Genomic DNA, 57,671 nt, shown 5'->3' on the forward strand with positions numbered 1-57,671 from the left:
ACCGCGCACCAGGAACTGTTTGCCGTGCAAGTCCGGCGTCAGCCGCAAATGGCCGCGCAGCCACTGGTACATGCGGTTTTCCTGGATGGGCGCGTGCTCGTCGTCGGAAAACAGCATCTTGACCCCGGTGGCGATCAGGAACAGGCCGAACAAGACCAGCACCCACTGGAACTGCGCCACCAGCGCCGCGCCCAGGCCTATCATCAAGGCCCTCATCACGATCACGCCGAGAATCCCCCAGAACAGCACCCGGTGCTGATACAGCCGCGGCACCGCCAGGCTGGAGAAGATCAGCGACATCACGAAGACGTTGTCCATGGACAGCGACTTCTCCACCACATAACCGGTCAGATACTGCATGCCGGCGTCCGCGCCCTGATACCACCAGATCCAGCCGCCGAAGGCCAGACCGACGCCGATGTAGAAAGCCGACAGCATCAGGCTTTCCTTGACCCCGATCTCTTTTTCCTCCTTGTGCAGCACGCCCAGATCAAAAGCCAGCAGCGCCAGCACGATGGCCATGAACATCAGCCACACCCACAAGGGATAGCCGGCAAAACCAGCGCTCAACCATTCCATAAGCATTCCTTTCGGCAATAGAAAGGCCCCGGGCCGAGCGAACCGCCCCGGGGCCTGAATTCACAAACGCCGCCCCCGCTGCCGCGGAGGCGGGTCAAGATTTAACGGCCGTGTTCCAGCGCGCCGATGCGCTCCTCAATGCTGGGGTGGCTGGAGAACAGCGCCATCAGGCCGCCGCGTCCGCCGGAGATGCCGGACGCCGCCATGTTCTGCGGCAGATCGCCGGCGGCGACGCCGCCCAGACGGCGCAGCGCGTTGACCATCGGACGCGCGCCGCCCAGCAGCGTGGCCGCGCCCGCATCGGCGCGGAATTCGCGCTGACGCGAGAAGTACATCACGATGGCGGAAGCCAGGATGCCGAACACGATCTCACAGACGATCACGGTGACCATATAGCCGATGCCAGGGCCGCTGGACTGTTCGTCGTTGCGGCGCAGAAAGCTGTCCACCAGATAGCCGACCACGCGCGCCAGGAAGAACACGAAAGTGTTGACCACGCCCTGGATCAGCGTCAGCGTCACCATGTCGCCGTTCTGAATGTGTGCGACTTCGTGCGCCAGCACCGCCTCCACTTCTTCTTCCGTCATCGAGGCCAGCAAGCCGGTGGACACCGCCACCAGAGAATTGGATTTGCTCGGGCCAGTGGCGAAGGCGTTGGGTTCCCCCTCGTACACCGCCACCTCGGGCATCGGCAGATTGGCGCGGCTGGCCAGCTTCTGCACGGTATACACCAGCCAGCGCTCGGTATCGTTGCTGGGTGTTTCAATCACGCGCGCGCCGGTGCTCCATTTGGCCATGGTCTTGGAGAGCATCAGCGAAATGAAGGCGCCGCCAAAGCCCATTACCGCGGCGAAGCCCAGCAGCGTGCCCAGGTTCAGGCCGTTGCCCGTCATGTAGCGGTTCAGCCCCAACAAGCTGGCCACAATGCTCAGCACCACCATCACGGCGATGTTGGTGGCGATTAATAGAATGACTCGTTTCATGGTGTTGGCCCTTGCGTTGAATTCGACGGCATTCCGTGGAACGCCCGACACAGTGCATTCTAGACGCTGCGTCCCTCGGAAAAAATCAAATATAATCAGAAAATACATCAAGTTTTTTCGAACCATCATGTCCGAACGGATCAACTTCAAGCATCTGCATTACTTCTGGGCGGTTGCCCACGCCGGCGGCGTCACCCGAGCGGCGGAACAATTGGGCGTCAGCACCCAAACCGTCAGCGGCCAGATTTCGCGTCTTGAGCAGAGCCTGGAGCGAACCTTGTTCCGACAACAGGGGCGCCAGCTGGTTCTGACCGAAGCCGGCCATGTAACGCTGCGCTACGCCGACCAGATCTTCATGCTGGGCGAGGAATTGCAGGAAACGCTGGAAGACGCGCAGCTGGACAAGACCATCCGCCTGGCGGCGGGCATCTCGGACGTGTTGCCCAAGGCCATTGCGCTCAAGCTGTTGGAACCGGCGCTGCGGCTGGACGCCAAGGTCAGGCTGCAATGCGGCGAAGGCGATTTCGACGAATTGCTGGCCGACTTGACCCGCCACCGGCTGGACGTGGTATTGGCGGACCGGCCAATGGCGGCTGGCGGATCGCAGCCCTTTCAATCCTGGCTGCTGATGCGCTGCCCGGTAAAGATCGCCGGCGCGGCGGAATTATGGCGACGCCACGCCGCGGGATTCCCCGCCAGCCTGAACCAAGCACCAATGTTGCTGCCCAGCCGCCACCATGTGCTGCGCAGCCAGCTGGACCAATGGTTTGAAGAACGCAGGATCAAGCCGGACATCGTTGCGGAGTTCGACGACGGCGCCTTGCTGGACGCCTTCGGCCGCCAGGGCTTCGGTCTGTTTCCCACCACGGCGCCAAGCGACGGCAACGCGAACGCGCCGCAGGCGCTGGGCGAGGTCGACGGCGTCTGGGAACATTATTACGCCATCGCCAACCGTCGCCGGCTGCAACATCCGGGCGTGCAGGCCATGTTGCAAGCCGCCATCGAAGCCGCGTCCTGAAAGCAAAAAACCCCGGACGGGTCCGGGGTTTGACGGTGCGGCGCGGACTTACTCGCCCAGGTAGGCGTTGCGCACGCGTTCGTCGTTGAGCAGGTCCTTGGCCGGGCCGCTCATGGTGATGCGGCCGCTTTCCATCACGTAGCCGCGCTGCGACACTTCCAGCGCCAGCTTGGCGTTCTGCTCCACCAACAGCATGGTCACGCCCTCCTTGGCCACCATCTGGATAATCTCGAAGATCTTCTCCACGATGATGGGGGCCAGGCCCATGGACGGTTCGTCCAGCAGCAGCAGCTTGGGCTTGGACAGCATGGCGCGGCCCATGGCCACCATCTGCTGTTCGCCGCCGGACAAGGTGCCCGCCAATTGCTTCTGCCGCTCCTTCAAGCGGGGAAACAACTCGTACACCCGCTCGGCCTCGCTCTGGATCGCGGCCTTGTCGTCGCGATAGTAAGCGCCCATCAGCAGGTTTTCTTCCACGGTCAGCTTGGCGAATACCCCGCGGCCCTCCGGCACCATGGCCAGGCCGTGGCGCACGAAGTTGTGCGGTGCGATGGTGGAGATGTCCTTGCCGTCGTAGTGAATGCTGCCGCCGGATTTCTTCACCATGCCCACCAGGGTTTTCAGCGTGGTGGTCTTGCCAGCGCCGTTGGCGCCGATCAGGGTCACCAACTCACCCTGTTTGATGTGAAAATCGATTCCCTTGACTGCCTGAATGCCGCCATAGGCCACTTGCAGGTCTTTGACTTCCAAAATGCTCATGCGTGTGCCGCTCCCAGGTAAGCCTCGATCACTTTCGGGTTCTTGCGCACCTCTTCGGGAACGCCTTCGGCAATCTTCTTGCCGTAGTCCAGCACCGCGATGCGGTCGCACAGGCCCATCATCAATTTGACGTCGTGCTCAATCAGCAGCACGGTCACGCCTCCGGCTCGGATTTTGGACATCAAGTCCTTCAACTCCTCGGTTTCACGCGGGTTCATGCCGGCGGCCGGCTCGTCCAAGGCCAAGAGCTTGGGTTCGGTGGCCAGCGCGCGCGCGATTTCCAGCCGGCGCTGGTGGCCGTAGGACAGATTGCGGGCGCGCTCGTGCGCAACGTCGGCGATGCCCACGTACTCCAGCAGCTCCCATGCCTTGTCGGTAATCGCCTTTTCTTCGGCCATGGTGCGCCTGTCGCGCAACACCGCGCCCAAGGCTCCGGCCTTGGAGCGAATGTGGCGCCCCACCATGACGTTTTCCAGCGCCGTCATTTCGGCGAACAAGCGGATGTTCTGAAAGGTGCGCGCGATGCCGGCGGCCACGACCACATGCGGCTTCTGTTGGAACAGATTGTGGCCGTCGAACTCAAACGCCCCCTCGTCCGGCACGTACAAGCCGGTCAGCACGTTGAACAGCGTGGTCTTGCCCGCGCCGTTGGGGCCGATCAGGCCGTAAATCTCGCCCTTGTTGATGGTCAGCGCCACATTGTTGAGCGCGTGCAGGCCGCCAAAGCGTTTATGGATGCCTTCTATCTTCAGCAAAACTTCAGCCATGCTCAACCTTTCTGCCCTGCGGCTTCTCTATCGTCACGGAACTCGGCTTTACGGCGCTTGGACGGCCACATGCCCTCCGGCCGCACCAGCATCATCACCACCATCGCCAAGCCGAACAACAGCATGCGGGCGTTTTCCGGGTCGATCAGCATTTTGCCGAAGGTTTTCATCTGCAGCGGGCCAATCACGTCGCGCAGGATTTCCGGCGCAATGGTCAATACCACGGCGCCGAGAATCACGCCCGGAATGTGACCCATGCCGCCCAGAACGATCATCGCCAAAATCATGATGGACTCAAGCAGGCTGAACGATTCCGGCGACACAAAGCCCTGGAAGGACGCGAACAAGCCGCCGGCCACGCCGCCGGACAAAGCGCCCAAGGCGAAAGCCAGCAGTTTGATATTGCGAATGTTGATGCCCATCGCCGCGGCGGCGATATCGTCCTCGCGCAGCGCCACCCAGGCACGGCCGATGCGCGAATGCTGCAAGCGCCAGGCCATGATCACCACACCCACGGTCAACGCCAGGAACAGGTAGTAGTACAGATAGACGCTGTGGAAGCTGAGTCCGAACAACTCCATGGTATCGCCCAGCGACACGCCGCCCACCTTGATCGGATCGATCAGATTGATGCCTTGCGGGCCGTTGGTGATGTTGACCGGCGTGTTCAGGTTATTCATGAAGATGCGCACGATCTCCCCGAAACCCAGCGTCACGATGGCCAGATAGTCGCCCTTGAGCCGCAATACCGGCGTGCCCAGCAAGATGCCGCAGAAAGCCGCCAGCACCGCGCCCAGCGGGATGGTGATGTAGAACGGCAGATGCAGGCCGAAATGCGGCGAGCCCAGCAAGGCGAAGGTATAGGCGCCGACAGCGTAGAAGGCGATGAAACCCAGATCCAGCAAACCGGCGAAGCCCACCACGATGTTCAGGCCCAGCGCCAGCATCACGTAGAGCAAGGCAAAGTCGACGATGCGGACCCAGGAGTTGCCCAGCAGGCCGCCCACGAGGAAAGGCAGAACCGCCATCGCCACCGCGGACAACACGAACAGGCCAACTTTCTTGCCGGTGTCCATCTTATTGATATTGAGTGCCATGGTCATGATATGTCGTCTCCAGGATCAGGCACGGTCGGCCATCTTTTCGCCCAGCAGGCCGGACGGACGGAAAATCAGCACCATGATCAATACCATGAAGGCGATGATGTCCTGATAATTGGAACCGAGGAAGCCTCCAGTCAGCGTGCCGATATAACCGGCGCCCAGGCTTTCGATGATGCCCAGCAGCAAGCCGCCGGCCACCGCGCCGCCCAGATTGCCGATGCCGCCCAGCACTGCCGCGGTGAAGGCCTTCAGACCAATCATGAAGCCCATATAGTAATGAGCCTGCTCATAGTTGGTGGCCACCATCACGCCTGCCACCGCGCCCAGGCTGGAGCCTATGACAAAGGTGGCGGATATGATGGTGTTGACGTTGACGCCCATCAGGCCGGCTACCGCCGGGTTCTGGCTGGTGGCGCGCATCGCGCGACCCAGCTTGGTGCGTTCCACCATCAACAGCAGACCAGCCATGATCACCAGGCACAGTACGATGATGGTGATCTGCAGCTTGGTGATGCTGGCGCCGAAGAAGGACACCACGTCATGGTCGAGGATTTGCGGAAACGGAATGTAGTTGCGGCCCCAGATCAGGATAGCCACCTGCTGCAGCACGATGGACAGGCCGATCGCGGTAATCAGCGGCGCCAGTCTTTGCTTGCCGCGCAGCGGGCGGTAAGCGATGCGCTCTACGGTGAAGCCCAGCAGCATGCAGGCCGCAATCGCCACCAGCAGGCCGATCAGCACCAGAGCGGGACCGGGCAAGCCGGAACCGGACAAGGCATTGATGACGGATATGGTGACCATGGCGCCAAACATCACCACTTCGCCGTGAGCGAAGTTGATAAGCCCCATGATCCCGTACACCATGGTATAGCCCAATGCGATCAACGCATAAATGCTACCCAGAACGAGACCGTTCAGGATTTGTTGCAGAAAAATGTCCACGTTGGGAGATCTCCTTTGTATTGACGACCGGCAGCTTGCGGGGCTTTCCCTCTTATTGGCTGCTGCCTGTTCTTGAGTGCCCGGACGAGCCTTGATTATTTGGATTCTGTCAGACAGGCGAACGGATTATGTAGGTGGATTCCAGCGACTGTCAATCTTAAAGATTGGTTAAAACGGCACCAAATCAAGCCTATTTAAAAACAATTTAACACATTGTTTTTCATGTATTTTTTTAAAAAAAAAGACAAAACCGGCCAAAGAAATTTTGAATTTCTCCGGATAAAGACAAACCCTAGCTCAGCCGCTCGTTTTTCAGATTTTGATCATGTCTCGGCGCAAAATATGTTCGATTTCGAAAAGACATCTACCAAAGAATTCGCATTACAACATTCGCTCGCTTTCGTGATTCGAATGGATACAATCTCCCAAAAAGACGGCCGACTCTGACAAAAATTGCACGGCGCGACACATCGCACATCAAGCAAGAATGAGACCATCGCACTCAGCGCCCATCCGACATTCTTCGCTGCGCGATTTTATGGCTGAAACATAGCCCATCCTATTCGTCTTGGCTGCAACTGTCTTAAGAACGGCCGCCACACACCCCCGGTGCGGGGCGCGCGCCTTCGATGCGCCAGCCGCATTTCATACGGCCACGCCTCCACATAAGGGGTTATCTGGAGACGGCGTCCCCCAGTCTTAGCGCCAATTAGATCGAAATAAGCAACAATTTAGTGCGATTTAGATGGTTTATTCCCATTAAGCGTGCGTTTTATAGTGAGCGTCGCAATCCACCACTCACTGCCCGCGATAGACGTCGGGCCATATGGAGAATGAATCGATGCCCCGTCAAATCCTCATCGCTGGCGCCTTGACCCTGGCGGCAACGGCCGCCTTCGCCGCCGAACCGCTGAAGCTGTCCATCTACAACGCCGACGGCAATAGCTTCAATGTCAGCTCGGTGCTGGTCAGCGGCGAAAAAGACGCTATCCTGATCGACACCGGCTTCACCCGCGCCGACGCCCACCGCATCGCCGCCAAGGTGCTGGACAGCGGCAAGCAACTAAAAACCATCTATATCAGCCAAGCAGACCCTGACTACTACTTCGGCGCCGCCGAACTGAAGAAAATCTTCCCCCAGGCCCAAGTCCTCAGCAACGGTCCGACCCTGGCCAAGATCAAGGCCAATATTCAGGGCAAGATCGCCTATTGGGGCCCGAAAATGGGCGCGAACGCGCCAAGCGCCGCGCTGCTGCCCGATGAGCTGAAAGGCGAACGTCTGGAACTGGAAGGCAAGACGCTGGAAATCAAAGGCACGCGCGGCGTACTCGCCCACCGCGGCTATGTGTGGATTCCATCCATCCGCGCGATTGTCGGCAATGTCGGCGTCACCGCTCCCAGCATGCACGTCTGGACCGCGGACACCCAGAGCCGAGCCGAACGCCAGGCCTGGATCAAGCAGTTGGATGAAATGGAAGGCCTTCAACCGGCGATCGTGGTGCCCGGCCACATGCAAGCTGGCGATAAAACCGATCTGAGCGCCGTGCGCTTCACCCGCCAATACTTGCAGCGCTTCGAATTGAATCTGGCCAAGTCGGCCGATAGCGCCCAGTTGATCCAGGCGATGAAGCAAGCCTTCCCGCAAGCGGGCGAAGACATGTCGTTGGAGATCGGCGCCAAAGTCAACAAAGGCGAAATGAAATGGTAAGCGCCACCAAGATTCGACTCCACTACTTTTACGACCCGCTGTGCGGCTGGTGCTACGGCGCCTCGCCGCTGCTGCTGGCGGCCGCGGCGCGGCCGGAAGTCGAACTGGCGCTGCACGGCGGCGGCATGCTGAGCGCGCCGCACAACCGGCGCGTGAACCTGGAATGGCGCGGCTATGTGATGCCTCACGATCACCGCATCGCCGCTCTCAGCGGCCAGCCCTTCGGCGACGCCTACTTCGACGGCTTGTTGCGCAGCGAAGCGCGCCTGGACTCGACGCCGCCCATCGCCTCCGTTCTGGCCGCGCCGGAACTGGGCATTGCGCCGCAAGCCATGCTGGCCCATGTGCAAGCCGCTCATTATCTGCACGGTCTGGAGATTGCCGATGTCGCCGTGCTTGCCCGACTGGCAGCGGAATTGGGCGCGCCCGCCGGCCGCTTCGCCGATGCCTACGCCGGCGGCCTGGCACACAGCGTCGAACATATAGACCATAGCCGCCGCCTGATGAATCGTCTGGGCCTGCGCGGCTTCCCATCCGCGGCACTGGAAGTGGACGGCCGCTTCGAAGCCCTAGATCTAGGTTCTTACTTGGGCAAGCCGGACATGTTCAGCCAGCACTTGGCGCAACTCGGCGCCGCTTCCCGCTCCGGCTTGGCCGACCTGCCGCCGATGTGCGGGCTGGACGGCTGCTAAGAATCTGCTCACGATCCGCCGCGCGTTGTAGAGCGTTACACGGTGAGTATGGCTTCGAAATGCTCATGTACCGTGTGTACGCTCCGCTTTCTCTGCCGTTTTCGCTTTAGCTCGCAAGATCGTAAACAGGCTCTAAGTTCACGTCCATACCCTCCTCGCCAACGGCGGTCCTGTCTCATCATGGCCGCCGTTTGGCTTGCCGGCCCGCGCGGCAGTTGATGACAAACAAATTCACGGGCGCTACAGTATTCGGACACATCAAAACAAATTCACTGTCTACAGCCATTGGCTGAAATAAGGGAACCCGTCCGGATGAAAACCTTAGGCCCCACCCTGTCCCTCACCCTGCTCGCGCTCAGTACCGCGGCAAGCGCCGCTCAAGACCCGTATCTATGGCTGGAGGAGATTCAAGGCAAAGAAGCACTGGCCTGGGTTAGCCAGCAAAACACGAACACGCGCCAGGACCTCGGCCGGCAAGCCGACTATCCGACTGTGCGCCGCGAACTGCTGACCATCCTGGACTCCAACGACCGCATCCCCTCCGTCGAGAAGATTGGCGGGCTGTACTACAACTTCTGGCGCGACAAGGATCACCCGCGCGGAGTGTGGCGGCGCACCACTTTGGACGAATACCGCAAGGCCGCGCCGCAATGGGAAACGGTGCTGGATCTGGATGGGCTGGCCAAGGAGGAAGGGGAAAACTGGGTTTGGCAAGGTGCTGACTGCCTGCGTCCCAATCAAGAGCGCTGCCTGCTGCGCCTAAGCCGCGGCGGCGGTGACGCCGCGGTGGTGCGAGAATTCGATCCGGTCGCCAAAGCCTTCGTCAAGGACGGCTTCCAGTTGCCGGAAGCCAAGAGCGAAGTCAGCTGGCAGGACCATGACTCCCTTTATGTAATGAGCGACTTCGGCCCTGGATCGCTGACTGATTCCGGCTACCCCCGCGTGGTCAAAACCTGGCGCCGCGGCCAGCCGCTGGCCCAGGCGCAAACCGTGTTCGAAGGCCGGCAAGCCGACGTCGCCGTGCACGCGGCCCGGATTGACGCCCAAGGCCGCCGCTACGACGTGATCACGCGCGCGCCCACCTTCTTCACCACGGAAACCCGCCTGCTGGTTGCAGGAGAATGGCGACGGCTGGACAAGCCAGACCACGTCGGCGTCGATTTTTTCGACAACTGGCTGTTGCTAACCCCCAAGCAGGACTGGAAAATCGGCGCAAAAACCTGGCGCGGCGGCTCCCTGCTGGCCATCGATGTTGAAGCCTATCTGGCCGGAGCGCGCGACTTCACCCCTTTGTTCGAGCCAAGCGCCACCGTCTCGCTGGCGGAACAGACGTCCACCCGCGACAGCCTGCTGCTGACCACGCTGGACAATGTCGGCAGCCGCTTGCGGGAGTGGAAGGTCGTGGCCGGTCAATGGCAATCGCGCACAGTGGATACCCCAAGCTTCGGCAGCATCAGCGTGCGCGCGGTCGACCCTGATCGGGACAACCGCTACTTCTACAGCTTCACCGACTTTCTAACGCCGCCGACGCTGGCGCTGGCCGAGGCCGGCAGCGATCAACGCCAGACGCTGAAACAACAGCCCGGCTTTTTCGACGCCAGCCCCTACCGCATCCAACAGTGGTTCGCCGTCTCTCGCGACGGCACTCGGGTGCCCTACTTCCTGGTCAGCCGCAAAGACATCAAGCTTGACGGCTCCAACCCCACGCTGCTGTACGGCTACGGCGGCTTCGAAGTGTCGCTGACCCCGCGCTACAACGGCGCGCTGGGCAAAGCCTGGCTGGACCGCGGCGGCGTCTACGCGCTGGCCAATATCCGAGGAGGCGGCGAATACGGCCCGGCTTGGCACGAGGCGGCGCGCAAACACTTGCGCCAGAACGCCTACGACGACTTCGCCGCCATCGCCGAGGACCTGGCCAAGCGCGGCGTGGCCAACGCCCGCCATCTGGGGATCAAAGGAGGCAGCAACGGCGGCCTGCTGATGGGAGTGATGCTCACCCAGCGGCCGGAACTATTCAACGCCGTGGTCTGCCAGGTGCCGCTGCTGGACATGCGCCGCTTCAACCGCTTGCTGGCCGGGGCCAGCTGGATGGATGAGTACGGCAACCCAGACCAGCCGGAAGACTGGGCCTATATCCGCCGTTATTCGCCCTATCAGAACCTGAAGCCGGACGCGCGCTACCCGGCCACCCTGTTCATGACCTCGACGCTGGATGACCGGGTCCACCCCGGCCATGCCCGCAAGATGTTCGCGGCCATGCAGGCGATGGGCGCCCCGGTGCAGTATTTCGAACGTACCGAGGGCGGGCACGGCGCCGCCGCCAACCACCAGCAAGAGGCCGATATCGCGGCGATGGAATACGCCTTCCTTCTGCGTCAACTGCGCTGACGGCCCCCGCCAGACAGGAGACGCGCGAGCGGAGCGTCAAAAATAAACCGCCTGCGGCCGAAACGGCGACAGGCGGTTTTTGCATGGGATACGCGATGTTCAATCATCGCCGGACTCGACCCAACTGGGGCTGCGCTTGGCGATGAAGGCATTCACGCCCTCGATCTGCTCCGCGCCGCCTATCAGTTGACGCACCGCGGCGCGCTCGCGCTCCAGATGCTGGGCCAGCGTCAGGTTGCCGCTCTCCTCGATCAGACGACGCGCCGCGGCCACCGCGCCCGGCGCTTGGTTCGCCACCTTGTTGGCCAGGCTGATCGCCACGATCTTGGCGAAGCCCTGATCCACCACCTCCTCGATCAGCCCGATGGTCAAGGCCTTCTCGGCCGTCACCACTTCGCCGCCCAAAATAATGCGCTTGGCCCAGGAGACGCCCACCTTGTCCGCCAGCGTCTTGGTGCCGCCCGCCGCCGGAATGATGCCCACCTTGGCCTCCGGCAACCCGAGCTTGGCTCCACGCTCGGCCACCATGTAATCACAGCCCAGCGCCAGTTCCAGGCCGCCGCCCAAAGCGTAGCCGTTGATCGCGGCCACGGTGACGCCGCGGTATTGCTGCAAACTGCGCAAAGCTCCGGCGAAGGCGTCGAAGACCTTGTCGGCCTCGACCGCGTCGCCGGAGGCGAATTGCTTCAAATCGGCGCCGGCGGAAAAAAACGCGTCGCCAGCCCCGGTCAGCACCACCGAACGCACAGCCGGATCCGCATCCAGCGACCGCATCGTCGTAGCCAGCTCATTCAGGCTCTCCGTGGTCAGCAGATTCGCCGGCGCGTTTTTGAGAGTCACGATCGCTGACTGGCCCAGCCGCTCAAGTGTCAGATACTTGGCCATATTTTCCTCACTCTATCCCCATGGATTACATCGCTTATGCATATGTTTTGACCAGGTCGAGCGCCTGGATCCTCAGCGTGGGACCCATTGCGCATAGGTCCGAAGCCAAAGCAGCATTCTCATTGCAAACTGACCTTTTGACCAGTAGTCGGCCAACAAGACCATCATTTTTTTTATAACTTTCTTTAAGGAGATGCCAAGTAAAATTTTGATAAAGGCAATAAATGCCAAAAGCAAATATGACCACCGCGCGCGCAAGCCCAGGCCGCCACTCTGTTACCATAGAGCTTTCTGAGACAGGTTGCGGCATGATTGAAACGAGCGGGTGGATATTGTTTCTGGCGGGCTTGCTGGGCGGCGGCCACTGCATGGGCATGTGCGGCGGCATAGTCGCTGCGCTGACGCTGAATCTGCCCCCCGAAACCGGCCGCTGGCGCATTATGCTGGCCTACAATCTGGGGCGCATCGGCAGCTACGCGCTAATCGGCGCGCTGCTGGGCGGCTTGGCCGCCACCGGCCTCGCCCTGCTGGACATCCGCGGCCTTCAACTGACCTTGGCGCTGTTAGCCAACCTGATGCTGGTGGCCATGGGCCTCTACCTGGCCGGCCTGTCCGGGGCGGTCAATCTGATCGAGCGCTTGGGCGTGCCGATCTGGCGCCGCTTGCAGCCGCTGCTGGGACGCCTGCTGCCGGTCCGCTCACCGCAATCCGCATTGCTGGCCGGCATGGTCTGGGGCTGGCTGCCCTGTGGATTGGTCTACAGCGCTTCGCTGTCGGCGCTGGCCACCGGCAGCGCATCCGGCGGCGCGCTGGCCATGTTGGCCTTCGGCCTCGGCACCTTGCCCAATCTCTTACTGATGGGCGCCTTTGCCGACAGCCTGCGCCGCTGGATGCAACAACGACCAGTCCGCCTCACGGCGGGACTGGTCGTTGCGGGCATCGGCGCCTGGCAGTTGCTGCGGGCGCTTATTTAAACGACTTCAGAATGGTGTCAACATTGTAGCGGAACATCGCCAAGTAGCTGGGCGCAGGACCGGACGGGCCTGACAGCGCGTCGGCGTACAGCTTGCCGCCTATCGTCACCTTGGCCTCTCGCGACAACTGCTCCAACAGACGCTTGTCCGTCATGTTCTCCATGAACACCGCCGACACTTTCTCCTGCCGCACCTGGCGCACCAGACGCGCCACCGCCTTGGCCGATGCCTCGGACTCGGTGCTCACCCCCTGAATGGCCAACACTTGCAGCTGGTAACGCTCGCCCAGGTAAGCGAAGGCATCGTGCGAGGTCAGCATCTTTCGCTTGGCTGCCGGCACGGCGGCAAAGGCCTTTGCCGCCCAGGCGTCCATTTCCTTCACTTTGGCAGCGTACTCGGCGGCGCGGCGGGCGTATTCCTGCTTGCCGGCCGGATCCGCCTGGCTCAGGCCGGCCTCGATGTTGCGGATGTAAGTCAGCACCCGCTTGGGATCATGCCAAGCGTGCGGATCGATGGCTCCATGGTCATGCCCGGCATGGCCGTGATCATGTCCATGATGATCCTCGTCCTCCGCTTCGCGGGTCTTGATGCCCTTGCCCGCCTCCACTTGCACGCCTTTGAAATGAGCGGCCTTGCTCAGCCGCACCATCCAGCCCTCCATCCCCAGGCCGTTGGTGACCAGCAGCTTGGCGCCCGCTACTTTCTTGACGTCGGCCGGCGACGGCTGGAACACATGGGCGTCCTGGTCCGGTCCCACCAGCGAGGACACTTCGACGCGATCGCCGCCGATTTCCCGCGTCATATCGGCCACGATGCTGAAGCTGGCCACAACCGGCAGCTTGGCCCAGGCGGACAAGGGCAGGCCCAGCAACAACAGGGCCATGATTGATTTCTTCATCGGCGACTTCCTTATCAAGGGTTCAGGATTCCAGATGCCGGGCGCGGATGTAGCGCGGCAAAGCCCCGCCCACCGGCGCCAACAGCAGCGACAGCAGATAGACCAGGCCCGCCAGCAGAATGATGGCCGGCCCGGAAGGCAGTTCGAAATGATAGGACAGCAATAGACCGCCCAAGCCGGCCAGAAAGGCAATGGCCACCGACAAGCCGAGCAAGGCCTCGATGCGCTCGGTCCACAAGCGGGCGGTGATCGCCGGCAACATCATCAGGCCCACCGCCATCAAGGTGCCTAGCGCCTGGAAACCGGCTACCAGGTTCAGCACCACCAGCATCAGGAACAACATGTGCCACAAGCCCCCGCGCGCGCCCACGGCGCGCAGGTAGACCGGGTCCAGGCTTTCCAGCAGCAGGGGGCGGTAGATCAAGGCCAGCGCCAACAAAGTGAAGGATGCGACGCCGGCCACCAGGAACAGGGCCGCATCGTCCACCGCCAGCACAGAACCAAACAAGATATGCATCAAGTCCACATTGCTGCCGCCGCGCGACACCAGCAATACGCCGATGGACAACGACAGCAGGTAGAAGGCGGCAAAGCTGGCGTCTTCCTTGATGCTGGTGAAACGCGTGGCCAAGCCGGCCAGCAGCGCCACCAGCACGCCGGCGAAGAATCCGCCCAGGCTCATAGCCGGCAGGCTGAGGCCCGCCATCATGAAGCCCACCGCGGCGCCGGGCAGCACGGCATGGCTCATCGCATCGCCCATCAGGCTCATGCGCCGCATCACCAGAAACAGGCCGATCGGGCCACTGCCCAGGGCCAGGGCCAGACAACCGATAAGCGCTCGGCGCATAAAGGCGAATTCGGCAAACGGCGACACCAGTAAATCGTATAAGTGCGACATCAGGCTTGCGCTCCATCCACTTCGCAGACCGCAGCCTGGGATTGCCAATGCGCGGCGGTGTCCACCGCGCGTTTCAAATTGGCGTCGCACAGCACTTCGGCGGTATCGCCCCAGGCCACCACTTCGCGCGCCAACAACAAGGTGTGCGGGAAATAAGCGCGCACCTGCTCGTAATCATGCAGCACCGCCACCACGGTGCGGCCTTCTTCCCGCCAATGGCGCACCAGCTCCAGCAAGTCGTAGGTGGTCTTGGCGTCCACCGCGTTGAACGGCTCGTCCAGCAGGATCAGGCGCGCATCCTGAACCAGAATGCGGGCGAACAACACGCGCTGGAACTGGCCGCTGGACAGCGCCGAGATGGGCCGCAGCGCGAAATCGGCCAGGCCCACCTGCTCCAAGGCCAGCAAGGCCTGATCGCGGCCGCGACGACTAACGCCGCCTAACACGCCGGTATCGTGCCACAGGCCGGTACATACCAAGTCCAGCACGCTGACCGGCAAAGAACGGTCGATCTCAGACTGCTGAGGCAGATAGGCGATGTCGCGGCGCTGAAAACTGTCCAACTGCACCGAACCGGAATCCGGCGTCAAAGCGCCTATCATGGCCTTGAGCAAGGTGCTCTTGCCGGCGCCGTTGGGACCGAAAATCGCGGTGGCGTCTCCTGCGACGAAACTGCCGCTGACATGGTGCACGGCCGGGTGACGCTGATAAGAAACGGTCAGGTTCCGCAGACTGACGCTCATGCCGCCTCCCTCAACGCCCAGATCACCAGAACCCATAAGACCGCCAGCGCGACGCCGGCCAGACCGAGCCGTTGCCAGGCCGACATCGCCAGCAGGCTGAACGGCGGCTTGAAATTGGCCGGCGTCAGATGCCGGTGCGCACGCGGATGTTGATGTTGATGTTTAGACGTCATTCGAAGCACTCCCGCAACTTGCCCTCAATCGCGGCGGCGTCGAAATCCTCGGCAATCAGTTCAAAACGGCTGTCGCGCCGCCAAGACACCTGGGCCGCGCCCCACTGCCCCGCTGCCCAGTTCAGCCACACCCAGCTGTCCAGCACCTTGAACACCCCCTTGGCGCGCACCAGGCCAGGCACCAAGGTCGGCAGCGCATCGAAAAAGCGGGTCAGTTTCTCTCCGTCAAAAGCCTGCTCCGGCTCGAAAGTCCAGCCCATCGAGCGCCATTGGGCAGCGGCGTCGTCCGGCACAGCCGGCCGGTAACGCGGCTTGGGCGCGGCGGCGGCATTCAGCCAAGCCGGATCCAATTCGCCATTGCGCACTTCGCCCACCAGCGACTTGGGCGGAAACAAAGCCCCCGCCTGTTGGCGGAAAGCCTCCATCGTCGGCACGTCGGCCGTGTCGATCTTATTGGCCACCAACACGTCGGCAATGGAAACCTGGTCTCGGTACAGCGGCTGACGGAGATAATCAGACTGAATGAACTGGCGGGGGTCCACCAGAGTAAGCACCGCGCCCACCTCCAGCGCCTCGCCCAAGGGCTTGGCGCGCAATTCGTCGATGACGCCGGCCGCGTGCGCAAGACCGCTAGCCTCGATCAGCAGGCGGTCCGGGCGTTCGCGGCGCAACAGGGTCGCCACCGTGGCGGTCATCTGCGGACCAGCCACGCAGCACAAGCAGCCGCCGGCGATTTCCGCCACCGCCAGTTCGTCCTGACTCAGAGCCGCGCCGTCTATGCCGACTTCGCCGAACTCGTTGACGATGATCGCCCACTTCTCATTAGCGGGACGATGCTCGATCAAATGGCGCAACGCCGTGGTCTTGCCTACCCCGAGAAAGCCGGTGAACAAGTTGACTATGGTTTTTTTCATGGATCAGGGAATTCGTGGATTCAGGCGCTGCAGGACTGGCAACGCCCCGTCAACACCAGGTTTTGCGGGCACAGAGAGAAGGCCACCGCCTGCGCGGCCTGGCGCAACGCGCTCAAGGCCGGCGCGGCGTCGATCTCCTGTACCTGGCCGCAGTCGCCGCAGACCAGGATCAGCCCTTCATGCTGGCATTCGAAGTGATCGCATACGATGAAGCCGTTCAAGGCGTCCACCTTGTGCAGCAGGCCGTGTTCCACCAGGAAATCCAGCGCGCGATACACGGTGGGCGGCGCGGCGGCGCCGCGCTCCTGCTGCAGATCCGCCAGGACCTGATAGGCCTTGACCACCCCGCTGTAACGCAGCACCAACTCCAGCACCTGACGGCGCAACGCGGTCAGCTTGCTGCCGCGCCGTTCACAATGCCGCTCCGCCGCGGCCAGATAGGCTTGATGGTCCATGCCGGACACCCGCTTGTTTAATCAGGACGCAATGTTACTGTATAACATCTCAAATTCACAAGGATTAATCATTCATCGGTTTATCATGCCCGCCACTCATGGTAGCTTTGTGCTCCAGAATGTCCATGATAGGCTTATGGCTTACCACCCATCGCTCATATAAGGAAATGACATGAAAAAGCTGTTGATGCTCGCCCTTGCCGCTACTCTCGCCGGCCAGGCCTTTGCCGCCGATCCGATTGCTCAGCGCAAAGACGTCTTCAAGCAATACAAACCGGTGGTTGGCGGCATGGGCAAGATGGTGAAGGGCGAAACGCCCTATAACAAGGATGAGTTCGCCAAGCTGGCCGGCGAGCTGGAAGCTCTGTCCCAAAAACCGTGGCAGCATTTCCCGGCGGGCAGCGGGACCGGCAAGACCGACGCCAAACCGGAAATCTGGAGCAAGCCCGCCGAATGGCAAAAAGCCATCGACAACCACAAAGCCGCCACCGCCAAACTGAAGCAAGTAGCCGCCGGCGGCGATCTGGGCGCAATCAAGGTACAGTTCGGCGCCACCCAGAAGACCTGTAAAGCCTGTCACGACGCATTCCGCAAGGACTAAGTCCTTCGCGTCGGCACCCGCAGCCCGCTCGCCAGCGGGCTGTTTGCTTGCCTATCCGCAGTCAGACACCACCTCGAAGACCCCGGAATGAAAAAACTGCTGACCGTATTGCTGTTGGGCGCCATCGCGGCGCCGCTGGCACTGGCCGACACGCCGGCCGAAACACGCACCAAATCCTTCAAGAAAGTATTGCTGGCCTTCGAACCCATGGGCACGGTGGTGCGTGGGCGTGATCCGTACCAGAAAGACGCCTTCATCCGTCAGGCGGACGCCTTGAGTCTGATCGCGGCCGAGCCCTTCAATCACTTCCCCGCCAACAGCATCAGCGGCAAAAGCCGAGCCAAGCCGGAAATCTGGAGCCAGCCCGCCAAGTTCCAGGCCGACAAGGACGCCTTCCTCAAAGCCGTGGCCGACCTGAGACAGGCCGCCCGAGGCGGCGACCTCGCCGCCATCAAGAAAAACTACGGCGCAGTGGCGCAAAGCTGCAAGTCCTGTCACGACGCCTTCCGCGGCCCGGAAAAATAAATCGCGACCACAAAAAAAGGGCGGTGTTGACCGCCCTTTTTCTTGCTTGCCTACGCGACGCGGACAGCGCTCCGCGACTTGCGCTCACAAACGCGTCAACAGCACATAAATGCCGCCGCTGGACACCAGCAAGGCCACCAGCGCGATGATGGCCGGCGCGAACTCCAGACGCGGCACATCGCCGGCGATGGCTTTGTTGCCGGTGATCATCGCCTTCACCAGATTGTTCTTCTTGAACAAACGGTAAGCGATGATGGCCAGTAAGTGCAGGCCGACCAGCCCCAGGATCACATTGAAGAAACCCTTGTGGAACGAGGTAGCGGCTTCGGCCGCGTCGCCGCTCAGCAGCTTGGCCAACGGGCCGTCGTACAAATAGCTGTCGACATCGGCGGCGAACAGTCCGGTGCCCACCTGGGCCAGCAAGGCCAACAACATCGCCAACACCATCAGGCCGCCCAAAGGGTTGTGGCCCGGCTGCTCGTTCTCGGTCAGCTCGCCGCGCAAATAGCGGACAATGCTGCGCGGCCCCTTGATGAAATTGCCGAAACGCGCGGTCTGGCTCCCTATCACGCCCCATATCAAACGAAACAGCAGCAGGCTGGCGAGGGCGGAACCGCACCAGATATGGTATTGCAGCCAATCTCCGCCCTGCTCGCCGCTATACCACATGCCGCAGAACAGAATCACCAGCGCCCAGTGAAACAAGCGAGTGGGAACATCCCACACTTTTACCAATTGCGTCATCGCGCTTTCACTCCGTGTATCCAAAATCCGCCCGCCCAAGCATTACCTGAGTTAGTGCATTGCAACATGATATTACCGTGCAGGACTGACAAACCCTAACCCAAATGGGGTTTTACCCAATTCTACCGACAAAAAGGGGGCAAAAACCACTGGTTTTCGGTTAATATCCTTGATTGGGCTCGCTTGGCGAGTCCGGCTACGCCGCCCGCCAACGGGCGGCCTAACTTTTTGCGGCGGCGCCCTCATCCCGCCATTGCCGCGCATCACCTTGTTGGAGACCCGATAAATGAACCATGCCCCCCTGATTCAGGATCTGCAGGCCCGCGGCCTGATTGCGCAAACCACGGACGCCGTTGCGCTGGAGGAACTTCTGAGCAAGGAGCAGGTAACCCTTTATTGCGGCTTCGACCCTACCGCCGACAGCTTGCACTTGGGCCATCTGGTGCCGGTGCTCATGCTGCGTCGCTTCCAGCAGGCTGGCCATCGCCCGGTAGCGCTGGTGGGCGGCGCAACCGGCATGATAGGCGACCCCAGCTTCAAGGCCGCCGAGCGCAAACTGAACACGCCGGACGTGATCCAGGGCTGGGTGGAGAAGATCCGCGGCCAAGTCGAGCCCTTCCTCAGTTTCGAAGGCGACAACGCCGCCTTGATGGCCAATAACTACGACTGGTTCGGCCAAATGAACACGCTGGATTTCCTGCGCGACATCGGCAAACATTTCTCGGTCAACGCAATGATCAAGAAAGAATCGGTGCAGCAACGCATCAACCGCGAAGACCAGGGCATCTCCTTCACCGAGTTCTCGTACAGCCTGCTGCAAGGCTATGACTTCGCCGAGTTGAACCGCCGCTTCGGCTGCAAGCTGCAGATCGGCGGCTCCGACCAGTGGGGCAATATCACCGCCGGTATCGACCTCACCCGCCGCCTGCAACAGCAGCAGGTATTCGGCCTGACTGTGCCGCTGGTGACGAAATCCGACGGCACCAAGTTCGGCAAGACCGAATCCGGCGCCATCTGGCTGGACGCCAAAAAGACATCGCCGTACGCCTTCTATCAGTTCTGGCTGGGCACCGCCGACGCCGACGTGTACAAATTCCTGCGCTACTTCACCTTCCTGTCGCTGGAAGAAATCGCCGCGATCGAAGCCGCCGACCAGGCGCGCGACGGCAAGCCGGAAGCGCAGCGCATCCTGGGCGAACAGATGACGGCCATGGTGCACGGCGCCGCAGCGCTGGAAGCGGCGCAGCGCATCACTCAAAGCCTGTTCAACAATGACCTGAGCAGCCTCACCGCCGACGATTTCGCTCAACTGGCTCAGGACGGCCTGCCCAGCATCCAGCTTGAACGCGACGCCGACAGCCTGATCGACGCGCTGGCCGCCGGCGGCCTGGCCAAATCCAAGAGCGAGGCGCGCACCTTCATCCAGAGCGGCGCGGTCAGCGTCAACGGCGACAAAGCCGACAGCCTGGAGCAGCGCTTCAGCGACGCGGAACGCCTGTTTGGCCGCTACACCCTGCTTAAGCGCGGCAAGAAGAATTACGCGCTGGTGGAATGGCGCTGAGCGCAGCACTCGCATCAAGCGAAAGCGGCCATGACGGCCGCTTTTTTATCGTCGGAACCCTATTTTTCCACCTCGAAAGCCTCCCCGGTAGCAAAAAAAGCGCCGCCGGCAATATAGTGCAAGCTGCGCTTGGCATCGTCATCGAAGCGCCAATGGCCATCGGCGAACACCTCCGCGTCCGCCTCCGCCGCCACCACTTCTCCGATGAACAGATCATAGCGGGACTCATTTTCCGGTTCGCTGATTACTCTGCACTCCAGATAGGCGATGCAGCCATCCACGCGCGGCGCGCCCACTCGCAGCGAAGGAAGCCGGCTCAGGCCGCTATGCGCAAACTTGTCCACCCGCCTGCCGTCGGCGCCGCCGGCGCGCAGCACCTCCGCGGCCTGAGCGCGGCAAGGCACGTTGAGCACAAACTCGCCCGAAGCCTCGATCAGCTCCCGAGAGTAGGTTGCCTTGTCGATGACGACCGCCACCTTGGGCGGATCAAAATCCAGCGGCATGGCCCAGGCCGCCGCCATCACATTGCTGCGCTCCCCGGCCGCGCAGGACACCAAGACCGTGGGACCATGGTTCAATAAACGATAGGATTTCGCCAGATCGACTGCGAGCAAACGAGACATGGGCATACTCGAGAAAACATGAAGCGGCTATTCTAGCCGAAGGTGCCGTTAGCCATCCGACGCGGATAAAAAAAGCCCGGCGCTCGCCGGGCGTACAGATTGCTAATTTCAACAAAGGAGAAGTCATCGAGATGACTATCCAGATATAGGACGCTTTATATTGCGTTGCAAGAATCCCGCAAATCCTTCTAAAACAGGAACATCGGCCCGCTGCCTAACGGATTGCTCTTTCCTTCCAGGCCGATATACACGTTGCGGCCGTAAAAGAAGGGTAAGCCCCAGTCAAAGTAGCCGCTAAGGAAGCCGCTGGACGGCGCTCCCACCGCCGGCAGAGCGGAATAACCTTGCGACAACAGCGTTACGGCGTTGCCAAGATTGAAGCCCACCGCGCTGCTGTTGCCGCCGCTGCTCAAGCTGGCGTTGAGGCTCAAGATGCCGCCGGGGCAGAACCAGGTGCTGCTGCCCACCACGCAGGTGGCGATCGTGGCATCGGGGAAAAACAGCCCATTGGAACCACTATCCAGAAAGCTGCTGTAGCTGAGCGATTTATAGCTGGTCGTGATCGCATCCACGCCATTGCCGTCTAGTGTGGTGGGGAAGGCCTTGGCCGACCCCAAAGCGTTGTTGCTCTGCGTACCCACGCCGAAATACAGCGTCCCGGCCACGCTAGGAGCCCCGCTGATCGCCACCGCCGGCAATTGCAGCATCACCCCGTTATTGTCGCCGGCGAAACCCGCCACAGGATGGGACACCTGCAAAGCCGCGGCCGCCTGAGCCTGTTGACAAGTCAAGGCAGTGGGGCAGGCGTAGTAATAGCCGTTATTGCTAATGCTGGCGCAGTTGCTACCGCAATCCTGCTGCCGCAGGCCAACGCCCAGAATACCGTTGGCTTTCAACGTCGACAGGCTCCCCAAATTGTTCCCCACCCCGCTGCAGGCGGCCGGAATAAAACTGTAGGCGGGATCGCTGATAATCTGGATGGGCAGGGACGACGCTGTCTTGCCCGCCATTTTGACATCGGCGTAGCGGACGCTGCCCCAGGTGAAGCCGCTGGCGAACTGCATGCATTCCACCAGTTGCCGGCTATTCGATGTCACGCCGGGCAGGCTGCCCAACGTCAGTCCGCTCACGGCACTGGCCAACAGGCGCAAACCGCTGGAGCCGGTATCCACCAGCACCCGGCTGATCGTCTGACATTGGCTACCGCCCGGCGCGCAAATCGTCACCGAGACATAGGGCATATTGATCTGATAGACATTGGGCACCGGGCCGCTGTCTATCGTCATCGTCACCGAATTAGCCGTCGACCCGCCGTTGTCCGGCGGCGCAATGCCGCCAGCTCCACCTCCCCCTCCTCCGCACGCCGTCAATAGCAGCACGCACGTCAGCCTCAGCCAAAAGAGAGCCTGTTTCATCTCGTCCCACCCGAATTATTTGAGTTGATCGATGTCGAGTCCCGCCGGCACCAGCGCGGGCACATAGGCCAGACCGAAAAAAGCGCGACCGCGACCGGCTGAGACCACAATCAGCCCCGGCTTGCGCCCCTCCAAGCGATTAAGCCCCGCCTGATTGGACTGTTGAGAGGAAACATAGCTGGAAAAGTAGTCGCCAAGCAGCTGCCTCATATCCGGCAGCGATGCGCCCTGCCACGCCACCGCGAACACCACGCCGTCCGCCTGTCGGGCGAACTCGCGGATGAGACGGCCTGCCTCGTCACGGCTCTGCGCCACGGAATAGAGCACCGACGGCGCAGCCTTCAAGGCCAGCGCTTGCGGAGCAACAATCGCGCGCCCCGCCGGCAAAGGCTGCCCCAAGGCGGCCAAGGCAGGGCCGGAGAACAGGCTGAGGCCAAGCAACAAGGCGTGCCCCGCCATGAAAGACGTCTGCATGAATACCCCCCATCAAATGGAAACTACAACCGCTCCCGGATGCTTTGTCCGGGACTTCAGAATATGCGCGGTGCCAACGCCGCCATCAAAATATAGCACCTGAGCATGAAAGAGCAGCCCGATTGAGTTGCGGGGAGGCGTGATCGAGAATAAAAAAAGGGGGGCGAAAGCCCCCCAGCGTCCTCAAAATTCAACCAGCTGCCCGCCAGTCAAATCCTGGATTTCTCCATCAATACGCCAACGAATCGTCGTGCCGGGTCGTCACCAGCTTGCCCGCGCCCAGGGACAGCATTAGCAGGGCGACGCGTTCATGGACAATCACCGTATGGGTATTGCCGGAAAACTGCATGTAACGGCGCAAGTCCTCACGAACTTTGCGCGAGCCGGTCACGTCGATGATGATGTCGATGCTGCTGCCCTGCTCGGCCAACTCGATGAAATTATCCGTGACGGAAATGCCACGTTGCTGAGCCAGCAGAATGCCCGGCGAATCCAGGTTCAAGTCCGCCACGCCCACCATTCCGACAAACGGCGCGTCCAACAGCTGCCGCAACAGCGGCGTTCCGGTTTCACCCGCGCCTATCATGCCTACTTTGATCTGTTCCATGCGGCCACCCAAATATGACTATCAAATAAACACCGCACTGTAACAGCTTTGACCCTGGTCGCTATTTGAGCCAAATCAAGCGGAGCCGCAAGGGCCGCCACAATGTAACAGGCCCGGACATCGCCGGGCCTGCTAACGTGAAGCTTCGGATGAAATCAATGCAGATTCTGCTGCGACAGGAAACGTAAATAACCAACGCCTTCCAACCAAAAGCCGCCATCGGCCAGCGGCGTCGCCTCCTCTAGATCCGCCACGGTCAACACCAGCTCCTGACCATCCAGGTTGGCTTCCAACACCACATCATCGTCATCGGAAAACTCTTCGGAAGCCGTGTGGAAATCCGGTTTCACGAACTGATTGTTAACCTGAATATAGTCGGACTCATTCAGCAGACGCAGGATGTTCATGGCGACCTCCTAATGATGCGGTGAGAGACAAGGTCCAACAAGACAGCAAAAGCGGCGCCGGTTCCAAGCCTCGCGAGCGCTCCCCGCAACGGCTCAACGCCTACAACCAGCCTCGCTCGGCAAAGGACTCCGCCCGCGCGCCGGTCACGACGAAGTGATCCAGCAACCTTATATCGACCAACTGCAGCGCAGCTTTTAATGTATTGGTTAGAGAATGATCGGCGGCGGATGGTTCGCAAACGCCGGATGGATGGTTATGGGCAATGATCACCCCCGCCGCGTTGTTGGCCAGGGCCCGCCGCACCAGTTCGCGCGGATAGACCCGAGTTTCGGTCAGGGTGCCTCGAAACAACTCTTCTACCGCTATCACACGATTCTGCACAGTCAAGAATACGGCGACGAACACCTCCACGTCCTTGCCCGCAATCGCCAGTCTCAGGAAGTCGCGCACCTGCCGCGGATTGCGCAAGGCGTCCGTCAGGCTCATATCCTCCGCCAACGCCCGCTGAGCCAACTCCTTGCAAGCCATCAACTGCGCGTACTTGGCGGCGCCCAAACCACGCCGAGCCCGAAACTCGTCAAAACTGGCGTTGAGCAAACCGGACAGCGAGCCAAAGTCCAACATCAACTGTCTGGCCATCTCCACCGCGCTCAGCCCTCGCATGCCGGTGCGTAGAAAGATGGCGAGCAATTCGGAGTCCGACAGCGCGGCCGCTCCTTGAGCCAACAACTTTTCTCGGGGACGCTCGGCCTCCGGCCAATGGGCGATAGACATCTGCACGCTCCTCCTCTGGCTATAGCACTGTTTTCAGGGTCAGACCAAACGCGATGAAGCATGGCCTACCATATCATCGAAGCCTCATGCCGGCCAGCGCGCCCAGTCCGTGGAAATCCGCTAAAATTGGACATTTACCGCCTGTTGCGACAAGCCCATGACAAGCAAGAAAATTCTGCTAGGCATTACCGGCGGCGTCGCCGCCTACAAGGCGGCGGAGCTGACCCGCCTTCTCGTCAAAGCCGGCCACAGCGTGGAAGTGGTGATGACGGAGTCGGCCACGCGCTTCGTGACCCCGGCCACATTCCAGGCCCTGTCCGGCCACGCGGTGTACACCGACCTCTGGGACGAACGCCCCAGCAACGCGATGGCTCATATCGATCTATCCCGCCGCGCTGATGTTTTCCTGATTGCGCCGGCCACCGCGAACACCTTGTTCAAGCTGGCCCACGGCGCCTGCGACGACCTGCTCTCCACGCTGGCCGCCGCCCGCGCTTGTCCGCTGATCGTGGCGCCGGCGATGAACCGGCAAATGTGGGACAATCCGCCTAATCAGCGCAATATGGCGCAGTTGCGCGCCGATGGCGTCGCCGTCTTCGGACCGGCCAACGGCGCCCAGGCTTGTGGTGAAACCGGCGAAGGGCGCATGCTGGAGCCGGAAGAGGTCGCGGAATTACTGGAAGGATTTTTCTGCGCCAAGGTGCTGGCCGGGAAGAAGGTTTTGCTCACCGCCGGCCCCAGCTACGAGGCCATAGACACGGTGCGCGGCATCACCAACATCAGCTCTGGCAAGATGGGCTACGCGCTGGCGCGCGCCTGCCGCGACGCCGGAGCCGAAGTCACCCTGATCTCCGGTCCCACCGGCATGGAGGCCCCGCTGGGCATGCGTCGCGTCGATGCGGCCAGCGCCCGGCAAATGCACGATGCGGTGATGGCCGAAGTGGGACAAAGCGATATTTTCATTTCCGTGGCGGCGGTGGCCGATTACCGGGTCAAGAACCCGTCGGCCCACAAGATCAAGAAAGGCGCCACGCCGCCCACCCTGGAGCTGGAGGAAAACCCGGACATTCTCGCCACCGTCGCTTCCTTGCCCGCCGCCCCGTTCTGCGTTGGCTTCGCGGCGGAAAGCCAGAACCTGCTGGAGTTCGCCGAAGCCAAGCGCCAGCGCAAGAAACTGCCGCTGCTGGTAGCTAACTTGGCGCAACAAGCCATGGGCGCCGACGACAATCAGGTGGCGCTGCTGGACCGGAACGGCCCTCACCCCCTGCCCAGCATGCCCAAGCCGGACGTGGCCAAAGCCATTGTCGAGCATCTGGCCAAGCTGTTGCCGCAAAACCAATAAGCAATCGACACCGCGGCCGCCTCGCGCAGCCGACACGAAAGGACTCTCATGAAGAAACCCGTCATTGACGTCAAGATTTTGGACCCGCGTCTGAAACAAAACCTGCCCAACTACGCTACCCCGGGCTCGGCCGGGCTTGACCTGCGCGCAGCCATCGAGCAGGACATCACCATCGCTCCGGGCGAAACCCAGTTGATCCCCACCGGCATGGCCATCCATATCGCCAACCCCAACCTGGCCGCCATGCTGCTGCCGCGCTCCGGTCTTGGCCACAAACACGGCATCGTGTTGGGCAACCTAGTGGGGCTGATCGATTCCGACTACCAAGGACAATTGTTCGTGTCGGTGTGGAACCGCGGCCATGAACCGTTCCGGCTGACGCCTCTGGAACGCATTGCGCAGATGATCATCGTGCCCATCGTTCAGGTGGGTTTCAATATCGTCGACGACTTCGAAAGCTCGGAGCGCGGCGACGGCGGCTTCGGCAGCACCGGACGCAACTGAGGCCGGCCGCCTCGCGATTGCCTATACTCACTCTTAACGGGAGCGATCCCGCGCGGCCGCGGCGGCCGCACACGCGGCTCCCGTGGGCCCCTGGAGCTTGCGGGGTACGCCACGCCGTCCCCAACCCTCGCAAAGAAGGATGCGCCGGCATGAAGCAAAGCCCTCACGAGGACGACAGCAAGCGGATTCTCGACAATCTTGTCGAACTCACCTCCCAACGCGAACAGGACCTGCTGGAAAGCAGCCTGGCCTCCACGCTGGTCGAGGTGATGCGCGTGGACAAGGTGGAGCTATTCGCCTGTCGTTGGGTCAACGGCGTACCCTACACCCGCCGAAGACTAAGCGCCGCCTCCGTCGACGGCAAGACTCAGATTACGGAAACCTCCAGCGACAGCTGGCTGCCCCCGCCCATCTTCCTCTACGACCTGCTCAACGCGCTGGACAGGGACGACGGCATTTTCCGTATTCCCCACGGTCTATGCCTGCCCTTGCGCTGCATGGGCAGCATCGTATCCCTGCTGGTCATTCATGTGACCTCCGAACAGAAAGTCAACAAGGCCATGCTGAAGGCCATGGCCAGGATTCACGAGAACTTCCTGCGCCTGCTGTTCGAGGCGGACCGGGATATGCTCACCGCGCTGAACAATCGCCGCAAATTCGATTTGCGCCTGTTCAACCTGATGGCGGCTCAGTTGCAATCTCCAAGCGAAAGTCACACCTGCACCTTGGCACTATTGGACGTGGATCATTTCAAAAGGGTCAACGACCAGTTCGGCCACATGGTGGGTGATGAGGTGCTGCTCTTGCTCGCGCAGCTGATGCAGCAGTCGTTTCGCGAAGACGACAGCCTGTTCCGCTACGGCGGCGAGGAGTTCGCCATCATCTTCCAAGGACTGCCTCCGGCCGAAGCGGCGGTGGCGCTGGAACGCTTCCGCCAGCGCGTCGAGCAATACGCCTTCCCCCAAGTCGGACGCCTGACCGTCAGCCTCGGCTTCACCCGCATCCTGCCGCAGCTGTTGCCGGGACAGCTGGTGGAGCAGGCGGATAGGGCCTTGTATTACGCCAAAACCCATGGCCGCAATCTGGTGTGCAGTTACGAAGAGCTGGTGGCAGGCGGCCAGCTCGACAGCGCGCAGCGTTTCGGCGAAATCGACTTGTTCTAAACCAAGCCGCTCCGCTTCCAATCCCTATCTTCCTGGCGTAAAAAAACCGGCGCCAAGGAGCCGGTTTTCAATTGACGCGATCCGCAGGCCGCTTACGACAGCAGATGGTTGCTCAGCTCGCGCATGCCAGCCGACAACATGGCCAAATCCAACACGCTGAACGACTGCAGTTCCGCGAACATCTGCGCGCAAACCTCCACCTGCTGGTGGCGCTTCTCCATCCACTGTTGCGCAAAGGTCTCCACGCCAGCGGCGTCCTGCAGCGCCTGCCCCACCAGATTGCGATGCACGCGGTACAGATCGTCGCGCAGCGCGGAACGCGCCAGCGACTGCCAGCGATTGTCGCGCGGCAGGCTGGTGATCGCATCGCGCAGCCAATCCAACTGCATCGCGTGACCCAACTGGTAGTAGTTCTTGGCCAAAAGCTCCAGCGGCAGTTTGCTGCCTTCGCTGATTTCGATGATATCCATCAGCGGCACGGCAAACTCCAGTCGCGCCAATACTTGCGCCAGCGGCTGCGGCATGCCCGGCTGGCTTAGACGTTCTTCCAGCGCCGCCACCGCCGGGTAACCGCCGGAAGCGATCAACTGGGGCAGCTGCGCCAACAGGGCCTGCACCTTGGCGGCGTACTGTTCGATCACCGCGTTCACCGAGGCGAACGGACGCTTATTACGCAGCACCCAGCGCGTCACGCGCTCCACCAGCGTGCGCACCAGCACCATCATCTCCACCTGACGATCCGCCGGCACCTTGTTGTCCAAAGCTTCGATCTCGCTCCACAGGCGCTCGGCGTCGAACACGCGGCTGGCAATCCACCAGGCACGGGCGATGTCGCCGGCGGAGAACGGAGACTCTTCCTGCATGCGGAACACAAAAGTGGTGCCCATGCGGTTGATGATCTGGTTGGCCAACTGGTTGGCGATGATCTCGCGCTTCAGCTGATGCTGCTGCATCTGCGCGCCAAAACGCTGCTGCAGCGGTTTCGGGAAGTAATGGGTCAGAATCGACAGGAAGTCCGCGTCGTCCGGCACATCGGTGGCCAAAATCGCCTGATCCAGTGAAATCTTGCTATAGGACAACAGCACCGCGATTTCCGGCACCGTCAGACCCTGACGGGCCAAACGTCGCTCATTAATCTGGGTTTCAGACGGCAGGTACTCGATCTCGCGGTTCAGCTCGCCGGTTTTTTCCATGTGCGCGATCATGCGCGCATGGGTAGTCAGCATCGCGGCAGCCTCCTGGCGCTTGATCGCCAGAATCTGGGTCTGCTGGATATTGTTGCGCAACACCAGCTGCGCCACCTCGTCGGTCATTTCCGCCAGCAGCTGATTGCGCTGCTTCAAGGTCATATCCCCGGCCTGCATTACGCCGCCCAGCAGAATCTTGATGTTGACCTCGTGGTCGGAGCAATCCACGCCGGCGGAGTTATCGATGGCATCGGTGGCAATGCGCCCGCCGTTCAGCGCGAACTCGACGCGTCCCAGCTGAGTGCACGTCAGGTTGCCGCCTTCGGCCACCACCCGGGCTTGCAAATCGCGGCCGTCCACGCGCACCGGATCATTGGCGCGATCGCGCGCGTCGGCGTGGCTTTGACTAGACGCCTTGACGTAGGTGCCGATGCCGCCGTTGTACAGCAGATCAATCTTGGCCTTGAGGATCTCGTGGATCAGCTCGTTCGGCGCCATGCTGTCCTTGTCCGTTTCCAGCCAGGCCTTCACTTCAGGCGACAAGGGGATGGACTTGGCAGAGCGCTCGAAGATGCCGCCGCCCTTGGAGATCAGCTCACGGTTGTAATCGGTCCAGCTGGAACGCGGCAATTTGAACAAGCGCGCGCGCTCGGCGTAGCTCTTGGCCGCATCGGGCGTCGGGTCCAGGAAGATGTGCAGGTGGTTGAACGCCGCTTTCAGGCAGATGTGCTCGGACAACAGCATGCCGTTGCCAAACACGTCGCCGGCCATGTCGCCGATGCCGATCACGCTGAAGTCCTGCTCCTGGGTGTTGATGCCCAGGTGGCGGAAATGGCGCTTGACCGATTCCCAGGCGCCGCGGGCGGTAATGCCCATGCCCTTGTGGTCGTAGCCAGCGGAACCGCCGGAAGCGAAGGCGTCGCCCAGCCAGAAGCCATAATCGGCGGAAATACCGTTGGCGATGTCGGAGAACGTAGCCGTGCCCTTGTCGGCCGCCACGACCAGATACGGATCGTCCGGATCCAGACGGCGCACATCCGCCGGAGGCACGATCTGGCCATTCACCAGATTGTCGGTGACGTCCAGCAGCGCGGAAATAAAGATCTTGTAGCAGGCGACGCCTTCGGCCAGGAAGGCTTCGCGGTCGCTAGGCGCCGGCAACTGCTTGCCGACGAAGCCGCCCTTGGAGCCCATTGGCACGATCACCGAGTTCTTCACCATCTGCGCCTTCACCAGGCCCAGCACCTCGGTGCGGAAGTCTTCCATGCGATCAGACCAGCGCAAACCGCCGCGCGCCACTTTGGAGCCGCGCAAATGCACGCCCTCCACGCGTGGGCTGTACACCCAGATTTCGAACATCGGGCGCGGTTGCGGCAGGAAGGGAATCAGATTGGACTCAAGCTTGAACGAGATGTAGGACTTGAACTCGCCGTCAGCGCCCTTCTGCCAGAAGTTGGTCCGACGGGTGGCCAGGATCACGGACAGGAAACCGTTCAGGATGCGGTCTTCATCCAGGTTGGCCACGCCGTCCAGTTGCTCGCGCAGCTTGGCCAGCAAGGCGTCGGCGCGCGCGTCGTCGGCATGCGTCGGATCCAGACGCACGGCGAACAGTTCGACCAGCAGACGGGTGATAGCCGGATAATTAGCCACGCACTGCTCAATGTAAGCCTGGCTGAAGGTCAAACCGCCCTGACGCAGGTACTTGGCCAAGGCCCGCACCAGCGAAATTTCACGCCAGTCCAACCCGGCCACCAGCGCCAAACGGTTGAAGCCGTCGTTCTCGCAACGCTTGGCGAATACCTGGGTCAACAGCTCCTGGAAGTCCAGCTGCACTTCTTCGCTTGCAATCTGCTCTTCCGCAGACCCCACATCCAGGCCGAAATCGCTTATCCACACCTGACGGCCGTCGGCGCGCTGCACGCAGTACGGATGCTCGTCGCGGACCTTAACGCCCATATTCTCCAAAATCGGCAGACTGGCCGACAGGCCCAGCGCCTCGCCTTCACGGAACAGCTTCAGATTGAATGCCGAAGCGCCGCGATGGAACGGCCGGTACAGCTTCATCGCCAACGGGGAATCGGCGTTGACCGATTCGATATGCTGGATGTCCAGCACCGCGTTGCGCACCGCGAACTCTTCGCGATAAGCCACCGGGAACGCGCCCTTGTAGCGGTTGAACAAGGCGTTGCCCAGTTCCTCGCCGTGGGTCTCCACCAGCAGTTGATGCAGTTCCTCCACCCAGCCGCGCACCAAACGGGCGATTTCAGCCTCGATGTCGGCCTCGTGGAATTCCGGCAACTTGGCGGCGTTGGTACGGATGATGTAATGCACGCGAGCCAGCGAGCCGTCGCTGATCTGTACGCTGAACTCGGCGCTGGTGCCGTTGAAAGCGTTCATCAACACTTTTTCGATCTTCAGGCGCACTTCGGTGTTGAAGCTGTCGCGCGGCACGTACACCAGGCAACTGACATAGCGATGGTAGCGATCCTTGCGCACGAACAGACGCACGCGCGGACGCTCCTGCAGGCTGACGATGCCCTCGGAGATCGGCCCCAGCACTTCGGCTGGAATTTCGAACAGCTCGTCGCGCGGATAAGCCTCCAGCACAAAGTTCAAGGTCTTGGACTTATAGCTGTCGTCCACGTAGTCGCAATTGCGGATCACTGTCGCCACTTTCTGGCGCAGGATGGGCACATCCTTGGGCGAGTCCTGATAGGCGCTGGCAGTGTACAGACCCAGGAAACGGCGTTCGCCGATCACTTCACCCTTGTCGTTGAAACGCTTGATGCCGACAAAGTCGATATAAGCCGGGCGGTGGATGATGGAGCGGGTCTGAGACTTGTTCAGAATGATCAACTGCGGCAGGTGAGCCAGCTCGCGCAGCTCCTGAGGCAGCTGTTCAAAGCTGGCGGAATATTCTTTGTCGCCCTGGTCTTTCAAAATGCCCAGGCCGGACGTTTTCACGATCTTCAGGCTGTCTTTACCGTTGCGGCGCACCAGATCGTAATCGCAATAACCCATGAACAGGAAGTTGCGCTTGGACATCCAGGCCAGGAAGTCCACCGCTTCCTTGGCTTCCGCCGCGCGCTTGCCTTTGACCAGGGATAGGTCTTTGCTGATATCGGCCAACACTTCGCGCATTGTCGGTTCGTCGCTTACCACCAGGCGGATATCCGAAAGCACACGATTCAGCTCGGACTCCAGCTGCTTGAGGATGGCCGTGTCGGTCACGCGATCAATCTGCACGTGGATGAAGGATTCCAGCGGCAGGCTGCGGTCCTCGGTGCGTTTGACCTCTTGGATCACACCGTTCTTGTCTCTCCCCACCGACAGGACCGGGTGCACCAGCAAGTGCAGGTTCAGGCTATGGCGCGACAGCAGCATGGTGATGGAGTCGATCAGGAACGGCATATCGTCGTTGACCACTTCAATCACGGTATGGGTGCTTTGCCAACCGTCGCGCTCGAAATCGGGGTTGTAAATGCGAGCCTTGTTCTGACCGCTCAAACGCTTGGCGCCAAACGCGTAATGCGCCGACGCGGCGCCGAACAAGTCCAGCGATGAGAACTGTCTAAGGTCGGCGTGCTCGGCTTCTTCGAAGTAGATCGGGAAGAAAGGCTCGAGCTGGTGTTTCTCCTTTTCAGAAAGCTTGGTCTCTGCTACGGCCTGAATATCGGCGATCAGGCTCGCGAGTTCGGTCTTATTGGTAAGCGACATGTTGCTTCTCTTGTTGTGTGCACGGAGTGTGTCGAGGCATTGTAGATACCCCCATCATGCCGGGATTTCCTTAATGCGACGTGGACGTACATTTTCATGGAAAAGCTTGCTCGCCCCCGCCTGATGCCGCAAGAATAAATCGTGGCGGACGCCACTTTTAGCCTTATAGCAATGCGACGGCGGCTTACAAATTTCTCTCCCAGGCTCACATTGTACACAAGTCCAAAAAAGAAATATAACCCATTGATTTTTTTGGAATTTCCCATCAAGCAAGAATATCGGTTAAAATACGAACACTTGCTCACACCGATTGCCAGACAATGGCCCCATCTTGCGCACGGCGGATAACCGTTGCAAGCTGCGGCCAACTACTGGCAAAAGTAGAAATAACTACAATGGTTCCGGCTTGGGCGAGACACCGTGAGCAGCCTCGTTCCAAGCGCCGGGTTTACAAGCTTGGGTTTGCGTCCAACCAAACGACGCGAACACCCGATAGAGAAGTAGAAATCCACGCCATGAAAAAAGTCCTGATCGCCTCCGCAGCGGCAGCTCTGCTGTCCGGTTTTTCCGTCCAAGCAGAGACACTGCGTTTTGGGGTTGACCTCAACTACCCGCCGTTCTCCAAACAAGGCGCCGATGGCAAGCCGCAAGGTTTCGACATCGACATGGCCAATGCCCTTTGCGCCGCCATGAAAGTCAGCTGTCAAATCGTTCCGCAAGACTGGGACGGTCTGATTCCCGCCCTCAACGCCAACAAATTCGACGCCATCCTGTCCTCGATGCAGATCACAGAGGAACGCAAGAAAGCCGTCGACTTCAGCCGCAAGTACTACAACATCGCCAGCCGCATCGTGGCCAAGTCCGGCACCGCCGTCGATCAGAACAGCTTCAAGGGCAAGAAAATCGGCGTGCTGCGCGCGTCCACCCAAGAGAAGTTCGCCAAGGACTACTGGGGTAAATCCGGCGCCACCATCGTACCGTACGCCAAGTCGCCCGAATCTTTCCTGGACCTGAAGTCCGGCCGCGTTGACGCTGTATTCGTCGACGGCGCCGTCGGCGACCAGGAGTTTCTGAAAACCGCCAACGGCAAGGGCTACGCCTTTGTCGGCCCGAACTACGCCGACGTCAAATACTTCGGCCTGGGCGCGGGCATCGCCGTCAAGAAAGGCAACAAAGCGCTGGCCGATCGCCTGAACAAAGCGATAGACCAGGTGCGCAAGGACGGCAGCTACAAGAAAGTCCAGGACAAGTACTTCAGCTTCGACGTCTACGGCGGCTAATCCCCTCAGCTATCGCACCCGTCCCGGCCGAGCGCCCTAAGGCGCTGGGCGGCTTGCTGCCGCCCGCTCCACGCTCAAGCCGGGACTTTTTTGTTCGGCCCCACTTTGGTAGGCCGAGCAAGGACCGGCCTTGCGCGCAAGGCTGATGAATGAGGCAGTAACACCATGTTTTTGCAAGGTTACCTTCCCAGCATATTGCAAGGAGCGGTGCTCACATTGCAGCTGGCCGGCTCAGCACTGCTCGTATCCATCGTGCTGGGCCTGATTGGCGCGTTGTTCAAGTCCGCCCATTCCAAACTACTGGTCTGGCTGGCGGAGCTCTATTCCACTGTGGTCCGGGGCGTACCCGACCTTGTCTGGATGTTTCTGCTGTTCTTCGGCGTCCAGATGATGATCAATGATTTTTGCGGCCGCATGGGCTGGGAAAGCCCCAACATTGATCCCTTCGTCGCCGGCGTGCTGACTCTGGGCTTCATCTTCGGCGCCTATATGACAGAAACCTTCCGCGGCGCAATGATGGCGGTGCCCAAAGGTCAAATGGAGGCCGGCATGGCCTACGGCATGACGCCGCTGCGCGTCTTCTTCCGCATTACCGTGCCGCAAATGGTCCGCTTCGCCCTGCCCAGTTTCTCCAATAACTGGCTGGTGCTGGTCAAATCCACCGCTCTGGTTTCGGTCATCGGTCTCAACGACGTGATGTACCGCGCCGATGCGGCCAAATCCACCACTCAGGAACCCTTCACCGTCTATCTGATCGTGGGCCTTCTGTTCCTGGCGATCACCGGCGTTTCCAACCTATTGCTGGGCAAACTGGAAAAACGCTATTCGCTGGGCGTCAAGGAGAGCGGACTGTGATCGATTTCCAACTGATTCTGGATAAACTGCCCGCCTTTTTCGGCGGCGGCGACGGCCACGCCGTCATGAGCACCCGCGACGGCCTGCTGATGACGCTGGAACTGCTGTTCATCTCCCTAGCCTTGGGCATGGCGATGGCCGTGCCGATGGCGCTGATGCAAGTCTCCAAAAACCGGCTGGCATCCGGCGCTGTCCGCGTCTATGGCTACGTTTTCCGCGGCACGCCGCTCTTGGTGCAGCTATTCATCATCTACTACGGCCTGGCCCAATTCGGCTGGGTCCGCGACAGTTGGGCCTGGAACTACCTGCAGGAGGCCTATTTCTGCGCCATCCTCGCCTTCACTCTGAACACCGCGGCCTACACCACGGAAATCATCGCCGGCCAGATCAGAAACACCCACTGGGGCGAGATCGAAGCCGCCCAAGCCATGGGCATGAGCAAATGGCTGATGATGCGCCGCATCGTGCTGCCCTCGGCGCTGCGCCGCGCGCTACCCGCCTACAGCAACGAAGTCATCATGATGCTGCAAAGCACCGCAATCGCCGGCTTGGTCACGCTGGCGGACATCACCGGCGTAGCCCGCCGCATCTACGCGGACAGCTACATGGCCTTCGAGCCCTTCCTCACCGCAGGCGCCATTTACCTTGCGCTCACCTTCCTGCTGGTCTGGTTGATGAAGCAGGCGGAAAAACGCTGGCTGGCCTATCTGGCGCCACGCAAGCACTAATGCGGATAGCGATACAGGAACATCATCATGCACACACCCACCGATAAGAATCTGAAGCTGCAAGTCAGCGACCTGCATAAGAGCTACGGCTCTCACGAGGTGCTGAAAGGCGTATCGCTGACCGCTCACGCCGGCGACGTCATCAGCATCATCGGCTCCTCCGGCTCAGGCAAGAGCACCTTTCTGCGTTGCATCAATATGCTGGAGCAACCGAACAGCGGCCGCATCCTCGCCGCCGGCGAAGAGCTGAAGCTGGTCTCAGACCGGAAAACCGGCGCGCTCAAGGCCGCCGACGCCCAGCAATTGGCCCGCATCCGCACCAAGTTAGCCATGGTGTTCCAGCACTTCAACTTATGGGCGCATATGACCGTGCTGGAAAACATCGTCGAAGCGCCTATCCACGTATTGGGGCTCAGCCGTGACGAAGCCTGCGCCCGCGCGCGCAAATATCTGGAGAAGGTGGGCCTGCGCGGCGTCGAAGACAAATACCCGGCCCACATGTCCGGCGGACAGCAGCAGCGCGTCGCCATCGCCCGCGCGCTGGCGATGGAACCGGAAGTCATGCTGTTCGACGAACCCACCTCTGCGCTGGACCCGGAACTGGTTGGCGAAGTGCTGCGGGTCATGAAGGACCTGGCCGGCGAAGGCCGCACCATGGTGGTTGTCACCCACGAAATGGGCTTCGCCCGCGAAGTATCCAACCACGTCATTTTCCTGCACCAAGGCAAGATAGAAGAGCAAGGCCACCCCAAGGAAGTGTTGGTCCGCCCGCAGAGCGAACGATTGGTACAATTCCTCTCCGGCAGCCTGAAATAAATCGTACAATAGAAAAATGTCGCACACCATGCCGGCCTCATGCCCGGCATGGTGTGTTTTTGTAATCTCCATCCTTCGCCGCGAAAACCAATGGGTCAGCATCCGTCCCACCCCGCCAAGCCACTGCCACTGCGCTACGGCTTTCTGCTCTTGCCCCATGCCTCAATGGCCGATTACGCCATCGCCTCCGAGGTCCTGCTGCACGCCAATTGGCTGGCGGAGAAAAAGCTCTACGAAACCCTGCTGCTCTCCCTGGATGGACAAGCTGTGCCGCTCTCCAACGGCACGCGGTTAGCTGTGGACCTGCCCCTGGACGGCGCCCCCAAGCTGGACTGCCTGCTGGTCCTGGCGGACGACATCAATCCGGACTTCAGCCTGGACGCCTTGAGCAAAGGGCTTACCGCCTGCGGCCCGGATAAAATCCAACTGGGCGGCATAGGCTGCGGCAGCTACTGGCTGGCCCGCACCGGGCACTTCAATGGCCTGCGTGCCACCACGCACTGGCGCGAGATCAGCCGTTTCACGGAAGAGTTCCCGGACGTCATCACCTCGTCCAATCTGTTTGAGATCGACGGCAAACGCCTCAGTTGCGCAGGCGGGGCGGCCACCTTCGACTTCATGCTGACCCTGGTCGGCAATCAGCACGGCCACGAGTTTGTCGCTCAGCTGTCAGAATTATTCAGCATGGAACGCATCCGTCCCGGCAATGAGCGCCAACGCATTCCACTGGCCACTCGCATCGGCGGCAGCCAACCAAAGCTGACCGAGGCGGTCAGCCTGATGGAGGCCAATATAGAAGAGCCGCTCAGCACCGACGACATCGCTTACTATGTTGGCGTCTCCCGCCGCCAGCTGGAGCGCCTGTTCAAGCAATACCTGAGCACGGTGCCGTCCAAATACTATCTGGAACTGCGATTGAGTCGAGCGCGCCAATTGCTGCAGCAAACCAGCAAATCCATCGTGCAGATCGGCCTTGCCTGCGGCTTCTCCAGCGGCCCCCACTTCTCCAGCACCTACCGCAATCATTTCGGCATCACCCCGCGCGAGGAACGCTCGCACCGCACTCAAACCGCGGTCCCTGCCGCCAAAAACTAGGCCACTCAGACGCCCGCCCCGCAGCCATCCGGCGACGGCACAGAAGAACGCTCCGGCTCGCCCTGTCGCGACAGCGGCAACTCAATCCGAAAGCAAGCGCCGCTGGCAGGAATGTTCTCCGCCGAGATCAAGCCACCATACTGCTCCACAATCGTCTGGCAGATCGACAACCCAAGCCCCATACCGTTCGGTTTGGTCGAAAAGAATGGGTGAAACAACACTTCCAACGAGTTCGGCGTGATGCCGCGCCCGGTATCGCGCACCTCAAGAATCGCCTTCTTGCCTTCACGCCGGGTATGCACGATCACATGGCGCTTCATCATTGGCTCATCGCGCAATGCGTCCATTGCGTTCGATAGCAGGTTCAGCACCACCTGCTCCAACTGTATGCTATCGGCCAACACGGCGACAGGATAGCCCGACAACAACTGCACGACCTCGATGCCCCGCTCCTTCAGGTCGTACTCGGCCAGGAACATACAATTGCCAACCACCTGATTCAAGTCGATCAGCCGCGTCTCAATCGCCCGCTTGCTAACCAAGGCGCGCAGGCGCTTGATGATCTCCCCGGCCCGTTCCGCTTGCGCCACTGCCAACCGCAGCGCGGCATTCACCTGGGACGGAGCCTCCTCCACTCCCTCCAACAACTGGATACTGGCCTGGCAATAGTTAGCGATCGCCGTCAATGGCTGGTTCAGCTCGTGCGCGATGCCGGACGCCATTTCACCCATCGTATGCAACCTGGCAACATGAGATAGTTTCTCCAAATGCTCTTTAACCTTGCTCTCGCTGGCCTCCAACGCCGCCACCGTTCGCTGCCGCAAGGGCCCCAGATCGCGTAAAGCGCACACAACGCCGATCAAACCGCCCTCTCGAGAGAACAGCGGCGACACACCCCCTTCAACCGAACGAATCAGTCCTCTCGCCGACGTCAGCTGCATCCGCTCCGCCAACACCACCGGTTGGGCGGTCCGGAAACACTCGCGGATTGGGTCCTCCGCCAACTCCGCGGCTAATTCGGCCTGTAAATGGAACACCTCGTGACAAACCCGGCCAACCACCTCGTCCACCGCCATCCCCATTAGTTCCAAAGCCATCGGGTTAGCCAGTTCGATTGCATGATCCTGGCGCAAAATAATCACACCATCGTGAATCGCGCTCAGCGTAACGGATGCCCGCTCGCTTTGAAGAAAGATCGCCTCGTCCGATTGCTGACGTTCATGTCGTAAAGCCATGCGTTGCAAGTGAACCAAACCAGCGAACACGAAAAAAGCCAACAACAACGACTGCTGCCACAACCACGGTAACAGCGCCAAATCCGTTACCCTGACATCTCTGGCCACACTCAGCACAAAAGACTGCGCCACGCTTGAAAGCGGGAGTCTAGCCTCCAGGCGACGCAACACTGGCCACCAATCACGCTCGGATGAAGCATGCAGACGTTGGAACAGCGGTGCCCTAGGCGCAACGGCGCCCTCCTGGTACAAGGCCAAATCCAATCCGGGCAGCAAACTCTCCAAGGCCTGCGCCTGCAACAGGCGATCGCAAAATACAACCAAGCCCGCCACGCCCACCAACTTGCCCAGCGTCTTCTCCCTATCTTCGAATAAGGGCTGGAACAAGAAATAAGCCCGCCCTCCCCCCTCGTGCAACTCGAAAGCCCCGCTAGCCACCCGCTGCCCTGTCTCCAAAGCCCTGCTCAATGCCGGTCGGAAATAGGCATCACCCAAAATATCGTAGCCAAACATCGGGCCGGCCTCTGGCCGATCGGGCTCCAACATTGAAATCACTAATGACTGCGAACGCACGACGGCCGGTCGCCACGCACGGCTTCCCGCCACATCGAAATCGCGAATGTAAAAAGTTTCACCGAATTTTCCGCTCATCTGACGCAAAAAGAGCGACCGCTCCGCCAAAGGCACGCTTTGAAAAAAAATAAAGGAATGAAGCTGCGGATAGTGAGGCAATAATTCACGCACAAAAGTAGACAACTCGGACGCCTCAAACGGCCGGCTAGCCGCCATCAGCGCGTCTACAGAGGACAGCACCGACTCATTCTGATCCAGCTTGCGCGCCACCATTGCGTGCGCCCGCTGCGCCACTGACTCAAACTCGTCCCTCAAACGCTGCAGCTCTCCCATCCCCCACAGCACCGTCACCAACAACGCGCAGAGGGCCCAGGCCAATACAAATAAATGCACGCCGTCCCGCCTGAAATTTCTCAAAATTCCCGCCTCGATTCCCGATCTTGATGCTGGAATTCTATTCATTACCAATAGGTTTTGCTGAGTAATTAGACGAATTTTCAGTAAAAATAAGTGAAAATCCAGAACAAAAAAGAACAATGGCTTAATAATCAAGGAGAAAGCCAAAGGGATGAAGAACAGGAAAAGAAGTTTAATCGCACCGACCGAACGGCGGCACAAATGCATAAAGCCCAGCTCGTCTGAGCTGGGCTTCGCAATCGGGCGTCTGGCGGTGTCCTACTTTCACATGGCGAATGCCACACTATCATCGGCGCTAAGGCGTTTCACGGTCCTGTTCGGGATGGGAAGGCGTGGGACCACCTCGCTATGGCCACCAGACATAAACTGGTACAAACTAGAAGAAGCCTGAGTTGATGTTTCATCAACCCACATATATTCGGTATTCAATTGTGTCGCACAACCACTATCTCATCGTCTCTCGGTTACCCAAGACACTCAAATGATAGGATCAAGCCTCACGAGCAATTAGTATCGGTTAGCTTAACGCCTCACAGCGCTTCCACACCCGACCTATCAACGTCCTGGTCTCGAACGACTCTTCAGGAGGGTCAAGCCCTCAGGGAAGTCTCATCTTCAGGCGAGTTTCCCGCTTAGATGCTTTCAGCGGTTATCTCTTCCGCACTTAGCTACCCGGCAATGCGACTGGCGTCACAACCGGTACACCAGAGGTGCGTCCACTCCGGTCCTCTCGTACTAGGAGCAGCCCCCGTCAAACTTCCAACGCCCACTGCAGATAGGGACCAAACTGTCTCACGACGTTTTGAACCCAGCTCACGTACCACTTTAAATGGCGAACAGCCATACCCTTGGGACCGGCTACAGCCCCAGGATGTGATGAGCCGACATCGAGGTGCCAAACACCGCCGTCGATGTGAACTCTTGGGCGGTATCAGCCTGTTATCCCCGGAGTACCTTTTATCCGTTGAGCGATGGCCCTTCCATTCAGAACCACCGGATCACTATGTCCTGCTTTCGCACCTGCTCGACTTGTCGGTCTCGCAGTTAAGCTACCTTTTGCCATTGCACTATCAGCACGATTTCCGACCGTACCTAGGTAACCTTCGAACTCCTCCGTTACACTTTGGGAGGAGACCGCCCCAGTCAAACTGCCTACCATGCACTGTCCCCAATCCGGATCACGGACCAAGGTTAGAACCTCAAACACACCAGGGTGGTATTTCAAGGACGGCTCCATGAGAACTAGCGTTCCCACTTCATAGCCTCCCACCTATCCTACACAAGTCTGTTCAAAGTCCAATGCAAAGCTACAGTAAAGGTTCACGGGGTCTTTCCGTCTAGCAGCGGGGAGATTGCATCTTCACAAACACTTCAACTTCGCTGAGTCTCAGGAGGAGACAGTGTGGCCATCGTTACGCCATTCGTGCGGGTCGGAACTTACCCGACAAGGAATTTCGCTACCTTAGGACCGTTATAGTTACGGCCGCCGTTTACTGGGGCTTCGATCAAGAGCTTGCACCCCATCACTTAACCTTCCAGCACCGGGCAGGCGTCACACCGTATACGTCCACTTTCGTGTTGGCACAGTGCTGTGTTTTGTTAAACAGTCGCAGCCACCGATTCTCTGCGACCTCTCAAAGCTCCTCCCGCGGGGGATTCACTCTAAGAGGCATACCTTCTCCCGAAGTTACGGTATCAATTTGCCGAGTTCCTTCTCCTGAGTTCTCTCAAGCGCCTTAGAATTCTCATCCTGCCCACCTGTGTCGGTTTGCGGTACGGTTCTTATGCAGCTGAAGCTTAGTGGCTTTTCCTGGAAGCGTGGTATCAGTCACTTCAGGTCCGTAGACCCTCGTCATCACGTCTCGGCCTTAAGGGAAGGCGGATTTGCCTACCTCCCCAGCCTACCGGCTTAAACAGACTATTCCAACAGTCTGATGACCTAACCTTCTCCGTCCCCACATCGCACTGCATAAAAGTACGGGAATTTTAACCCGTTTCCCATCGACTACGCTTTTCAGCCTCGCCTTAGGGGCCGACTCACCCTACGCCGATGAACGTTGCGTAGGAAACCTTGGGCTTTCGGCGAGCGGGCTTTTCACCCGCTTTATCGCTACTCATGTCAGCATTCGCACTTCTGATATCTCCAGCATCCCTTACGAGACACCTTCTCAGACCTACAGAACGCTCCCCTACCATCTGCACTTACGTGCAAATCCGCAGCTTCGGTTATCAGTTTGAGCCCCGTTACATCTTCCGCGCAGGACGACTCGACCAGTGAGCTATTACGCTTTCTTTAAATGATGGCTGCTTCTAAGCCAACATCCTGGCTGTCTAGGCCTTCCCACTTCGTTTACCACTTAACTGATCATTTGGGACCTTAGCTGGCGGTCTGGGTTGTTTCCCTCTTGACGATGGACGTTAGCACCCACCGTCTGTCTCCCATGCTCGCACTTTCCGGTATTCAGAGTTTGCCATGGTTTGGTAAATCGCAATGACCCCCTAGCCATAACAGTGCTTTACCCCCGGAAGTGATACATGAGGCACTACCTAAATAGTTTTCGGGGAGAACCAGCTATCTCCGAGTTTGTTTAGCCTTTCACCCCTATCCACAGCTCATCCCCTAGTTTTGCAACACTAGTGGGTTCGGACCTCCAGTGCGTGTTACCGCACCTTCATCCTGGCCATGGATAGATCACTCGGTTTCGGGTCTACGCCCAGCAACTAAAACGCCCTATTCGGACTCGGTTTCCCTACGCCTCCCCTATTCGGTTAAGCTCGCTACTGAACGTAAGTCGCTGACCCATTATACAAAAGGTACGCAGTCACGGAACAAGTCCGCTCCCACTGTTTGTATGCATCCGGTTTCAGGTTCTATTTCACTCCCCTCCCGGGGTTCTTTTCGCCTTTCCCTCACGGTACTGGTTCACTATCGGTCGATCATGAGTATTTAGCCTTGGAGGATGGTCCCCCCATCTTCAGACAGGATTTCTCGTGTCCCGCCCTACTTATCGTACGCCTAGTCCTTGGAATGTGTTTTCGTGTACGGGGCTATCACCCACTATGGCGGTCCTTTCCATGAACCTTCCACTAACACAATCCATAACACGTACAGGCTCTTCCGCGTTCGCTCGCCACTACTAACGGAATCTCGGTTGATTTCTTTTCCTGCAGCTACTTAGATGTTTCAGTTCGCTGCGTTCGCCTCCTCGTGCCTATGTATTCAGCACGGGATCTCCTTGCGGAGGGGTTTCCCCATTCGGACATCGCGGGATCAAAGCTCTATTGCCAGCTCCCCCGCGCTTTTCGCAGGCTTACACGTCCTTCTTCGCCTATGATCGCCAAGGCATCCACCAGATGCACTTAGTCGCTTGACCCTATCATTTCAGTAACCTGGATCACTAAAACAACAAGTTGTGTTTGTGCGACGACTACACCGCCCCTTTTGATATGGCGACGTAGCCTAGATACAATCAAATACCCAAGATGACGATCCAGCCAATGAAGAGTTAACTCCATCGTCCTTCTCGCCGTCTTTATATATTCGGCTTCTTCAGTTTGTTAAAGATCGGGCGTTAAAAATACAACGCAAACACAACCAAGCTGTTTTGCAAACTCGCTTGTGTTTGAGTTGTGGTGGAGGATGACGGGATCGAACCGACGACCCCCTGCTTGCAAAGCAGGTGCTCTCCCAACTGAGCTAATCCCCCTCTTTTTGCCTTATGCAGCGTTGCTCAACAGCTCATGTACAATTGTACATTTCGCTATTTCGCGCCTTGCCTAAGCCAAAAATTACGTATCGCTACGCAAATTCTTGGTGGGTCTGGTTGGACTCGAACCAACGACCCCCGCCTTATCAAGACGGTGCTCTAACCAGCTGAGCTACAAACCCATTTCTCGGTCAGCCATCGCTGGCTGACACGCCCTTAACTACAAATAACCGATAGGCTGTAAGTACTCGATCAACAACCTTCTCTAGAAAGGAGGTGATCCAGCCGCAGGTTCCCCTACGGCTACCTTGTTACGACTTCACCCCAGTCATGAATCCCACCGTGGTAAGCGGCCTCCTTACGGTTAGCCTACCCACTTCTGGTGAAACTCACTCCCATGGTGTGACGGGCGGTGTGTACAAGACCCGGGAACGTATTCACCGCAGCATGCTGATCTGCGATTACTAGCGATTCCGACTTCACGCACTCGAGTTGCAGAGTGCGATCCGGACTACGATCGGTTTTATGAGATTGGCTCCACCTCGCGGCTTCGCGACCCTCTGTACCGACCATTGTATGACGTGTGAAGCCCTGGTCATAAGGGCCATGAGGACTTGACGTCATCCCCACCTTCCTCCGGTTTGTCACCGGCAGTCCCATTAGAGTGCCCAACTTAATGATGGCAACTAATGGCAAGGGTTGCGCTCGTTGCGGGACTTAACCCAACATCTCACGACACGAGCTGACGACAGCCATGCAGCACCTGTGTTAACGCTCCCTTTCGGGCACCACCACATCTCTGCGGCGTTCGTTACATGTCAAGACCAGGTAAGGTTTTTCGCGTTGCATCGAATTAATCCACATCATCCACCGCTTGTGCGGGTCCCCGTCAATTCCTTTGAGTTTTAACCTTGCGGCCGTACTCCCCAGGCGGTCAACTTCTCGCGTTAGCTTCGCTACCAAGGATTCAAACCCCCAACAGCTAGTTGACATCGTTTAGGGCGTGGACTACCAGGGTATCTAATCCTGTTTGCTCCCCACGCTTTCGTGCATGAGCGTCAGTGTCATCCCAGGGGGCTGCCTTCGCCATCGGTATTCCTCCGCATCTCTACGCATTTCACTGCTACACGCGGAATTCTACCCCCCTCTGACGCACTCTAGTCGTGCAGTCTCCAATGCCGTTCCCAGGTTAAGCCCGGGGCTTTCACATCAGACTTGCACAACCGCCTGCGCACGCTTTACGCCCAGTAATTCCGATTAACGCTTGCACCCTACGTATTACCGCGGCTGCTGGCACGTAGTTAGCCGGTGCTTATTCTTCCGGTACTCTCAGCCCCAGTAGGTATTAACCACTGGGATTTGCTCCCGGACAAAAGTCCTTTACAACCCGAAGGCCTTCTTCAGACACGCGGCATGGCTGGATCAGGCTTGCGCCCATTGTCCAAAATTCCCCACTGCTGCCTCCCGTAGGAGTCTGGGCCGTGTCTCAGTCCCAGTGTGGCGGATCATCCTCTCAGACCCGCTACTGATCGAAGCCTTGGTGAGCCTTTACCCCACCAACTAGCTAATCAGACATCGGCTGCTCGTATAACGTGAGGCCTTACGGTCCCCCACTTTCCCCCTCAGGGCGTATGCGGTATTAATCCGGCTTTCGCCGAGCTATCCCCCATTACACGGTACATTCCGATGCATTACTCACCCGTTCGCCACTCGTCAGCGGTGCAAGCACCCTGTTACCGTTCGACTTGCATGTGTAAAGCATGCCGCCAGCGTTCAATCTGAGCCAGGATCAAACTCTTCAGTTCAATTCCAAGCAAATTTTCTGGCACGCAAGATCAAAGAAACATCGAGACATTTCTCGTCTTGCAGTGCAAGTGTTTGGTCATCGACCGAGCACTTACACCTATCGGTTATTCGTTCTGTTAAAGATCGGTGCAGATTGCTGCGTTTCGTTTCCGTCGCTGCGTTGTCTGCTGAGGAGGCGAACTATACGTCACGCCCCTAAACTCGTCAACACCTTTTGCGACAAAAACCTCAACAACTGCGGGCCAGGCCGGGCAAACCCTTGATGCGGCAATGAATATCCATAAAGGGTATTTGCCAACTCCCGCCCCATGACCCGACTATCCATAAAAAACGGGCCGGCGAAACGCCGGCCCGTTGCTCCCTAGATACACCTATTTATATAGAAGCGCCTCCGAAAGATCAGTCCTCGCTACGACGCTTACTGCTGCTCCGACGCGTTGACGGCTTGCGTTGACGCGGGGCAGGCGGAGTCTCCTCAACTGAAGGCTTGCGAACCATAGCACCAGACTTGTCCGCAGAAACCTCGACTGCCGGCGCAGACGCCGCAGGCACCGACTTGGATGCCGCAGACCGCTTAACAACGGGTTTGGCCGTCGCTGGCGTCGCGGCAGCGACTTTCGGAACCGCCTGGTTCGACACGGGCTTATTTTCAACAGGCTTGCCCGCGGCGCTAGCTGCTGGCTTACTCGCTACTGGCTTACTCGCTACTGGCTTACTCGCTACGGGCTGATTCACCACTGGCTTAGGCACCGGCGATTGGACAGCCCCCCGGCTTCGCCCCTTGGGCGCAGCCGGCAATGCAGAGGGCTTCGCTTCCACGGGCTTGGACTCGGAGCCCCTACGCGGACCAGCTGGGCGCGCCCCAACACTACGCGCGGGAACCGGTCTCGGGATCTGCAAGTCACCCTCTTTGACCAGAGCGAAGTCGACTTGGGCACTTTCCAGGTTAGCGCTCATTACCTTCACAGTCAGAGTATCGCCCAAGCGGTATTGCATGCCGCTTTTCTCCCCGACGATCGCCTGGACGTCCTTCTTGAAGTGGAAGTAGTCCTTGCCCAACTCCGAGATATGCACCAAACCCTCGACATACACATCATCCAACAACACGAATACGCCAAAGCTGGTCACCGCACAGATCTTGCCCTTGAAGATCTCACCCACCTTGTCTCGCATATAGTAGGTTTTCAGCCAGGACTCCACATCACGGCTGGCATCGTCCGCCCGGCGTTCGGTCATTGAACAATGCACGCCCAGTTGCGCCCACTTGCCAGGCTTGTATTTACCGCCTTTAAGTACAGCCTTGATCGAGCGATGCACCAACAGGTCCGGGTAGCGGCGAATCGGAGAAGTGAAATGAGCGTAGGCCCCGTAAGCCAGACCAAAGTGGCCGTTATTGTCCGGGGTATAAACCGCTTGCTGCATGGAGCGCAGCAACATGGTCTGCAGCACCGGCGCGTCGGGCCGTCCATGAATCTGCTCGGCCAATTTGGCATAGTCTTTAGCGGTGGGTTTTTCACCGCCGCCCAAGCTCAAGCCGACCAGGCGCAGATAGTTGCGCAGATTCTCCAGCTTCTCTTCAGTCGGCCCCTCATGCACCCGATACAAGGCTTTGTGCCCGTTCTTCTCCAGGAAATCAGCGGCACAAACGTTGGCCGCCAGCATGCACTCTTCAATCAGGCGGTGAGCGTCGTTGCGCACAACGGGCACGATGCGTTCGATCTTGCCCGCGTCGTTGAAGATCATCTGAGTTTCCACCGAGTCGAACTCGATCGCCCCGCGCTGACTGCGCGCCGCAAGCAACACCTTGAACAACGAGTACAAGGTCTGGATCTGCGGCAACACCGGACTGTCGCTTCCCTTCTGAATCCACTCCCAAACCTGGTTGTAGGTCAACCTCGCCTTGGACAGCATCACCGCCGGATAGAACTGATAGCGCTTGACCACGCCCTTGGCGTTGATCTGCATATCGCAGACCATACACATCCGCTCCACATCCGGATTCAGCGAGCAGATCCCGTTGGACAGGGCTTCCGGCAGCATCGGAATGACGCGGCGCGGAAAATAGACCGAAGTGCCGCGGTTAAGCGCTTCCTGATCCAAAGCGTCGCCGGGCTCTACGTAAAAGCTGACGTCGGCAATCGCCACGATCAAACGGAAGCCCTTGCCCTGCTTCTCCGCATACACGGCATCATCGAAGTCGCGCGCGGTTTCACCGTCTATCGTCACCAAGGGCAGATCACGCAGGTCGACTCGATCCTTGGTCCAATCTTTCTTACGCACCTTTTTCGGTGTCGCCTTTGCTTGCGCCAACGCTGCCTCAGGGAATTGATGAGGCAGATCGTGCTTACGCAGCGCGATCTCGATTTCCATTCCGGGATCGGCGTAATTACCCAACACTTCCACTACTTGGCCAACAGGCTGACGGTAGGCATCCGGATATTGAAGGATTTCCACCATGACTACCTGGCCGTCCTTGGCGCCCGCCTCTCCACCCGGCTCAATCAGAATGTCGTGGTTGATGCGGCGGTCTTCCGCCGTCACCACCCACACGCCCCGGACACGGTTGATGCGGCCGACCAACCGCGTCACCACATGATCCAACACCTCGACGATCTTGCCTTCCTGCCGGCCTCGGCGATCAAGGCCGGACGGGCGGACCATCACCCGATCGCCATGCATCGCTTTTTTCATTTCCCGCTCTGGCAGGAAAATATCTCCGCCCTGGCCTTCGCTTTCATCCGGGATGGCAAAACCGTAGCCATCGCGGTGACCGGACACTTTGCACTTGATCAAGTCCAGCTTTTGAGCGACGCAGACTGCGCCTTTGCGATTGATGATGACTTCGCCGTCTCGCTCCATTGCCCGCAAGCGGCGTTCGAAATAAATAGATTCAGCTCGCGTAATCGACAACATGCGCGCCAATTCATCAGGAAATAGCGGCACCCCCTGCTCGGCCAAAATCTTTAAAACGAACTCTCGGCTCGGCAAGGGATTGGAATATTTAAGTTTTTCCCGTTCCAGGAAGGGGTCCTGTTCGCGGAGGGACAGGGTCTTTTGTTTTTTTTGTGTTCTAGCCATTGACACCCTCAAGAATATGTCTATAATTCGCATCTCGTTGCAGAGATGCAGCGAAATAATACAGCAAAGCGAAGCCCAGGTGGCGGAATTGGTAGACGCACTAGGTTCAGGTCCTAGCGCCCGCAAGGGTGTGGAAGTTCGAGTCTTCTCTTGGGCACCACTGATTTACTCTATTGTAATCGTGATGCTCGCTCTGTATAGTAACAATCTGGTTGGCCCAGGTGGCGGAATTGGTAGACGCACTAGGTTCAGGTCCTAGCGCCCGCAAGGGTGTGGAAGTTCGAGTCTTCTCTTGGGCACCAACAGTTTAATTGACTCCGATGATGTTTATATCGTAGTCCAGTAGTGAAACAATTTAAGTTTTATGCCCAGGTGGCGGAATTGGTAGACGCACTAGGTTCAGGTCCTAGCGCCCGCAAGGGTGTGGAAGTTCGAGTCTTCTCTTGGGCACCAATAAACCCCCGTTGATTTATGATCAACGGGGGTTTTGCATTTTCCCTTCAGCGCGAGGCCAACTCTTCCCCGGCTCGCGGATCCAACGTAGCGAACATCAGGCCGGACAACATGGTCAAGGCGCCCATAATGGCGAAAGCCCAGGCGAAATCGATCACGGTCAAGGCTGCATGCCCCTGCAACCCGCTCACTCCCTGCACAACAAAAGCCCCTGCCGTCACCCCGCAACCCGCAGCCAACTGCTGCGCTACCCCTGAAAGACTGGTGGCATGGCTCATGCTTCCCGCCTCAACCTCGGCAAAAGAAATCGCGTTCAGGCTGGTGAACTGCAAAGAGCGGAGACAACCTCCCAATACGAAGACCAGCAACATCCAAACATAGCTCGGCGCCTCGTAGAACAATGCATACGCCGCGATGGAAAGGCCCGCCAACACGCTATTAACCATCAATACCCTGCGGAAACCGTAACGCCGCAATATGCGCATCACCAGCGTCTTCATGAAAATGGCGCCCACCGCGGTAGAACAGGTCAGCAAACCGGAGACAAAAGGATTGAGACCCAGGCCCAGTTGTAACATCAGTGGTAACAAGAAGGGCGTGGCGCCGATGCCGACTCGGAACACGAAGCCGCCTACCACGCCGGCATGAAAAGTGGGCAAGCGCAACAAGGACAAGTCCAGCAAGGCATGAACCGCGCGACGATAATGCAGCAGATAAAGCCACAGCAAACCGGCGCCAATCACCGCTAGCAGCGCCGACCATTGCGCCGAGATCAAATGCTTGCCTTCGGAAGCCAGACCCAGCATCAACAAGGACAAACCGACTCCGCTCAAGGCAAAGCCCAGCCAGTCCAGCGGCGGCACTTGTTCGTCCTTCAAGTCTTCGATGTGACGCTTGGCAAGCACCCAGCCCAGCACGCCAATAGGAATATTGATCAAGAATATCCAGCGCCAGTGCAGATAGGTGCTGATGAAACCACCCAAGGGTGGCCCGATGACCGGCCCCAGCAAAGCGGGAACCGTCAAATAACTGAGCGCCCGCACCAAATCCGCTTTCGCCGTGGTGCGCAAAATCACTAAACGCCCCACCGGCACCATCATTGCGCCGCCGATACCTTGCACAAAGCGCGCCAGCACAAAGCCGCCCAATGTATTGCCAAGCGCGCACAACACCGAACCCAATACAAAAACGGCAATAGCAGCGCGGAAAATACGCCGCGAGCCAAAACGGTCCGCCATCCAGCCGCTAATGGGGATAAACACGGCCAAGCCGACCAGATAAGACGTCAGCGCCAACTTCAAACCAATCGGCTCAACCAACAGGTCGCGCGCGATAGCCGGCAAAGAGGTGGAGATCACGGTGGCGTCCATGTTCTCCATGAACAAGGCGGTGGCCACGATCAACGGGGTCACCATGCCGGCGGCGAGCTTAAGCTGCATGACGATAAAATTTCAGGAAAGGAAACGCCAGTGTAGCACCGGCTGCCGCTGGGACAAGGAGACAGGGCGGCGCAAATGATGTCGAAACGTAAAGCGAAAGCCGGGGCCGCTCTCAAGCGACCGGGAGACAAAACAGACGTCGCCCTTCCCGCGCGCTCTGCTCCCCCTGTTCCAGCAAGGCCATCACTCTCCACGCTTCCCTCGCCGTCACCGGATTAGACCCCAAGCCTTGCGCGGCGCGAGCCACCCCACGGTAGAAATCGCAATAATCGCCCAAGGGCGACGGCCGCGGCTCCCTCATTTCTCCGTCGTCCCGCTGACGGAACAAGACGCCCGGAGCAAGGTCCACGCCCCAGCCCGTTTCGCCAGGGCGGCCGCCATGCTTCAAATAGTCTTCCTGACTGTCCAAGCCGAATTTGACGTAACTGGCGAGCGTACCGTGCAAACTAAAGCGCGGAGCCCCGCCGCTGACCAAGCAGGAGCCGTGCAGCACCGCCTGATACTCCGCATAGCCCAGCTGTACGTGAAAGTAGTCCGTCGCCTGCGCCCCTGCCCTTTGTTTGAACAAGCTTGCATAAATCGTCTGCGGCCAGCCCAGCAACTGCAAGGCCTGATCGAGCAAGTGCGGTCCCAGGTCGTACCACAGCCCTGCTCCCGGTTGGTCCTGCTCGCGCCAACGCGCGCGGACCTGCGGCCGATAACGGTTGAAATGGGACTCGAAATGGCTGAGCGCCCCCAGCTCACCGCCAGCCAACAAGGCCTTGAGCGCCAGAAAATCAGCATCCCAACGTCGATTGTGAAACACCGATAACAGCGGGCTGCCCGGCCGCTCAGCCATCAAGCACAACTCCCGCGCCTCCGCCTGCGTTACTGTGAACGGCTTGTCCACCACCACGTGCTTACCTGCCATCAAACCCGAGCGCGCCTGCGGATAATGCAATCGGTTGGGGCTGGCGATAACAAGCATATCGATGGCGGGGTCAAGCAAGGCCTGCTCTAAACCGGCCAGCACCGGCACCTGCGGCCAATCCGCCCTCACCTCGTCCGGCCGGCTGCTGACCACGGCGGCCAGCTTCAGCTCGGGCGTGGCGGAGATCAAGGGCGCGTGAAAAGTCTTGCCTGCATAACCGTAGCCCACCAAGGCGACATTCAATGGCTGCATGTGTTTTGCTTTCGGAAACCAGAATCCAAACAGTCTACGCCCGCCGCGAGCATGAAAAAACCCGCCTGGCAGGCGGGTTTCCGGCGATGAGCCAAATCGGACTTAGAGACCGAAGGGATGACGCATCACGATGGTTTCTTCACGGTCAGGACCAGTGGAGATGATGTCCACAGGCGCGCCGCACACTTCCGCGATACGGGTCAGGTAAGCCTGGGCGTTGGCCGGCAGATCTTCCCAGCGCTTGGCGCCGAAGGTGCTTTCGCTCCAGCCGGGCATGGTTTCATATACCGGCACGCACTTGCTGACCGCGTCGGAGCCAAACGGCAGGATATCCACCTTTTCACCGTCCAGGGTGTAACCCACGCACAGTTTGATCTCTTCCAGACCATCCATCACATCCAGCTTAGTCACGCACAAGCCGGACACACCGTTGATCTGGATAGAACGCTTGAGCGCGGCGGCGTCGAACCAGCCACAGCGGCGCGGGCGGCCGGTGACCGAACCGAATTCATTGCCGCGTTTGGCCAGGAACATGCCGATATCGTTCTCTTGCTCCGTCGGGAACGGACCAGAACCCACGCGGGTGGTGTAGCCCTTCACGATGCCCAGCACATAGTTGAGCATTTGCGGAGCCACGCCGGCGCCCGGCGCTGCGGCGCCGGCCACGCAGTTGGACGAGGTCACGTACGGATAGGTGCCGTGGTCGATGTCCAGCAGGGTGCCTTGCGCGCCTTCGAACAGCAGCGGGATATCCGCCTGGTTCATGTCGTACAGGGTGCGGGATACATCGGCCACCATCGGCTTGATGCGCTCGGCCAGTTTCAAGGTGTCGGCCAGGATGGCGTCGAAGCTCACCGGCTCAGCCTGGAACAGCTTGGTCAGCATGAAGTTGTAGTATTCGACGTTTTCCTTCAACTTTTCGGCAAAGCGTGCGGTGTCGAACAGGTCGATCACCTTCAAGGCACGGCGCGCCACCTTGTCTTCATAGCAGGGGCCGATGCCGCGGCCGGTGGTGCCGATCTTGCCGGCGCCCTTGGCGGCTTCGCGAGCCTGATCCAAAGCGACGTGGTACGGCAGGATCAGCGGGCAGCCTTCGGAAATTTTCAGGCGAGCGGCGACGTTAACGCCGGCGGTTTCCAGCTCGTCGATCTCCTTGAGCAAGGCTTCCGGGGACAACACCACGCCATTGCCGATAAAGCACTCGACATCATCACGCAGAATGCCGGACGGAATCAGGCGCAGCACAGTTTTCTTGCCGCCCACCACCAGAGTGTGGCCCGCGTTGTGGCCGCCTTGGAAGCGAACCACGGCACGCGCGTGGTCGGTCAGCCAGTCAACGATCTTGCCCTTGCCTTCATCACCCCACTGGGTACCGATCACGACAACGTTCTTGGACATTGGAAAAAACCTCTTCTTCAGTCAGATTCAAAAATCAGTTAAATGAAACCACATGCCAATCCGAGCCGTCCGGGGTCAGCTCGCGATCACAATTCAAAGCCTGGGCGGACTCGCCCAGATAATCAATCACCACCATTTCGCCCGCCTCGCGCAGGCGAGCCACTTCGGCCCGCGCCTGGGGCCAGTGCTTGCCGGCCAGGCGAATCCCCCTGACCGAGCCTTGCTCGGGCAGGATGCGGATCAAGTCGCGCAAATCCAGACTGAAGCCAGTCGCTGGTCGGGCGCGGCCAAAACGGCGGCCGACATTATCGTAGCGCCCGCCGCGCGCCAACTCCTCGGCCCAGCCCTCAGCATAGGCTGCGAACAGCAGACCGTTGTGATACTGAGTGCCGCGCAATTCGGTCAGATCGAAACTCAGGGCCACCCGGCCCTCCAGCGCCTTAGCTACCGCGGACAGCTGCATCAAGCCAAGCTCCACCTCGGGCAAGGACGGTAGACGGGAGCGCGCCCGGTCCAGCTCTTCGATCGGACCATACAATTCCGGCAAGGCCAGAAAAGCGCTGCGGTACGGTTCGGCGACATCGCAGACCAACTCGCGAATGCTGGCCAAGTCCTTGCTCTGCAGCTTGGCGAACAGCGCCCGGCTGGTCTCCCCCGACAAACCGGCGGCGGCGGCAATGCCGCGATAAATCGCCATATGCCCGATGTCCAGCCGCAGGCCGGACACGCCGGCGCGCTCCAAGGTGCCCAGCATCAATTCGATGATTTCCAGGTCAGCCTCGATGCCGGCGTAGCCGTACAACTCCGCCCCCACTTGCAGCGGCTCGCGGGAGCTGGCCAGGCCGTCCGGCCGGGTATGCACCACGCTGCCGGCGTAGCACAGCCGAGTCACTCCGGTGCGCTCGCCAAGCAGATGCGCATCAATGCGGGACACTTGGGGCGTGATGTCGGCGCGCAAGCCCATTTGTCGGCCGGACAACTGATCGTCCAGCTTGAAGGTTTTGAGCTCGAGCGAAGCGTCTTCCTCGCTGACCAGTGAATCGATGTACTCGATCAGCGGCGGCAGCACCAACTCGTAGCCCGCCACGCGAAAGCCTTCCAGCATCGCCGCCTTGGCGGACTCCACCTGGCGCGCGGTGGCGGGCAGAATATCCGCGATGTATTCCGGTAACAGCCAATTACGCATGATTCTTTTCAACAGAATAAAAGGCGGGAAGCCCCCGCCTTGTTATCAGCAAACTGGCCAGGTCGCCCCGGCCAGTGTTCCATACTCCGATTGTTTTGCGTGGCGTCTTTCGCCAGCCTTGACCGTTTACTTGGCCTTGGCCGCTCCAGACTGCGGGTTCTTGAAATACTTGAAGAACTCGCTGCTCGGCTCCAGCACCAAGACGTCGCTCTTGTTCTTGAACGACTCCTTGTAGGCGTCCATGCTGCGCCAGAAGGCGTAGAAGTCCGGGTTCCTGCCGTAAGCCTCGGCGTAGATCGCCGCCGCCTTGGCATCGCCCTTGCCCTTCAAGTCCTGAGCCTGGCGATACGCTTCGGCCAGAACCACTTCGCGCTGCTTATCCGCTTCAGCCCGGATACGCTCTGCGTCCGCAGCGCCCTCGCTGCGCAACTGGCTGGCTACGGTGCGGCGCTCGGACTGCATGCGATCGAAAACCGAACTGCTTATTTTATCCGGAAAATCGACTCGTTTTAAGCGCACGTCGAGAATTTGTACGCCTATTTTACGCGCATCCGCGTCCGCGCGCTTGCGAACTGTATCCATCACCTGGTCGCGCTTGCCGGAAATGACGTCGGCAACCATCTTTTGGCCGAATTCCGCGCGCAGCCCGTCATTGATGGTCTGTTTCAAACGCGCCACAGCGGCGGCCTCGGAGCCCACGCTCTTATAGAACTGCTCAACGTCCACCACCCGCCATTTGACGAAACTATCCACCAACACGTTCTTTTTCTCGCGGGTGTTGAACAATTCCGGCGCCTCGGCGTCGATGGTCTGCACGCGGCGATCGAAATAACGCACGTTCTGCAACAGCGGCACCTTGAACTGGATGCCCGGCTCCTTGATGATGCGCACCACTTCGCCAAACTGGAAAACCAGCGCGTATTGGCGCTGATCCACGGTGAACAGCGACAGGCTGGCAACAAATAGCACACCGGCTATGGCAACTACAGTCGGAATCAGTCTATCCATTGCTTATCGCTCCGCCCCAAAAAAATCACGTCCGCGGGTCACGTCCCGCCCCCCTTTGCCATTGCCGGCCTGAGCGGCTGGCGGCGTAGGCTCTGGCGGCTGCGACGCAGCCCCGGCGACGGACGCCGCCGCGCCCGAGGCTCCCGGGCTGCTCTGCTGAATCAGCTTGTCCAAGGGCAGGTATAACAGATTGTTGCCGCCCTTCTGATCCACCACCACCTTGGTGGTATTGCTCATGATCTGCTGCATCATGTCCAGATACAGGCGATCGCGCATGACCTTGGGCGCCTTGTTGTATTCAGACAACACTTGCTTGAAGCGGGATGCGTCGCCTTCCGCGCGGGAGACGACTTTCTGCTCGTAGGCTTCGGCCTCCTGCTGCAGGCGCGCGGCCAGACCCTGGGCTTTGGGCAGCACCTCGTTGGCGTAAGCCAGACCTTCGTTACGCAGCTTGTCCTTGTCCTGACCAGCCTTCACCGCATCGTCGAAGGCCGCCAACACTTGCTCGGGCGGCTGCACAGCATTGATGTTGACTTTGGCGATGCGCACGCCCAAAGAGTAGCGATCCAGCACTTCCTGAATCAACTTCTGGGTGTCCACCGCGATCTGAGTTCGCCCTTCGTTCAGCACGAAATCGACCTTGTTGCGGCCCACCACTTCGCGGATCGCGGTTTCGGTCGCTTGCTTGACGATATCCTTCGCGTCGCGCTCGCGCGAAGCGTTGTTGAACAGGAAGGCGCGCGCGTCCTTGATGTCGTATTGCACCGACAGTTGGACATCGATGATGTTCTGGTCCGAGGTCAGCATCAGCGACTCTTCCGCAACCCGCGTTTGGGCGGTATTGCGGTAGCCGACTTCCACGCTGCGCACTTCGGTCAGGTTAACGATCTCCACCTTTTCAATCGGGAACGGCGCGTGCCATTGCAGCCCCGGCTCTGTTACCCGGTTGAAGCTGCCCAGACGCAGCACCACGCCTTGCTCGCGGGCGTCCACCACGTAGAAACCGCTGGCCAGCCACAGCGCGGCCAATACACCGACCACGGCGACAGCGCCGCCTTTGAACGGCGGCTTGGCGCTGGACGCAGGGCCTCCGCCGGCACCGCTGCCCTTGGCGCCCAGCAGCCTCGACAGCTTCTGATTTAGGTTGCGGAATACTTCATCGAGGTCCGGCGGCCCTTCATTGCCTCGGCGGCCTCGGTTAGGGTCATTCTGCGACATGCTCGTAATAGTCTTTATGGTTGTTTTGGGAAGGATGCACGCATTCGGCAACCGCCGCGCGCAAGAGTTCCAGGCCGGCGCCGGTCAGGGCCGAAACCCGCACAGAAACCGGACGGCCCGTCGCGTCGCGCTCAATCTCCGGCTCCATTTCGCGCAAATCGCACTTGTTCCAGACCAGCAATTGCGGAATGCCGTCCGCACCGATCTCCGCCAACACTTTGTTGACTTCCTCGATCTGCACATCGCGCATATCGCTGGAGCAATCCACCACATGCAGCAAAAGGTCCGCACGCACGGTTTCTTCCAGGGTCGCGCGGAACGCGGCCACCAGAGTGTGGGGCAGATCGCGGATGAAGCCCACCGTATCGGAAATCACGATGGATGTCTCGTGGTTAAGAAACAGCTTGCGGCTGGTAGTGTCCAGCGTAGCGAATAGCTGGTCCGCGGCATAGATGCGCGCCTTGGTCAGCGCATTGAACAAGGTGGACTTGCCGGCGTTGGTGTAGCCGACGATGGACACCGAAGCAATGCCGGCTCGCCCGCGCCCTTTGCGCTGAGTATTGCGTTGTCTTTGCACTTGGGCCAGACGCTCTTTCAGCGCCTTGACACGGATGCCCAGCAGCCGACGGTCGGTTTCAAGCTGAGTTTCGCCGGGGCCGCGCAGGCCAATGCCACCCTTTTGCCGCTCCAAGTGGGTCCAGCCGCGCACCAGGCGGGTAGACATATGGGACAGCTGGGCCAATTCGACTTGCAGCTTGCCCTCATGGCTGCGCGCGCGCTGCGCGAAAATATCCAGAATCAGACTGTTGCGGTCGATGACGCGACACTGCAGCGCCCGCTCCAGATTGCGCTCCTGACCAGGCGCCAAGGCATGGTTGAATATCACTACATTGGCATCAGTGGCGCGCACCAGCAGGCCGATTTCCTCAACCTTGCCCTTGCCCGCGAACAACGCGGCGTCCGGCCGCTGTCGCTTGCCCTGCACCACGCCCATCACCTCGACGCCGGCGCTCTTGACCAGCTCGGCGCACTCGGCGATGTTTTCCTGGTAATCGGCATCTCCAAAATCCAGGCAGACCAGAACCGCCTGGTCGCCTAAGTCGGGACGATCAAACACTATTCGGAAACCATAGTTGGGGCGCAAAAGATTAAAGGCCGACAAGCCGCGCCTGATTGGCGCGGCCGATCGGCCCGGTTACAAGCACAGCAACGCTTTAGGCGTCTTGCTGCTCCTGCTTTTGCACCGGGTGTTCATGGGGAAGATTGACCGGACGGGCGGGGACGACGGTGGAAATGGCGTGTTTGTATACCATCTGGGTCACCGTGTTTTTCAACAGCACCACGTATTGGTCAAAGGATTCTACCTGACCCTGAAGTTTAATGCCGTTCACCAGGTAGATGGACACCGGCACATGTTCCTTACGCAGGATGTTCAGGAACGGGTCTTGTAACATTTGCCCTTTAGAGCTCATTCGTTATTCTCCGAATCGTTGATTGTTGTATTAACTGAACCTTACAGCCCGGTTGTCTGCTTATTATTAGCAGAAAACATCCCGGCGTACTATTTTTTACTGCTGCTGCCCTTGCCGTTCTTGCCGTAACGCACTTCTTTTTCGCGTCCGCGCATTTTGGACATCGGCTTGGGCTTGGCTCGGGACTTCTCCTTGCCGTCGTCGGTGTCGAACGGATTTTC

Annotated in this window: 48 protein-coding genes, 5 tRNA genes and 3 rRNA genes (2 of these 56 cut by a window edge); 19 read left to right on the plus strand and 37 right to left on the minus strand. The window is 59.6% G+C overall.

Features of this window, described 5'->3' with window-relative positions; all coding sequences use genetic code 11:
* Together GYH29_RS16570 and htpX are read right to left on the minus strand one after the other, a co-directional pair.
* Positions 1-579, minus strand: partial view of a TerC family protein gene (locus GYH29_RS16570; protein WP_019101283.1) — the 5' portion only. Its footprint begins 408 nt before the window's first position; only the first 579 of its 987 coding nucleotides appear in the window; its start codon is at positions 577-579; its stop codon lies beyond the left edge, outside the window.
* A 101-nt stretch (positions 580-680) separates the two neighbouring features.
* A complete protein-coding gene (gene htpX / locus GYH29_RS16575; RefSeq protein WP_019101282.1) occupies positions 681-1,562 on the minus strand; it encodes a protease HtpX in 882 nt (293 codons plus the stop codon).
* A 127-nt stretch (positions 1,563-1,689) separates the two neighbouring features.
* Here htpX and GYH29_RS16580 point away from each other — a divergent pair, with 127 nt between their 5' ends.
* Positions 1,690-2,580, plus strand: coding sequence for a LysR family transcriptional regulator (locus GYH29_RS16580; protein ID WP_161524155.1), 891 nt, complete (start codon positions 1,690-1,692; stop codon positions 2,578-2,580).
* 48 nt (positions 2,581-2,628) lie between these two features.
* On the opposite strand, the gene GYH29_RS16585 is transcribed toward GYH29_RS16580, so the two are convergent.
* From GYH29_RS16585 to GYH29_RS16600, 4 genes are read right to left on the minus strand one after another with little or no spacing between them, the layout of a single operon-like run.
* The gene (locus GYH29_RS16585) at positions 2,629-3,339 is read right to left on the minus strand and encodes an ABC transporter ATP-binding protein (protein WP_043594237.1); all 711 of its coding nucleotides are present in this window, start codon (positions 3,337-3,339) and stop codon (positions 2,629-2,631) included.
* Positions 3,336-4,106 (minus strand): ABC transporter ATP-binding protein, encoded by a 771-nt coding sequence (locus GYH29_RS16590; protein WP_043633033.1) that lies wholly within the window; start codon positions 4,104-4,106, stop codon positions 3,336-3,338. The genes GYH29_RS16585 and GYH29_RS16590 overlap by 4 nt, the downstream gene beginning before the upstream one ends.
* A gap of 2 nt (positions 4,107-4,108) precedes the next feature.
* Positions 4,109-5,209: an ABC transporter permease subunit gene (locus tag GYH29_RS16595; protein ID WP_081556274.1), complete on the minus strand. Its 1,101-nt coding sequence runs from the start codon at positions 5,207-5,209 to the stop codon at positions 4,109-4,111.
* A gap of 18 nt (positions 5,210-5,227) precedes the next feature.
* A complete protein-coding gene (locus GYH29_RS16600; RefSeq protein WP_043594245.1) occupies positions 5,228-6,151 on the minus strand; it encodes a branched-chain amino acid ABC transporter permease in 924 nt (307 codons plus the stop codon).
* Positions 6,152-6,992: 841 nt separating this feature from the next.
* On the opposite strand from GYH29_RS16600, the gene GYH29_RS16605 reads away from it, so the two are divergent.
* The 3 genes from GYH29_RS16605 (at position 6,993) to GYH29_RS16615 (ending at position 10,939) form a co-directional block, all read left to right on the plus strand.
* Positions 6,993-7,859 carry an MBL fold metallo-hydrolase gene (locus tag GYH29_RS16605; protein ID WP_019101176.1) on the plus strand — a complete coding sequence of 289 codons (867 nt, stop codon included), beginning with the start codon at positions 6,993-6,995 and terminating at the stop codon, positions 7,857-7,859.
* Positions 7,853-8,551, plus strand: coding sequence for a DsbA family protein (locus GYH29_RS16610; RefSeq protein ID WP_019101175.1), 699 nt, complete (start codon positions 7,853-7,855; stop codon positions 8,549-8,551). The genes GYH29_RS16605 and GYH29_RS16610 overlap by 7 nt, the downstream gene beginning before the upstream one ends.
* 312 nt (positions 8,552-8,863) lie before the next feature.
* On the plus strand, positions 8,864-10,939 hold the full coding sequence (locus GYH29_RS16615; protein ID WP_161524156.1) for a prolyl oligopeptidase family serine peptidase: 2,076 nt from the start codon (positions 8,864-8,866) through the stop codon (positions 10,937-10,939).
* A gap of 99 nt (positions 10,940-11,038) precedes the next feature.
* Here GYH29_RS16615 and GYH29_RS16620 read toward each other — a convergent pair whose 3' ends face one another.
* The gene (locus GYH29_RS16620; RefSeq protein ID WP_043594254.1) at positions 11,039-11,824 is read right to left on the minus strand and encodes an enoyl-CoA hydratase; all 786 of its coding nucleotides are present in this window, start codon (positions 11,822-11,824) and stop codon (positions 11,039-11,041) included.
* A 308-nt stretch (positions 11,825-12,132) separates the two neighbouring features.
* Between GYH29_RS16620 and GYH29_RS16625 the strand changes: the two genes are divergently transcribed.
* Entirely contained in the window at positions 12,133-12,798 is a 666-nt protein-coding gene (locus GYH29_RS16625) for a sulfite exporter TauE/SafE family protein (RefSeq protein ID WP_039754583.1), read from the plus strand.
* Here GYH29_RS16625 and GYH29_RS16630 read toward each other — a convergent pair.
* The 6 genes from GYH29_RS16630 to GYH29_RS16650 are packed head-to-tail and all read right to left on the minus strand — an operon-like array spanning position 12,791 to position 16,879.
* Complete coding sequence (locus GYH29_RS16630) at positions 12,791-13,696, minus strand: metal ABC transporter solute-binding protein, Zn/Mn family (RefSeq protein ID WP_019101171.1); 906 nt, start codon at positions 13,694-13,696, stop codon at positions 12,791-12,793. The two genes, GYH29_RS16625 and GYH29_RS16630, sit on opposite strands and share 8 nt — an antisense overlap.
* A gap of 22 nt (positions 13,697-13,718) precedes the next feature.
* Complete coding sequence (locus GYH29_RS16635; RefSeq protein ID WP_019101170.1) at positions 13,719-14,594, minus strand: metal ABC transporter permease; 876 nt, start codon at positions 14,592-14,594, stop codon at positions 13,719-13,721.
* Positions 14,594-15,337 carry a metal ABC transporter ATP-binding protein gene (locus GYH29_RS16640; RefSeq protein ID WP_043594257.1) on the minus strand — a complete coding sequence of 248 codons (744 nt, stop codon included), beginning with the start codon at positions 15,335-15,337 and terminating at the stop codon, positions 14,594-14,596. The genes GYH29_RS16635 and GYH29_RS16640 overlap by 1 nt, the downstream gene beginning before the upstream one ends.
* Complete coding sequence (locus tag GYH29_RS24565; protein WP_162533441.1) at positions 15,334-15,510, minus strand: hypothetical protein; 177 nt, start codon at positions 15,508-15,510, stop codon at positions 15,334-15,336. Before GYH29_RS24565 ends, GYH29_RS16640 begins: the two co-directional genes overlap by 4 nt.
* The gene (locus tag GYH29_RS16645; RefSeq protein ID WP_081575733.1) at positions 15,507-16,424 is read right to left on the minus strand and encodes a CobW family GTP-binding protein; all 918 of its coding nucleotides are present in this window, start codon (positions 16,422-16,424) and stop codon (positions 15,507-15,509) included. The genes GYH29_RS24565 and GYH29_RS16645 overlap by 4 nt, the downstream gene beginning before the upstream one ends.
* 20 nt (positions 16,425-16,444) lie before the next feature.
* Positions 16,445-16,879: a Fur family transcriptional regulator gene (locus GYH29_RS16650; protein WP_019101166.1), complete on the minus strand. Its 435-nt coding sequence runs from the start codon at positions 16,877-16,879 to the stop codon at positions 16,445-16,447.
* A 172-nt stretch (positions 16,880-17,051) separates the two neighbouring features.
* Here GYH29_RS16650 and GYH29_RS16655 point away from each other — a divergent pair, with 172 nt between their 5' ends.
* Positions 17,052-17,480 carry a c-type cytochrome gene (locus GYH29_RS16655; RefSeq protein WP_019101165.1) on the plus strand — a complete coding sequence of 143 codons (429 nt, stop codon included), beginning with the start codon at positions 17,052-17,054 and terminating at the stop codon, positions 17,478-17,480.
* An 87-nt stretch (positions 17,481-17,567) separates the two neighbouring features.
* On the plus strand, positions 17,568-18,005 hold the full coding sequence (locus tag GYH29_RS16660) for a c-type cytochrome (protein ID WP_019101164.1): 438 nt from the start codon (positions 17,568-17,570) through the stop codon (positions 18,003-18,005).
* A gap of 84 nt (positions 18,006-18,089) precedes the next feature.
* Here the strand turns inward: GYH29_RS16660 and GYH29_RS16665 are convergent, their stop codons facing one another.
* Positions 18,090-18,749, minus strand: coding sequence for a cytochrome b/b6 domain-containing protein (locus GYH29_RS16665; RefSeq protein WP_019101163.1), 660 nt, complete (start codon positions 18,747-18,749; stop codon positions 18,090-18,092).
* A 286-nt stretch (positions 18,750-19,035) separates the two neighbouring features.
* Here GYH29_RS16665 and tyrS point away from each other — a divergent pair, with 286 nt between their 5' ends.
* Positions 19,036-20,310 carry a tyrosine--tRNA ligase gene (gene tyrS, locus GYH29_RS16670; RefSeq protein WP_019101162.1) on the plus strand — a complete coding sequence of 425 codons (1,275 nt, stop codon included), beginning with the start codon at positions 19,036-19,038 and terminating at the stop codon, positions 20,308-20,310.
* Positions 20,311-20,369: 59 nt separating this feature from the next.
* On the opposite strand, the gene GYH29_RS16675 is transcribed toward tyrS, so the two are convergent.
* From GYH29_RS16675 to radC, 6 genes are all read right to left on the minus strand, one after another.
* A complete protein-coding gene (locus tag GYH29_RS16675; protein ID WP_039754581.1) occupies positions 20,370-20,933 on the minus strand; it encodes a flavin reductase family protein in 564 nt (187 codons plus the stop codon).
* Between the two features lie 188 nt (positions 20,934-21,121).
* Complete coding sequence (locus GYH29_RS16680; RefSeq protein WP_081575734.1) at positions 21,122-22,348, minus strand: DUF3443 domain-containing protein; 1,227 nt, start codon at positions 22,346-22,348, stop codon at positions 21,122-21,124.
* Positions 22,349-22,363: 15 nt separating this feature from the next.
* Entirely contained in the window at positions 22,364-22,822 is a 459-nt protein-coding gene (locus GYH29_RS16685; RefSeq protein ID WP_081575735.1) for a DUF2844 domain-containing protein, read from the minus strand.
* A 229-nt stretch (positions 22,823-23,051) separates the two neighbouring features.
* The gene (locus GYH29_RS16690) at positions 23,052-23,429 is read right to left on the minus strand and encodes an oxidoreductase (protein ID WP_019101158.1); all 378 of its coding nucleotides are present in this window, start codon (positions 23,427-23,429) and stop codon (positions 23,052-23,054) included.
* Positions 23,430-23,584: 155 nt separating this feature from the next.
* Positions 23,585-23,836 carry a hypothetical protein gene (locus tag GYH29_RS16695; protein WP_019101157.1) on the minus strand — a complete coding sequence of 84 codons (252 nt, stop codon included), beginning with the start codon at positions 23,834-23,836 and terminating at the stop codon, positions 23,585-23,587.
* A gap of 100 nt (positions 23,837-23,936) precedes the next feature.
* The gene (gene radC / locus GYH29_RS16700) at positions 23,937-24,611 is read right to left on the minus strand and encodes a RadC family protein (protein WP_019101156.1); all 675 of its coding nucleotides are present in this window, start codon (positions 24,609-24,611) and stop codon (positions 23,937-23,939) included.
* Between the two features lie 157 nt (positions 24,612-24,768).
* Between radC and coaBC the strand changes: the two genes are divergently transcribed.
* The 3 genes from coaBC to GYH29_RS16715 all read left to right on the plus strand — a co-directional run bounded on the left by coaBC (position 24,769) and on the right by GYH29_RS16715 (position 27,620).
* Positions 24,769-25,953 (plus strand): bifunctional phosphopantothenoylcysteine decarboxylase/phosphopantothenate--cysteine ligase CoaBC, encoded by a 1,185-nt coding sequence (gene coaBC, locus GYH29_RS16705; RefSeq protein WP_107732462.1) that lies wholly within the window; start codon positions 24,769-24,771, stop codon positions 25,951-25,953.
* A gap of 48 nt (positions 25,954-26,001) precedes the next feature.
* Positions 26,002-26,457, plus strand: a complete 456-nt coding sequence (dut, locus tag GYH29_RS16710; protein ID WP_019101154.1) for a dUTP diphosphatase — start codon at positions 26,002-26,004, stop codon at positions 26,455-26,457.
* A gap of 149 nt (positions 26,458-26,606) precedes the next feature.
* Positions 26,607-27,620, plus strand: coding sequence for a GGDEF domain-containing protein (locus tag GYH29_RS16715; protein ID WP_052052289.1), 1,014 nt, complete (start codon positions 26,607-26,609; stop codon positions 27,618-27,620).
* A 92-nt stretch (positions 27,621-27,712) separates the two neighbouring features.
* Here the strand turns inward: GYH29_RS16715 and GYH29_RS16720 are convergent, their stop codons facing one another.
* The gene (locus GYH29_RS16720; RefSeq protein ID WP_043594262.1) at positions 27,713-32,524 is read right to left on the minus strand and encodes an NAD-glutamate dehydrogenase; all 4,812 of its coding nucleotides are present in this window, start codon (positions 32,522-32,524) and stop codon (positions 27,713-27,715) included.
* A 515-nt stretch (positions 32,525-33,039) separates the two neighbouring features.
* Between GYH29_RS16720 and GYH29_RS16725 the strand changes: the two genes are divergently transcribed.
* From GYH29_RS16725 to GYH29_RS16745, 5 genes are all read left to right on the plus strand, one after another.
* On the plus strand, positions 33,040-33,804 hold the full coding sequence (locus GYH29_RS16725) for an ABC transporter substrate-binding protein (RefSeq protein WP_019101151.1): 765 nt from the start codon (positions 33,040-33,042) through the stop codon (positions 33,802-33,804).
* Positions 33,805-33,969: 165 nt separating this feature from the next.
* Positions 33,970-34,659: an ABC transporter permease gene (locus GYH29_RS16730; protein ID WP_019101150.1), complete on the plus strand. Its 690-nt coding sequence runs from the start codon at positions 33,970-33,972 to the stop codon at positions 34,657-34,659.
* The gene (locus tag GYH29_RS16735; protein ID WP_043594264.1) at positions 34,656-35,387 is read left to right on the plus strand and encodes an ABC transporter permease; all 732 of its coding nucleotides are present in this window, start codon (positions 34,656-34,658) and stop codon (positions 35,385-35,387) included. The genes GYH29_RS16730 and GYH29_RS16735 overlap by 4 nt, the downstream gene beginning before the upstream one ends.
* A 27-nt stretch (positions 35,388-35,414) precedes the next feature.
* Positions 35,415-36,203 (plus strand): ABC transporter ATP-binding protein, encoded by a 789-nt coding sequence (locus GYH29_RS16740; RefSeq protein WP_043594267.1) that lies wholly within the window; start codon positions 35,415-35,417, stop codon positions 36,201-36,203.
* A 90-nt stretch (positions 36,204-36,293) separates the two neighbouring features.
* A complete protein-coding gene (locus tag GYH29_RS16745; RefSeq protein ID WP_043594269.1) occupies positions 36,294-37,298 on the plus strand; it encodes a GlxA family transcriptional regulator in 1,005 nt (334 codons plus the stop codon).
* A gap of 5 nt (positions 37,299-37,303) precedes the next feature.
* Here the strand turns inward: GYH29_RS16745 and GYH29_RS16750 are convergent, their stop codons facing one another.
* From GYH29_RS16750 to rnr, 7 genes are all read right to left on the minus strand, one after another.
* Positions 37,304-39,730: an ATP-binding protein gene (locus GYH29_RS16750; RefSeq protein ID WP_161524157.1), complete on the minus strand. Its 2,427-nt coding sequence runs from the start codon at positions 39,728-39,730 to the stop codon at positions 37,304-37,306.
* 38 nt (positions 39,731-39,768) lie between these two features.
* A 5S ribosomal RNA gene (gene rrf / locus GYH29_RS16755) occupies positions 39,769-39,883 on the minus strand.
* A 126-nt stretch (positions 39,884-40,009) separates the two neighbouring features.
* A 23S ribosomal RNA gene (locus GYH29_RS16760) occupies positions 40,010-42,897 on the minus strand.
* A gap of 257 nt (positions 42,898-43,154) precedes the next feature.
* A tRNA-Ala gene (locus tag GYH29_RS16765) sits at positions 43,155-43,230 on the minus strand.
* 105 nt (positions 43,231-43,335) lie between these two features.
* Positions 43,336-43,412: transfer RNA gene (locus tag GYH29_RS16770), tRNA-Ile, on the minus strand.
* 87 nt (positions 43,413-43,499) lie between these two features.
* Positions 43,500-45,035, minus strand: a 16S ribosomal RNA gene (locus GYH29_RS16775).
* Together the 16S, 23S and 5S rRNA genes with 2 tRNA genes alongside form the textbook arrangement of a ribosomal RNA operon.
* Positions 45,036-45,435: 400 nt before the next feature.
* Complete coding sequence (gene rnr / locus GYH29_RS16780) at positions 45,436-48,114, minus strand: ribonuclease R (protein WP_161524158.1); 2,679 nt, start codon at positions 48,112-48,114, stop codon at positions 45,436-45,438.
* A 73-nt stretch (positions 48,115-48,187) separates the two neighbouring features.
* Between rnr and GYH29_RS16785 the strand changes: the two genes are divergently transcribed.
* The 3 genes from GYH29_RS16785 to GYH29_RS16795 all read left to right on the plus strand — a co-directional run bounded on the left by GYH29_RS16785 (position 48,188) and on the right by GYH29_RS16795 (position 48,567).
* Positions 48,188-48,274, plus strand: a tRNA-Leu gene (locus GYH29_RS16785).
* Positions 48,275-48,329: 55 nt separating this feature from the next.
* A tRNA-Leu gene (locus GYH29_RS16790) sits at positions 48,330-48,416 on the plus strand.
* A gap of 64 nt (positions 48,417-48,480) precedes the next feature.
* A tRNA-Leu gene (locus GYH29_RS16795) sits at positions 48,481-48,567 on the plus strand.
* 47 nt (positions 48,568-48,614) lie between these two features.
* Here GYH29_RS16795 and GYH29_RS16800 read toward each other — a convergent pair.
* From GYH29_RS16800 to der, 9 genes are all read right to left on the minus strand, one after another.
* A complete protein-coding gene (locus GYH29_RS16800) occupies positions 48,615-50,006 on the minus strand; it encodes an MFS transporter (RefSeq protein WP_232060413.1) in 1,392 nt (463 codons plus the stop codon).
* Between the two features lie 112 nt (positions 50,007-50,118).
* A complete protein-coding gene (locus GYH29_RS16805) occupies positions 50,119-51,168 on the minus strand; it encodes an oxidoreductase (RefSeq protein WP_019104361.1) in 1,050 nt (349 codons plus the stop codon).
* Positions 51,169-51,270: 102 nt separating this feature from the next.
* Positions 51,271-52,566 carry an adenylosuccinate synthase gene (locus GYH29_RS16810; protein WP_019104360.1) on the minus strand — a complete coding sequence of 432 codons (1,296 nt, stop codon included), beginning with the start codon at positions 52,564-52,566 and terminating at the stop codon, positions 51,271-51,273.
* A 34-nt stretch (positions 52,567-52,600) separates the two neighbouring features.
* On the minus strand, positions 52,601-53,752 hold the full coding sequence (locus tag GYH29_RS16815; protein WP_043594438.1) for an ATP phosphoribosyltransferase regulatory subunit: 1,152 nt from the start codon (positions 53,750-53,752) through the stop codon (positions 52,601-52,603).
* Between the two features lie 126 nt (positions 53,753-53,878).
* Positions 53,879-54,760: a protease modulator HflC gene (hflC, locus tag GYH29_RS16820; protein WP_039756762.1), complete on the minus strand. Its 882-nt coding sequence runs from the start codon at positions 54,758-54,760 to the stop codon at positions 53,879-53,881.
* 3 nt (positions 54,761-54,763) lie between these two features.
* Positions 54,764-55,978, minus strand: coding sequence for an FtsH protease activity modulator HflK (gene hflK / locus GYH29_RS16825; protein ID WP_043594440.1), 1,215 nt, complete (start codon positions 55,976-55,978; stop codon positions 54,764-54,766).
* A complete protein-coding gene (hflX, locus tag GYH29_RS16830; RefSeq protein ID WP_081574731.1) occupies positions 55,965-57,095 on the minus strand; it encodes a ribosome rescue GTPase HflX in 1,131 nt (376 codons plus the stop codon). The genes hflK and hflX overlap by 14 nt, the downstream gene beginning before the upstream one ends.
* 97 nt (positions 57,096-57,192) lie before the next feature.
* Positions 57,193-57,450 (minus strand): RNA chaperone Hfq, encoded by a 258-nt coding sequence (hfq, locus tag GYH29_RS16835; protein ID WP_039756760.1) that lies wholly within the window; start codon positions 57,448-57,450, stop codon positions 57,193-57,195.
* 89 nt (positions 57,451-57,539) lie between these two features.
* Positions 57,540-57,671, minus strand: partial view of a ribosome biogenesis GTPase Der gene (gene der / locus GYH29_RS16840; RefSeq protein WP_019104354.1) — the 3' end only. It continues 1,296 nt past the right edge of the window; 132 of the gene's 1,428 nt are visible here — the last part of the coding sequence; its start codon lies beyond the right edge, outside the window — the gene reads right to left on this strand; it ends in the stop codon at positions 57,540-57,542.

It is taken from the genome of Chromobacterium haemolyticum (assembly GCF_009936155.1).
Classification (GTDB): Bacteria; Pseudomonadota; Gammaproteobacteria; order Burkholderiales; family Chromobacteriaceae; genus Chromobacterium; species Chromobacterium haemolyticum.

Bases quoted from the DNA above. Each gene is read 5' to 3' on its own strand.
- GYH29_RS16675 (WP_039754581.1), bottom strand. From the start codon at position 20,933: ATGTCTCGTTTGCTCGCAGTCGATCTGGCGAAATCCTATCGTTTATTG.
- tyrS (WP_019101162.1), top strand. From the start codon at position 19,036: ATGAACCATGCCCCCCTGATTCAGGATCTGCAGGCCCGCGGCCTGATT.
- GYH29_RS16645 (WP_081575733.1), bottom strand. From the start codon at position 16,424: ATGAAAAAAACCATAGTCAACTTGTTCACCGGCTTTCTCGGGGTAGGC.
- GYH29_RS16725 (WP_019101151.1), top strand. From the start codon at position 33,040: ATGAAAAAAGTCCTGATCGCCTCCGCAGCGGCAGCTCTGCTGTCCGGT.
- GYH29_RS16655 (WP_019101165.1), top strand. From the start codon at position 17,052: ATGAAAAAGCTGTTGATGCTCGCCCTTGCCGCTACTCTCGCCGGCCAG.
- GYH29_RS16590 (WP_043633033.1), bottom strand. From the start codon at position 4,106: ATGGCTGAAGTTTTGCTGAAGATAGAAGGCATCCATAAACGCTTTGGC.
- GYH29_RS24565 (WP_162533441.1), bottom strand. From the start codon at position 15,510: ATGACGTCTAAACATCAACATCAACATCCGCGTGCGCACCGGCATCTG.
- GYH29_RS16635 (WP_019101170.1), bottom strand. From the start codon at position 14,594: ATGTCGCACTTATACGATTTACTGGTGTCGCCGTTTGCCGAATTCGCC.
- GYH29_RS16665 (WP_019101163.1), bottom strand. From the start codon at position 18,749: ATGACGCAATTGGTAAAAGTGTGGGATGTTCCCACTCGCTTGTTTCAC.
- htpX (WP_019101282.1), bottom strand. From the start codon at position 1,562: ATGAAACGAGTCATTCTATTAATCGCCACCAACATCGCCGTGATGGTG.
- GYH29_RS16685 (WP_081575735.1), bottom strand. From the start codon at position 22,822: ATGCAGACGTCTTTCATGGCGGGGCACGCCTTGTTGCTTGGCCTCAGC.
- GYH29_RS16750 (WP_161524157.1), bottom strand. From the start codon at position 39,730: ATGCATTTGTGCCGCCGTTCGGTCGGTGCGATTAAACTTCTTTTCCTG.
- GYH29_RS16695 (WP_019101157.1), bottom strand. From the start codon at position 23,836: ATGAACATCCTGCGTCTGCTGAATGAGTCCGACTATATTCAGGTTAAC.
- dut (WP_019101154.1), top strand. From the start codon at position 26,002: ATGAAGAAACCCGTCATTGACGTCAAGATTTTGGACCCGCGTCTGAAA.
- GYH29_RS16720 (WP_043594262.1), bottom strand. From the start codon at position 32,524: ATGTCGCTTACCAATAAGACCGAACTCGCGAGCCTGATCGCCGATATT.
- hflC (WP_039756762.1), bottom strand. From the start codon at position 54,760: ATGGATAGACTGATTCCGACTGTAGTTGCCATAGCCGGTGTGCTATTT.
- GYH29_RS16615 (WP_161524156.1), top strand. From the start codon at position 8,864: ATGAAAACCTTAGGCCCCACCCTGTCCCTCACCCTGCTCGCGCTCAGT.
- GYH29_RS16680 (WP_081575734.1), bottom strand. From the start codon at position 22,348: ATGAAACAGGCTCTCTTTTGGCTGAGGCTGACGTGCGTGCTGCTATTG.
- GYH29_RS16580 (WP_161524155.1), top strand. From the start codon at position 1,690: ATGTCCGAACGGATCAACTTCAAGCATCTGCATTACTTCTGGGCGGTT.
- GYH29_RS16610 (WP_019101175.1), top strand. From the start codon at position 7,853: ATGGTAAGCGCCACCAAGATTCGACTCCACTACTTTTACGACCCGCTG.
- GYH29_RS16815 (WP_043594438.1), bottom strand. From the start codon at position 53,752: ATGCGTAATTGGCTGTTACCGGAATACATCGCGGATATTCTGCCCGCC.
- GYH29_RS16630 (WP_019101171.1), bottom strand. From the start codon at position 13,696: ATGAAGAAATCAATCATGGCCCTGTTGTTGCTGGGCCTGCCCTTGTCC.
- radC (WP_019101156.1), bottom strand. From the start codon at position 24,611: ATGTCTATCGCCCATTGGCCGGAGGCCGAGCGTCCCCGAGAAAAGTTG.
- GYH29_RS16650 (WP_019101166.1), bottom strand. From the start codon at position 16,879: ATGGACCATCAAGCCTATCTGGCCGCGGCGGAGCGGCATTGTGAACGG.
- GYH29_RS16730 (WP_019101150.1), top strand. From the start codon at position 33,970: ATGTTTTTGCAAGGTTACCTTCCCAGCATATTGCAAGGAGCGGTGCTC.
- GYH29_RS16745 (WP_043594269.1), top strand. From the start codon at position 36,294: ATGGGTCAGCATCCGTCCCACCCCGCCAAGCCACTGCCACTGCGCTAC.
- GYH29_RS16805 (WP_019104361.1), bottom strand. From the start codon at position 51,168: ATGCAGCCATTGAATGTCGCCTTGGTGGGCTACGGTTATGCAGGCAAG.
- coaBC (WP_107732462.1), top strand. From the start codon at position 24,769: ATGACAAGCAAGAAAATTCTGCTAGGCATTACCGGCGGCGTCGCCGCC.
- GYH29_RS16740 (WP_043594267.1), top strand. From the start codon at position 35,415: ATGCACACACCCACCGATAAGAATCTGAAGCTGCAAGTCAGCGACCTG.
- GYH29_RS16605 (WP_019101176.1), top strand. From the start codon at position 6,993: ATGCCCCGTCAAATCCTCATCGCTGGCGCCTTGACCCTGGCGGCAACG.
- GYH29_RS16625 (WP_039754583.1), top strand. From the start codon at position 12,133: ATGATTGAAACGAGCGGGTGGATATTGTTTCTGGCGGGCTTGCTGGGC.
- GYH29_RS16660 (WP_019101164.1), top strand. From the start codon at position 17,568: ATGAAAAAACTGCTGACCGTATTGCTGTTGGGCGCCATCGCGGCGCCG.
- GYH29_RS16620 (WP_043594254.1), bottom strand. From the start codon at position 11,824: ATGGCCAAGTATCTGACACTTGAGCGGCTGGGCCAGTCAGCGATCGTG.
- hfq (WP_039756760.1), bottom strand. From the start codon at position 57,450: ATGAGCTCTAAAGGGCAAATGTTACAAGACCCGTTCCTGAACATCCTG.
- GYH29_RS16585 (WP_043594237.1), bottom strand. From the start codon at position 3,339: ATGAGCATTTTGGAAGTCAAAGACCTGCAAGTGGCCTATGGCGGCATT.
- hflK (WP_043594440.1), bottom strand. From the start codon at position 55,978: ATGTCGCAGAATGACCCTAACCGAGGCCGCCGAGGCAATGAAGGGCCG.
- GYH29_RS16640 (WP_043594257.1), bottom strand. From the start codon at position 15,337: ATGAGCGTCAGTCTGCGGAACCTGACCGTTTCTTATCAGCGTCACCCG.
- GYH29_RS16810 (WP_019104360.1), bottom strand. From the start codon at position 52,566: ATGTCCAAGAACGTTGTCGTGATCGGTACCCAGTGGGGTGATGAAGGC.
- rnr (WP_161524158.1), bottom strand. From the start codon at position 48,114: ATGGCTAGAACACAAAAAAAACAAAAGACCCTGTCCCTCCGCGAACAG.
- GYH29_RS16690 (WP_019101158.1), bottom strand. From the start codon at position 23,429: ATGGAACAGATCAAAGTAGGCATGATAGGCGCGGGTGAAACCGGAACG.
- GYH29_RS16800 (WP_232060413.1), bottom strand. From the start codon at position 50,006: ATGCAGCTTAAGCTCGCCGCCGGCATGGTGACCCCGTTGATCGTGGCC.
- GYH29_RS16595 (WP_081556274.1), bottom strand. From the start codon at position 5,209: ATGACCATGGCACTCAATATCAATAAGATGGACACCGGCAAGAAAGTT.
- GYH29_RS16715 (WP_052052289.1), top strand. From the start codon at position 26,607: ATGAAGCAAAGCCCTCACGAGGACGACAGCAAGCGGATTCTCGACAAT.